A 57,671-nucleotide genomic window follows, 5' to 3' on the forward strand; every position below is an offset into this window, starting at 1 on the left:
GGCAGTTTTAATTCGACATAGGCCGAGCCCAAAATATGCCCGGCCGGTTGCAAGCGCAAGTAGGTCGCTGGCTGCCCTTGTTGCTTGGGCTTTAGCCGATGCCAGCGGTTGTAAGGCAGTGTCACCATCAACTGGCGGATGCGCTCAAGTACCCGCTGACGATCACCGTAATTCATATTAAGTTGCAGTTTTAAGGTGTCATCAATTAATAGCGGAACCAAAGCAGCGGTGGCTTCGGTGCAATAAATGGGGCCGTTAAAGCCCGACGCCAGTAGCCAAGGCAGTAAACCGCAGTGGTCAATATGGGCATGGGTAAGGATCAACGCATCAATGCGTTTGCCATTAAGATTTACCCTCGCCTCTCGCATTTCATCTCCTTGGTATTGCCCGCAATCAATCAGCAAGCGTAAACCGCTTGGTTTTATATCCACTTGGTGACACGAGCCAGTCACGGTTTGATAGCCACCATGGTGAGTGACATTGAGGGTGTCGGTGTTTAGTGAGGTGTTGGGCATGGTTACGTCCTTGTTGAGGGAAGAGGCTAAAGATTGAAAATAGGGAAGAGACGCTTCGCTTCTAGAAACTAGAAACTAGAAACGAGGGAGAGACTAGACGGTTCGCTTCTAGAAACTAGGAAAAGATCAAAGCGGGCCCTAGGATGTTTTCTAGCCTCTAGTCTCTAGTCTCTAGTCTCTAGCCTCTTATCATCTTATCCATCATCTGTTCTATCAACGGGCTTGGGTGGCCGTTATCGTCGGTGAGAAAATAGGTATGACCCCAGTGGGGATCGAACTGGTCATTAAAGGCGTCGCAGTCGGTTACCGTCACTTTGTTGTCGGGAAGCGCGTCAAGGTTTTCAGGGCCTGTCATGCCGAGGCGGCGAGTGACGGTGCGGTGGCGTACGTTCACCACCTTTGAGGCAGCCATGGCTAAATCATCGGCGGCATAGTAAATATGCACTTGTTTGGCGGCATCGAGGACGGCTCTCCCTGGCTGGTGCGGCTCTAGCGCTTGGTTATCAACATCGGCGGCCATCATAAAGATATGCCGAAACCATTGTGGCATGGTGTCGAGTCCAGCATGTTGGTGCCAATGGTGAAAGGTGCTGATGAGCGTGCGATTCCCCATGGAGTGCGCGAGTAGGTTCATGCGCCGTTTGCACGGATCAGTTTGTTGCTCGGGGGCGCGACGCCAGTCATCAAACATCGCCAGTAAACGACTAAACGCCAAGCCTGACGCGGTGGCAGCAAGTTGATCATCCCAGTAATCATCAATAACACCGAGCTGGCCATCTTCATCACAAGGCCAGATAATCGGTACCACCAGTATGGCGTTGGGTGACAGGCGATCACATTGATGTTGTAAGGTCTGTGCCATCGGGAAAATATGGCTTTCCATTTGGTTGTTATAACCATGAAGCAAAAAGAGTATCTGGGTATGTACGGGCAAGGCTTTCAGTTTGGCCATAAACGACGCAGCGGTGATCTCTTGGTATTCACCCTGCCCGGCGCGTTGGCAAAAATACACCCACTTTGAGATATCGGTGTTTTGGTTATCAAAACTGAGCCAACGGCCGGCCTCACTGTGCGAGCCTTGTTCGGGAATACGGCTGGTAATAAATAACATGGCATCATCCATCGGTTATGAATGTGCGGATGAGGATAAGCGAGGTAGATAGTTGCGTTGTATGGTTTTTAGAGGATTTTGCGAGGGAGGGAGCGGAAAGAGAGTAAGATCCTAGGGTCCTAGGTCCTAGGTCCTAGGGAAAGATTATGGAATACGGAATACGGAAAGAGACTAGACGCTTCGCTTCTAGAGACTAGAAAAAGCAGCCTCGTGCTCGCATCGGGGCCTTTGCTCTTTCCGTACTCTGTATTCCGTCATCGGTATTCGGGAATTGGAATACAGAGCGCTTCGCTTACGGAGTACCGAAAAGAGCAGACCGAGCCCGTATTGTGGTTTTCCCTCAATCCGCTCCGAACAAATCGCGGGTGTAGACTTTGCTTTCTACATCACGGATCTCGTCGACCATACGGTTGGCAACGATCACGTCGGCGCGTTGTTTGAAGGTATCCAAGTCTTTGATCACGTCTGAGTTAAAGAAGGTATTTTCTTCAAGCACTGGCTCATATACCACCACGTCAATGCCTTTGGCTTTAATGCGTTTCATGATCCCTTGAATGGCTGAGGCACGGAAGTTATCTGAGCCGGATTTCATCACCAAGCGATAGACGCCGACGACTTTAGGTTCACGCTTTATGATCGCATTAGCAATAAAGTCTTTGCGGGTAGTGTTGGCGTCAACGATGGCTTGAATGATGTTATTGGGCACGTCTTGGTAATTGGCCAATAGTTGACGGGTGTCTTTTGGCAGGCAGTAACCACCGTAGCCAAACGAGGGGTTGTTGTAGTGATCGCCAATCCGTGGATCCAGCCCTACCCCTTCGATGATCTGGCGCGCGTCTAAACCGTGGGATTCGGCGTAGCTGTCCAGCTCGTTAAAATACGCCACGCGCATCGCCAAGTAGGTGTTAGAGAACAGCTTGACCGCTTCGGCTTCGGTGGAGTGGGTAAACAAGACCGAGATACCCGATTTGACTGCGCCTTGTTGCAACAGCGTGGCGAACTGGCGCGCGCGCTCGGATTGCTCACCGACAATTATTCGTGATGGATATAAATTATCGTAAAGTGCTTTGCCTTCACGTAAGAACTCAGGGGAGAAGAGGATATTTTCGCAACCCATCTTGCGTTTAATCTCAGCGGTATAACCGACCGGCACAGTCGATTTGATCACCATCACCGCCTCTGGGTTAATCTCCATCACATCTTTAATCACCGCCTCGACTGAACTGGTATTAAAGTAGTTAGTTTCGGGATCGTAGTCTGTGGGAGTAGCAATCACCACAAAGTCCGCGCCTTGGTAGGCCTGCTCTTTGTCTAAAGTGGCAGTGAAGTGAAGTGGTTTTTCGGCAAGAAATTGCTCTATTTCAGCATCGACAATCGGGGATTGTTGATTGTTAAGAAGATTGACCTTTTCTTCCACAATGTCGAGTGCGACCACTTCGTTGTGTTGCGCCAGTAGCATAGCGTTTGACAGGCCCACATAACCTGTTCCAGCAACTGCAATTTTCATCGGATTTCCCTTAAGTTATGTCTAGAAAAAGGGTATCACGTGGGGGCTCTAGGGGAAAGATCCTAGGGCCTTTAGGGGAAAGGTCCTAGATCCTAGATCCTAGGTCCTAGGTCCTAGGGAATAGATTATGGATGACGGGAAAGGGACGAGACGCTTCGCTTCTAGAAACTAAAGGCTAGAGACTAGATAAAGCAGACCGTGCTCGCATTGGAGTTCTTGCTCTTTCTGTATTCCGTATTCAGTACTCCGCATTCGGGAAATTGAATACGGAGCGCTTCGCTTACAGATAACGGAAAAGAGCAAGAAAAGCTCTAGATCCTAAGGATTACTCGTCGATATTTGATAATGATCGATGATTTTCTTTTGTCGAGCCAGTTGCTCTCTCTCGTAGGTGGTCAAGAGCACGGGCAATGGATCCACACTTAGGTCACTATTATCAGTAATACTTGGATTGGTGTGTTCTGCCAGTAGCGCTGCCAAAGCTTGATCGTTTTCTGTGTACATCACGCTGATATCATAATTAGATAATGTACCTGCACCATTTACTAGTGAATCAATAGTATTGTTGTCGAACAATGGGACGGTTTGCTGAGCATTTGCTTCAGCATAGATAACGTGTGTGACTGTTGTCGAACCGTCTGCAACTTGATAAGCAATACGTTGAATCCCCGCTTGGCCGCCAGCACCGTTGCCATAGGCTGTTAACGTTCCACTTCCATCGATATTCGCGTTTGTCTGTTGTGGAGCTGTGATGCTATCTGCCAGATCCGTACGACCTAATCCCGCGCTTAGTTGTGTATCAGACAATTGTTGCGCGGTCGATAGTTGCCATTGATCACCTGAAGCGTCCACGCTTCCTTCTGCGGTTAAAAAGTAATCCAGATTGTTACTGTCTGGATCATAGCGGTAGGTGATGGTATCGCTCGCGCTGTGAGGCAAGTTTTGCCAAATATAGGGAGTTTGCTGGTAGTCAGCATAGAGGGCGGCGGAGGTTAGGTTGTAGGTGTTTGCGGGAGCTGTCCAGCTGTTGCTTTCGATTAACTTGTCAAGTTCCTCTGTGGCATTATCGGACAGATTAAAGAATTTGTAATCTGTGATTTCTCGCGGCGTCTCTACATCTGAAATATCAGTGTTATTGGGGTCGCCTGCAGCTTTTTGAGCATATCCTACCCCTAATGCACTCCTGAATGCTCTGCTGACCGTTTTAGCGCCAAAGTTTGATGAAAGCGCTCGCTTATCTGGCGTTGTGATACCAACGCTATGCGCATCAGAGCCATTCGAAACATCAACCCTGACATTTGAATACTCTCGTTCATCCGGCTTGGTTGCGCCTGAGGTTACGCATCTATCATCATTACTGACGCTGTCGACAGGGTAACCAAACAGTACAGACTGACTTAGTGCATTTTTCTGATAGGATATCGCACTGATATCACCTTTCTCTGCCAGAACAAACGTAACATAGCCCTCTTCTGGGACAATTGACTGATTAATCCTTAATTTATTCGAGCCGATATCATAAGTATCAGTCACGCCACCTTGTTCATCTTGTATGAGAATCGTTCCGGTTGTATCGATACCACTTATAATCCGATCTTTAGTCGCCAGTATCTGTTTTCCATCTTGCTTTTCACCATAAACTGCACACCTGCTGTTAGCGTCTGATTTCGCATAAAGAGCAGCAAACTCAAAGGTATACTTAGGGGTTGGCTTGGGTTGGCTGCCGCCGCTGTCGTCACTGCCGCCGCCGCAACCGGATAAGGTTAGAGGGATAAGGATCGCTAAAAGTTGCTTGTTAAACATAGTTGATACTCTTTGGGTCTTGGTGCCAATCTAACGGCAAGTGTTTGCCTTTGAATGCATGATGGCGTGGGTGATGCAAAAAGTGAGCCGAAGCTACTTTACTATCCACTGCGACTAGGTTAGCGTTTTTAGATAAGGGATAAAAGCAACTTGGGCAATTGCTGTGAGGGTAAAATCGCTTGAGATCATTGTTCGGTGAGCGATACATAGCAAAAAACCGCCACGAGGGCGGTTTTTTTAATGATGGCGGTGAGAGAGGGATTCGAACCCTCGATACGTTGCCGTATACACGCTTTCCAGGCGTGCTCCTTCAGCCACTCGGACACCTCACCATACTGTGTGCTACGCGAGCTATTTACTGAGTGGGCTTGACCTACCCGCTGTCGCGTTAACGGGGCGTACTATAGAGAGTTGCCGCTTTGCGGTCAAGTTGTTGGTGATAGGTTTAGGTTTAAATGGCTATTCCATCACCAAAAGCATCACTATGTCTGGAAAAGCTGAGTTAATCTCCCGATTCAGTCCCAACGTGTTGAGCAACAGTGTACGAGCGATGGAAGCACGCGAGTGCGAAAGCTGTTAGACTCATGGCATTGATCAAAATACAAATAAGAGTGTTATGACGTTATCAGACTTTCTCACCCAGCATGCCGATAGCGAGCAGCTACTTAACGAAATGCAAACTCGTGGTGTAGTCACCGCGATGGCGGCCGCGCCTCATGTTATTAGTCCTAGCGAGTGGCTTCCTGTGATGTGGGGTGGCGAGGAACAAGCGCCGTTTGAGAATCATGAGCAGTTTGAGCAGTACGCCAATTTGATTGTGGATATTTGGAATGAACAGCGTCAGCAGTTGTTGGAGAAAACCTGGCAATGGCCGGAAGGCTGTTTGCTGGATGACGCTGAGATTGTCAATCAAGCGACGCGCGATTTCGCCGAAGGGTTACTACAAGGCTGGAGCCTGACTCGTGATGATTGGGAAACGCTGATGCCAGAAAACACCGATGGTAATGCCCTACTTGGTGGCGTGGTGCTGTCTATTAGCTTGCTTTACGACCCAGAAACCGCACTTTCTACCATGGAAGCACAAGGCGCGGAAGAGCTAGCGCAGTTTGAGGAAATCTTTAACGCCATGCCTACCATGTTGTGTGGTTTAACCCTCCACGGCGCGGGGTTGGCGGAAGATCAGGAAGGGGCATAAAAGTAGGGTCCCAGGTCCTAGACGATAGTATACAGGGCCTTGAATACAGAGCGCTTCGCTTACGGAGTACGGAAAAAGCAGAAATCAGTGCCTAGGACCTAGGCACTTAGTTCTCCGTATTCCGTCAAATGATTCGATTGGCGACGATGGCGCAAGCCCTTACCCTGCAAGGAGGTGAAAATGACGGATACACACCTGGAGCGCTGGCAACTTCGACTTCAAAACCTGATTAAAGCACAACGTCGGCTTGAAAACGCTTGCGGGCAAGAAAGCTATAACGAACTTGAGCTGGCAGGCCTCGTGCAAACCTTTGAGTTTACTTTTGAGCTCACGTGGAAAACCTTAAAAGACTTATTAAGCTACGAAGGGTTTGATGTTGCATCGCCGCGCAGTGTCATTCGCACAGCGTTAGAAGCCAACCATCTGTCGTCGGATCAGTGTGAAACCTTGCTTGACGCGCTAGTAAAACGAAACTTGCTTTCGCACACCTACGACGAGCAAAATGCCCTCGAAGCGCAAAGACTGATCGTTAAACATTATGCCCCTGTTATTGCCGAGATCATGCGGTATTTGGAGAATAAAAGTGGACAATAATGCCACGTTCTTGATGGAGATAGGGTTAAAACCCCATCAATTTCAACTGCTCCAAGATATGGTATTCAGCCACCCTGGCGTCCAACACGCCTGGATCTTTGGCTCTCGCGCAACCGGCACATTTAGGGATAATTCTGATATCGACATCATGCTTGAGGGCAACACATTAACATTCAATGATGTAGCAATAATACAAGATAAACTCGAGCAATCGACGCTTCCCTACACCGTTGATATCGTACTCAAACATCAAACTCAATCGTCTGAGCTCATCACACGTATTCGCGAAGAAGCCAAGCAAGTAAAGTAATCCAAAGGAACTCCTAGCGACGATGACACGGGCCTCTACACGATGTTGGAAAGGTGTAGAGTGCCAGCGGGCGCCTATCAGGGTCAGTGTTAATTTTAACCTCCCATGTCGGAGGCGACGTGCAACGGGCGCGCTTTGGCTTGGGTATTCATGATTAACACCGCACCGGCGCTTGTCCGACCTACGCGATGTTCAGGATTTTTGAATACAGAGCGCTTCGCTTACGGAGTACGGGAGACGAGACGCTTCGCTTCTAGAGGCTAGATAAAGCAGATCATGCTCGCATTGAGGCTATTGCTTTTTCTGTACTCTGTATTCCGTAATCAGTATTCGGGATCTTGAATACAGAGTGCTTCGCTTACGGAGTACGGGAAGAGCAGAAATCAGTGCCTAGGTCCTAGGCTCCTAGGACCTAGACACTTAGGTCTCCGTATTCCGTCATCTTTTCCTAGGATCTAGGAGCCTAGGCCCCAGGAACCACTTTACCCCTTCATTTCAGCGGCAAAGTTGAGCATGCGGTTGAGCGGGATTAACGCTTTTTCGCGCACCGTGTCGTCAACGTGGATCTCATGCTCTTCGCCGCCGTTTTCAAGCGCGTTTTCAATCGCTTTGAGGCCGTTCATCGCCATCCATGGGCAATGGGCGCAGCTTCGACAGGTCGCACCGGCGCCGGCGGTGGGGGCTTCGACAAGCTCTTTTTCCGGCACCATTTGCTGCATCTTATAAAAAATGCCTTTATCGGTGGCCACGATCAGCTTTTCGTTCGGCAGCGTTTGTGCCGCTTTAATCAGCTGGCTGGTTGAGCCGACGGCATCCGCCATTTTGACCACACTGGCAGGCGATTCTGGGTGAACGAGAATCGCGGCATCAGGATAAAGGTGTTTCATTTTTTCCAGCGCTTGGGCAGAGAATTCATCATGCACCACGCATTCGCCTTGCCATAAGACCATGTCAGCGCCAGTTTCTTTTTCGATGTAGGCGCCAAGGTGGCGATCTGGGGCCCAGATAATTGGCTTATCTTGGCTATCAAGGTGTTCAACAATCTCTAACGCAATGCTGGACGTCACCACCCAATCGGCACGCGCTTTAACGGCGGCTGAGGTGTTGGCGTATACCACCACAGTATGATCCGGATGGGCATCACAAAACGCGGTAAATTCGTCCGCTGGGCAGCCTAAATCTAGCGAGCATTCCGCATTAAGTGTCGGCATTAGCACGGTTTTCTCTGGGGTGAGAATTTTGGCGGTTTCCCCCATAAAGCGTACACCGGCGACAATCAAGGTACTTGCTGAGTGTTGGTTACCAAAGCGGGCCATTTCTAACGAGTCTGCGACACATCCGCCGGTTTCTTCCGCGAGGGCTTGGATCTCTGGATCCGTGTAATAGTGAGCAACAAGCACCGCGTCTTTTTCTTCTAACAATTGTTTGATGCGTGCAACGTGTTGTTTTTTCTCTTCGTCACTCAATGCCACAGGTTTCGGCGGAAAGGGGTAGACCCTTTGCGACGTTTCAATCACTTGGCTCATGGGATTACTCATGCTTACTTCCAGTCCGGGGCTTCCAGTCCGGGTAGTATAACGTGAGTGGAGCTAGAGTCCTAGAGCGAGGTCTTAGAGCCTAGTTCCTGGTTCCTAGGTCCTAGGAATAGATTACGGGATACGGAGACCTAAGTGCCTAGGTCCTAGGATCCTAGGACCTTATTGCCTACATCGCGTTTTTGGCTTGTTTGGCGCTGGTTGAGTCTGGGTAGGTATCAATCACTTGCTGGAAGTATTGATTGGCTTGGTCGCCATTACCTTGTTTTTGTGCTATCAAGCCCAGTTTCAGCAAGGCATCCGGGCGTTTGTTGGAGTCTTTAAACTCACTCACTGCCGTGAATTCTTGGCTGGCTTGTTCAAACTTACGTTTGGAGAAATAAAGCTGACCGAGCCAATAGTGGGCATTGGCGGTGTAGACCGACTCTGGGTATTGTGAAAGAAACGCTTTAAATGCTTGGGTAGCCCCTTGGTAATCTTTCTCTTTTAAGATCAGATTAACGGCGGCTTCATAGGCTGCATTTTCGGTTTGATCCGCAGTGTAGTTCGCGGCTGACTTGTCCTCAGCCTTTTTTTCAGGCTCTGCAGGTGCTGATTGCTTCGCCGTTCTTAGGGTATCGATTTCTCGATAGAGGTCGCGCTGACGCTCAACCATTTGTTGAATGTCATAGCTGTTGCGCTCAACGTTGCCGCGTAAATTGCTCAGCTCTTGCGCCATTTGGTCAAGCTGACGCTGCATATCCAGCTGCATTTGGTTACGAGCTTGGAGCATGCGCTCTAAACGATCGACGGCGGTGCCACCCGCCCCTACTTCTGTCACCGGAGCAGGTGTGGCAGCCACGGGGGCTGCCACACTCACCAGTAACGCCAGCGCGAGGGTTCGCACAGAGTTACTGTTCATTGTCATATCCTTTATCCATTACCAAAAGGCTGGATTAGTATACCAATACCGCACGACGGTTTTTGGCGTAAGCTTCTTCGCTTTGGCCAAGTACCAACGGTTTTTCTTCGCCGTAGCTCACGATAGAGATCTGGCTCGCCGGTACGCCCAGCGCTTGTAGGTATTTAGAAACCGCTTCGGCACGACGCTCGCCCAGGGCAATGTTGTACTCAGGCGTACCGCGCTCATCTGCGTGACCTTCTACTACCACTTCCATGGCTGGGTTCGCACGCAGGTAAGTCGCGTGGGCATCCAACATGTCTTCGTATTGTGGCAGTACTGATGAGTCGTCAAAGTTGAAGTAAACGGTTTGCGACTGACGCAGTTCTTGGTTACGGATTTGTTGCTCTGTCATTGAGCCTTGGCCGTCAACAGGAGAAACAACGGTGGTGCCGTTTTGGTTAGTTGATTGGCCAGAACCACTGCCGGTTGAGCTATCGTGTGAGCTACACGCAGCCAGTGTAAACATCGGCAGTGCCACCGCCAGACCTTTCAGTACTTTATTGATTTGCATTCTATTTTCCTTTTCTAGAAAGTTAGCGCACGTTGTTTAAAATTAAAAACTACAGGTAAGGTGACCAGGCTGGTGCACGCACGCGCCCGTTGGTTGCCGGTAACCGCGCTTTAAAGCGGCCGTCTACAGAGACGAGTGACAACACATTCTTACGTCCATATACCGAGCTGTAAATCACCATGCTGCCATTAGGCGCAATGCTTGGCGACTCATCCAACAAGGTTTTGGTTAGGATTTGCACCGCCCCGCTGTTTAAGTCTTGCTTTGCAATGTTATAGCCAGACGATGATTGATTGACCATAATCAAATGACGGCCATCCGGTGTCAGTTGCCCACCCATGTTCTGATTGCCTTGCCACGTGATCCGTCGGCTAGTTCCGTCGTCTAAATTTACGCGATAAATCTGTGGTTTGCCACCCCGGTCAGAGGTATAGATCAGCGAGTTACCATCAGGATCCCAAAATGGCTCGGTGCTGTTGGCACGGCCATGGGTAATTTGCGTCAATTTTTTGCTGTTCAAATCGAAGGTGTATACCTGCAAGCTGCCCGTCTTGGAGAGTACCAAGGCTAACTTACTGCCATCAGGGGAAAACTGTGGCGATCCATTGTGACGAGGGTATGACGCAATTTTCTCACGTTGGCCGGTGTAAATGTTCATGATAAAGATTTCCGCCTGGCCATTTTCAAAACTGACGTAGGCGAGCTTGCGACCATCCGGTGACCAAGACGGTGACATCAATGGCTGTTTGGAACGCAGGATCAAGCGCTCGTTATAACCGTCATAGTCTGACAAACGCAGCTGGTAGGGGTAGTCGTTTTCTTTATCAATCACCACATAAGCGATACGCGTTAAGAACGCGCCTTTCTCGCCGGTGAGCTGCTCATAGACAATATTGGAAATGCGATGCGCATAGCGGCGCAAGTCGCTCTCGTTGACCGTGGCGCGGTTGTTGACCAGCAAGTGATCATCGGTTTGCACTAGCTTGCCATCGGCACCTAAGCCTTTGCTTTCACCGCCGGTGAGTTGCCCTCGAACGATATCAATCAGCTGATAGTCAATCTGATAACGACCGTCAGATGTGGGAGTAATGGTGCCTGTGACCACCGCATCCACCCCCAGCGAGGTCCAAGCGTTGTAATCTACATCCGCATCACTATATGGGGTTTGCGGCATGTCACTGACCGCCAGCGGGTTGAACTTACCGCTGCGGCGTAAGTCAGAACCGACTACCCCGGAAATGTCCTCGGGTAGTTCGCCTTGCCCTTTCCATTGAAATGGGATCACGCCAATCGGGCGTGCGGTATTCACCCCTTCGGTGATCACCAATTTCAGCGCAGCGTGTGCCGGTTGCGTCAGTATCGACAGACAGGCTAAAAGCATCACCACTGCGGTGATACGCCATGTTCGCAAACGATCCTGACTTTTGCTTGTCACACTGCTTGTGCCACCGCAGGGGCTCACTTCCATCATGTTTGGTATCCTGTCGTTTAGTTAGGTCTAACGGTCAACTCGATATCACGTAATTTGGCAATAATATCGCCATCTTCCGGCATCGGAAACTGAGACACAGACGCCACCGCGGTCTTAGTCGCGCGGCATAGTCGCGTATTGCCCGCCTTTTCTTCCACATTAAGCAGAAGGCCGGTCGGTGACAAGCGCATATTCACCACGCACTCTTGGCCACTTAGGCCATCGTCTACGATAAGCCGTTGCTGGATCATCTGTGTAAAAATGGCGCCGTACCGCGCCACTTCGTCTTGAATAAATTGCCCGCGCGCGCTTTGTCGCTGGCTGGCTTCTGACTCAAGGCCTGAGAACAAATCGTTCAGCGCCGCCTCTTGCTCTTGTTGTCGTCGCTTCGCCTCCTGGGCTTTGCGCTCTGCCTCTTGGCGCGCTTGTTCGGCTTTGCGCGCCTCTTCTTCCGCTTTTTTACGTTCAGCAAGCTTGCGCTGTCGCTCAGCTTCGGCTTTTTTCGCTTCTTCCTCAGCTTTACGTTGCGTGGCAAGCTTTTCTTGCCGTGCTTTTTCCGCTTTCTCCGCCGCGAGTTCCGCTTTGCGCTTCTCTTCTAACTTGCGCTGGCGTTCGCGTTCGGCCCGCTCGGCTTTTTGTTTGGCAATACGCGCTTGCTCTTCCGCTTTGGCCTGTTGCTCGGCAATCCGCTTTTGCTCTTCCCGAGCCTGGCGCTCAGCTTCTAGCTTTTGTCGCTTCACTTCGCGAAGGCGCTGCTCTTCTTGCTCACGCTGCTGCTCAAGGCGTTTCGCTTGCTGCTCTAACCGTTTGAGTCGCTCTGCTTCTTCACGCTTTGCCTGGTTACGTTGCTCACGAATTTTCTTCGCCTGTGCATTGACCACGGCCGGATCAATCACTGTGGCATCAATCGCACGCCCTGCTTTAGGGGTTGGCGTTGAGTCAGAACTAAAGTCTGCGCCCCACAACAGCACAATCACTAACACCACATGCAACAAGGCTGATATCGCCAGCGCGGGTATCAGCGAGTCTTTGCCTGACTTTTGGTGGGTTGGTTTATCGTTTGGCTCGTTCATCACCCTCACCTACGACTCGTACGGCTCGGTCATTAAGCCCACTGACGACACGCCAGCTTGGTTTAATGCATCAAGCGTCAGGATGATTTCTGAATAAGGCACCCGGCCATCACCGCCCACTAACACGGGCGATTTGGGGTTGAGCTGCAGCTCAGCTTTAACGCGCACCAGAATTTCTTCCAAGCTCAAACCGCGCGTCATATCGCCATTATTGACACTGAGTCCGAGTTGGCCGTCTTTATCCACTTCCACAATGATAAAGGCGCCGCTGTCTTCCTCTTCTGCTAGCTCTGCCGCGGTTTTCGCTTGTGCCGTTTGTGGCAGATCCACATCCACGCCCTGCGTCACGAAGGGGGCGGTCACCATAAAAATAATCAGCAGTACCAGCATCACATCAATGTAGGGGACGACATTGATTTCCGCCGTCATCTTGCGCCGCTTAGGTTGATACGCCATGGATCACTCCTGGGTTGCCGCAAACGCTTGACGATGAAGAATGCTAGAGAACTCTTCCATAAAGTTCATGTAGTTGTGCTCAAGTTTGCCCACTTTAGCCGTCAGACGGTTGTACGCCATCACCGCTGGGATCGCGGCGAACAGGCCCATTGCGGTTGCCACCAAGGCTTCAGCAATCCCGGGCGCTACCATCGCCAGCGTGGCCTGCTTTACCGCGCCCAAAGCGATAAAGGCGTGCATAATGCCCCACACGGTGCCAAATAGGCCGATGTAGGGGCTGATTGAGCCCACGGTGGCCAAAAATGGCAGATGGGTTTCCAGCTCTTCCACCTGTTTTGATAGCGACACACGCATCGCCCGCGAGGTGCCTTCCATCACCGCTTCAGGCACTTTGTCATTGCTGCGATGCAAACGCGCGAATTCTTTAAAGCCGGCGTAAAAAATCTTCTCGCTGCCGGTCAAATTGTCTTTGCGCGCTTGCACTTCTTGGAACAGTTGAGAAAGATCGATCCCAGACCAAAATCTGTCTTCAAAGCGTTCCGCTTTGCTAAACGCTTGCTGCATGACCTTGGAGCGTTTGATGATCATCGCCCAAGACACCACTGACATACCCAGTAATATCAGCATCACTCCCTTGACAAGCAAACTTGCTTGCAAAAACAGGTCGAGAATGGAAAGTTCAGCGGTCACGTCATCATCTCCGATTTAATCTGTGTTGGAATCGATTTGGGTTTCATGTTTTTTGGGTCGACACAGGCTATCTTAACCGTCGCCGCACACAATGCTTTTTGATCAGAATTCACCAAGCTTTGACAAAACGTCATGCTGGCGCGCCCCATGGCTGACACTGTAGTGACAACCTCCAGCGCGTCATCAAGCCGAGCGCCACGGTGAAAATCAATGTCCATGTGGCGTACCACAAAGGCCGTATGCTCGGCAAAGAGCGCTTGTTGATTGACACCGATCTCACGCAACAGTTCAGTGCGTGCCCGCTCAAAGTAATTGAGGTAATTGGCGTGGTAAACCACTCCCCCGGCGTCCGTGTCTTCATAATACACACGGATGGGCCAGCGAAACGGCGTTGATTCTGTCATGTCTTTACCCATGATCGGTTTTCGATAGGCAATTACTATACCTAAGTTGTGGATGTATAGAAATGCCGAGACCGCGCGGCTGGCGCATTGGTCGCCCATCAAGCAGTCGAGAAGTGATGTGCTGCAAAAAACGCGCAATTACTCACGCTAGAGTGATGAAAAAAGCACCGCTTGGGTGCTTTTGTCATTCATTTGTCATTTTGCACTTGCTCACCGAGCGGTTGACTCAACTAGCGTAGCCACATCAAGGCGAGCAAAAGAAGGGAGACGCCCCACCCCAATGGCGGCCAGGTGAGCCATCGGCTCCACTTGCCTTGCGCGGTGAAACCGACGGCATGGATCACCCCGACACAGGTCGCGTAGAGCAGCCCCACGCCCATCGGAAACGTCACCCCACCCATGCGCTGAGCAAAGGCTTCTGGCGCCCACATCACTTGGCCGCCCCAGCACAGCGCGCTGGCCAATGAGAGCAGCCGCCAAAGGCCAGTAAAGTGCTGGCCTAAAGGCGCAGGTTGGCGCTCACTCATTGTCGTGATCCATCGCTTCGGTGTGCTCCAACCATAAGGCATTGATAATGCCAAAGGCGCATGCCAGCAGCACACCAAGAATCCACGTGAAATACCACATATGCAAGCTCCTTAATCAGTACAGTGAATGGGTGTTGTCTTCAATATATTGCGCGTCTAAGCGGCCAAACATCTTAATGTAGCACCACAGGGTGTAAGCCAAGATAATCGGCACAAACACTGCGGCGACGATGGTCATGATCGACAAGGTCAGCTCGCTAGAGGTGGCATCCCACATGGTCAAGCTGTGGCCGGGGAAAGTGCTCGATGGCATCACAAAGGGGAACATCGCGATCCCCGCGGTCAAAATCACGCCCGCCACGGCTAAACTCGAGAACAAGAAAGCCCAACCTCCGCGCTCAAGACGTGACGCCAGCATTGCCAACAATGGCATGACAGCGCCGACCAGTGGTGCTAACCAGAGGATTGGCATCGCTTGATAGTTACGCATCCAAGCGCCGCTTTGTACCGCGACCTCTTTCGCCAGTGGGTTAGAGGCTGCTTGATTCGCCGCCTCACTGACCACCACAAAGCCATCTATATTTTGTACCCAGAAGCCTGCTGCCACAAAGAGTACGGTGGTCAATAATGCACACAGTTGCGCGACATTACGTGCGCGTACATGCAGCGCATCGGTGGTTTTTAGTTGCAACCAGGTTGCGCCTTGCAACACCACCATAAACAGGCTCACCAGCCCACACACCAAGGCGAAGGGATTAAGCAGCGCAAAAAAGCCGCCTGTGTAGGTTGGGATCAAGAGATCGCTAAGCTGGAACGGCACCCCTTGTAAGAGGTTACCAAAGGCGACCCCGAAAATGACCGGTGGCACAAAGCCCCCCAGCACCAAGCCCCAATCCCATGCGGTGCGCCAGCGTGGGTCATCGATTTTTGAGCGATAGTCAAAGCCCATGGGACGGAAGAAAAGCGCCGCCAGTGTGACCACCATCGCGATATAAAAACCAGAAAAGGAAACCGCATACACCAACGGCCAAGCGGCGAATAATGCCCCGCCTGCGGTCACTAACCAGACTTGGTTGCCTTCCCAATGGGGCGCGACAGCGTTAATCATTACCCGACGTTCACTGTCGGTTTTGCCGATCAGGGTGAGCAAGGCGCCCACCCCCATGTCAAAGCCATCAGTGACGGTAAAGCCGATCAGTAACACACCGATCAGCACCCACCAGATCAGGCGTAACGTTTCATAATCAAACATGCTCTCTCTCCTTATGCTTCAATCTGGCGGCTGAAATCCGCTTCTGGATTGCCTTTTTGTTCAAAATGGTAGCGGCCGGTTTTGAGGCTGCTGGGCCCAAGGCGGGCAAACTTGAACATCAGATAAAGCTCAGCGACGAGGAAAACGGTGTAGAGCGAGCAAATCGCCACCATCGAGAAAATAATATCGCCAGCGGCCAGATTCGATGCGGCCACGTGCACGGGGAGGATTTCCCCCACCGCCCAAGGCTGGCGACCGTATTCGGCAACAAACCAACCCGCTTCGCAGGCGATCCATGGCAGAGGAATACCAATCAGCGCAAGCTTCAGTAGCCATGGTTTTTCATCGATACGCTGGCGACAGGTTTGCCAGAACGCCATGCCAAAAATAAACAGCATCGCAAAGCCGCACGCTACCATGATCCTAAAGCTCCAGAACAAAGGCGCCACTTGCGGAATAGAGTCTTGCGCGGCTTGCTGAATTTGCCCTTCAGTCGCATCCACCACCTTGTCGGTGTACGGCTTAAGGAGCAGGCCATAACCGAGGTCGTTTTTCACTTCATTGAACGCGGCTTTGGTTTCCGGTGATTTCTCGCCGGCACGCAGTTTTTCCAGCAATGCGTACGCCTGCATACCATTGCGGATGCGGGTTTCATGCTCAGCAATCAAATCGGTTAAGCCTGTCACTTCTTTATCCAGTGAGCGCGTGGCAATGATCCCCATCGCATAAGGGATTTTGATCGCATAATCGGTCTGCATGGTCTCTTGATTCGGCAAGCCCACCACGGTAAACGCCGCTGGCGCTTCTTCGGTGTGCCACTCGGCCTCAATCGCTGCCAGTTTGACCTTTTGTACATCACCCAGCTCGTAACCGGACTCATCACCCAGCACAATCACGGATAAAATGGCCGCCATACCAAACGAGGCCGCGATCGCAAACGAACGGCGGGCAAAGGCTATATCACGGCCTTTGAGCAGGTAGTAAGCACTGATACCAAGGATGAACATCGCCCCTGTGGTATAGCCAGCGGCAACGGTGTGAACAAACTTCACCTGCGCCACGGGGTTGAAGACCACATCGGCAAAGCTCACCATCTCCATGCGCATGGTTTCAAAGTTAAACTCTGAACCCACGGGGTTTTGCATCCAGCCGTTGGCGACCAAAATCCATAGCGCGGAAAAGTTAGAGCCTAACGCCACCAGCCAGGTAGTGACCAAGTGTTGACGCTTACTGAGACGATCCCAACCAAAGAAGAACAGGCCCACAAAAGTGGATTCAAGGAAGAAGGCCATCAGCCCTTCAATGGCAAGCGGGGCCCCAAAAATATCCCCGACATAGTGGGAATAGTAGGCCCAGTTGGTTCCGAATTGAAACTCCATGGTGAGGCCAGTGGCCACCCCAAGCGCAAAGTTAATTCCAAACAGCTTGCCCCAAAACTTGGTCATGTCTTTGTAGATTTGCTTGTCGGTCATCACGTATAACGATTCCATGATGGCCAGCAAAAATGCCATGCCCAGAGTTAAAGGAACAAACAGGAAGTGATACATCGCGGTCAGCGCAAACTGCAGCCGCGATAAATCGACGATATCGGTAATCATGGTCACTCCTTTACACCGTTTTCGGTGCCGATACTGGCGTATCGCTCGTTTTACTCTCTCACCCAACACGGCAGTCAAAACAACTGGCTGGCGCGGGGAAAGCTACACACTTCTTAATTGACTGCTTGCATGTTACACAGTTGAAACACCAAGGTTATTCTATAGTTAAATTTTATCTAATTAAGGTATAACTAATATTATAGGTACAACAATGGGGTGTTAATCGCGTTTTGCTCGGTTTGTCGACTCGGCTGCAAAAACAATAAGGCGAACCAACCAAGATACAAAACTGTGATTAACCGCGAAGAAACTGGGTGAGACGGCGGCATTAACGGAAGCCACTTCTCATTGTCTCGTCACCAGCAACCGCTAGCAGATGGGGTTACGATAAGGGTTCACGTGCTACATAACCTTAATCTAGATCAAAAAAACCCATTGGTTGTCGGCCAATGGGGCTGTTTTAGAAAAAAACGTCTTGATCTTGATTAAGGTTTGCGAGGATTTTTCGCTCAGTCTTAGCCGACTAAGTTTTCGGCAAATCAAAGCCAAAGTGCAAATAGGCACGCTGGCTGGCAATTCGGCCACGTGGTGTGCGTTGCAGGTAGCCTTGTTGAATCAAATAAGGCTCAATCACATCTTCGATGGTGTCTTTCTCTTCGCCAATCGCCGCCGCTAAGTTATCAAGCCCCACCGGCCCGCCATCGAACTTCTCAATAATAGCATTGAGTAGCTTGCGATCCATGTAGTCAAACCCTTGGCTGTCGACATCGAGCATATCGAGCGCGCGTTTGGCTATGTCAGCACTGATATCTCCCGTGCCTTTTACTTCGGCATAATCACGCACACGGCGGAGCAAGCGGTTGGCAATGCGTGGCGTACCACGAGAACGACGAGCCACTTCCATCGCCCCTTCCTCGTCGGTTGATAATGCCAAGCAATGGGCGCTGCGTTTCACGATACCGGTTAGATCCCCCACGCTGTAATACTCTAAACGCTGAGTAATACCAAACCGGTCACGCAAGGGCGATGTCAACGAGCCGGCGCGGGTGGTGGCACCAATCAGGGTAAACGGCGGTAAATCGATTTTGATTGAGCGCGCGGCAGGCCCTTCACCAATCATAATATCTAGCTGATAGTCTTCCATCGCCGGGTACAAGACTTCTTCTACCACTGGGCTTAAGCGATGGATTTCATCAATAAATAATACATCGTGAGGCTCAAGGTTGGTGAGCAAGGCGGCCAGATCGCCGGCTTTTTCTAACACGGGGCCTGACGTGGTGCGAATATTGACGTCCATTTCATTGGCAACAATATTGGCCAAGGTGGTTTTACCCAGACCTGGCGGGCCAAAAATCAACAGATGATCGAGCGCCTCTTGGCGTTTACGCGCAGCATGGATAAAGATTTCCATTTGATCACGGACGTGATTTTGCCCCTGGTAGTCTTCCAATAACTTAGGACGAATCGCGCGGTCGATCACCTCTTCTTCCCGATCAGGGGTGGTTTGCGCCGAGATTAAACGATCAGCTTCTATCATGGGTTACACCATTGAACGCAGCGCGTGACGGATCACGTCTTCGCTGCTCATATCATCAGTTGCAATTTGTTTAACCACTTTCTCCGCCTGCGCCGCTTTATAACCCAGTGCGACCAAGGCGCTTACCGCCTCATCCGCGGCAGACGATATGGTGGTTGGCGCTGCGCGTAGGGCTGCGCCCTCAGCCGTCGCAGCATCCGTGTGCGGGGTAAAGAGATCGAACGCTTCCCAATTTTTAAGCCGGTCACGCATTTCAACCACCAAACGTTCCGCGGTTTTCTTGCCCACGCCGGGGATTTTCACCAGGGTCGAGACATCATTGTGCTCGACACTGTCGACAAAGTGGTTAGCCGTCATCCCCGATAAAATCGCTAACCCCAGTTTAGGTCCCACGCCATTGGCCTTGATCACTTCCCGAAACAGCGCTCGCTCACGTTTACCGCTAAAACCATAGAGAAGTTGCGCATCTTCACGCACCACAAAATGCGTGTACACGGTGGCAGTTTCGCCCACCTCCGGCAATTGATACAAGCAGTTCATCGGCATGCTCACTTCATAGCCGACGCCGTTCACATCGATCAAAATCTCAGGAGGTTGCTTTTCTATCAGGGTTCCCTGTAATCGGCCTATCACAATCGCATCTCTGTTTGTTACTTTGCCCCAAGGATAAAGAATAACTGGATCTATATCCAGTCGGATTGAGGGGGATACGGAATACGGAATACGGAATACGAAATACGGAATACGGAATACGGAATACGGATTACGGATTACGGATTACGGAAAAGCGTAACGTGCCTGTCCCTGTAGAAACAGTTCCTAGGGCCTAGGATCCTAGGACCTAGGCGCTACTTTCTGCTCTTCCCGTATTCTGTAAGCGAAGCGCTCTGTATTCGAAATCCCTAGGCGCTTTTACCGATACCGGCCGCGGCGGGCGGCGTTGGCTTTGCCGGCCATGGCGATGAGGGTGTGGTTGGTGTGAGCATGACAAATGGCAACCGCGAGAGCATCGGCGGCATCGGCTTGCGGGGTGGCACTAAGTTTCAACATATGGGTGACCATATGCTGGACTTGCTTTTTATCCGCACTGCCTTTTCCCACTACGGCTTGCTTGATAAGCCTGGCGGCATATTCAGACACCGGTAAATCGGCGTTTACCGCCGCGACAATGGCACTGCCGCGTGCTTGACCCAGTTTCAGTGCTGAATCCGCGTTACGGGCCATAAACACTTGCTCGATAGCAAAGTTATCTGGCTGAAATTGCGTGATGACTTCGCTCACGCCTGCGTAGATATGCTTCAGTCGACCGGGTAAGTCGTCTGTCTCGGTACGAATACAGCCACTACCGAGATATTCAAGATGCCGACCATGTTGGCGGATCACCCCATAACCGGTGATCCGCGAACCTGGGTCAATTCCCAGTATCACTGCCATTTAGCTTAAACTCGCTGCCACTTCATCCGAGATATCACCGTTATGGTAGACTTCTTGCACATCGTCAAGGTCTTCTAGCATATCAATCAAACGCAACAGCTTGGGTGCAGTGTCTGCATCTAACTCCGCTTTGGTGGATGGTACCTGCGTCACTTCGGCACGTTCAGCCTCAAACCCGGCTTTATCCAGTGCATCTTTCACATAGCCAAAGTCATTAGGCGTGGTGTACACATCCATTGAACCGTCGTCATAGGTGACCACATCGTCCGCGCCGCCTTCGAGTGCCGCTTCCATCACCGCATCTTCTTCAAGGCCGGAGGCGTAGGTAATCACCCCTTTTTTATCGAATAAGAAGCTGACTGAACCATCGGTACCCAGGTTACCGCCAGACTTGGAAAACGCATGGCGCACGCCTGATACCGTGCGGTTGCGGTTATCGGTCATACACTCCACCATCACCGCCGTGCCCGCAGGGCCATAACCTTCATAGATGACGGTTTCCATGTTTTCGTCACCTTCGCCGCCCGCACCACGTGAAATCGCACGGTTGATGGTGTCGCGTGTCATGTTATTTGATAGCGCTTTATCCACCGCGGCACGCAAACGTGGGTTGGTTTCCGCTTCGGGGCCACCTTCTTTGGTTGCCACCACAATTTCTCGGATAAGCTTGGTGAAAATCTTACCGCGCTTCGCGTCTTGAGCGGCTTTACGGTGTTTAATGTTCGACCACTTACTGTGACCTGCCATATCGACTCTCCGTTTTTTGCGCTCCCCTCACGTGAAAGGAGTAATAAGAAAAACGCGCCTTGGCTTTTCAGTCTGAGGCGCGTTGAGACATTGACCTTGCGCCTTGATACGACTGCCTGGTGACGGCAGCTATCGGTCGCAAGGATAAGACGGGCAAGACTACTTGTCCGTCATCAGGCGAATTTATTCGCTGTGTTCGTTTTGCTCTGCCGCCGCGGTAATGCTGAGAGCCAGCTCTTCAAGCGCCGCGTCATTGGCCAGGCTTGGCGCATCAGTCATCAAGCAGGCCGCTGCAGTGGTTTTCGGGAAGGCAATCACGTCGCGAATGTTTTCGGTGCCGGATAGCAACATCACCAGGCGATCCATACCAAACGCCAGACCCGCGTGTGGTGGGGTGCCGTATTGCAACGCATCCAACAAGAAGCCAAATTTCTTGCGCTGCTCTTGCTCATCAATGCCCAGCGTCTCAAACACCGCGGCTTGCATTTCTGGGTTATGGATACGGACCGAGCCACCGCCCACTTCGTAGCCATTAATCACCATGTCGTAGGCGTTAGAGTTCGCCGCCGCCGGGTTTACCACCAGCTCTTCAGGTGTCACGTCTGTCGGCGCAGTGAACGGGTGGTGCATCGCATGCAAGTTACCTTCGTCGTCTTCCTCAAACATTGGGAAGTCAATCACCCACAATGGTGCCCACGCTTGGGTGTCGGTCAGCTCAAGATCCAGGCCTAACTTCACACGCAGTGCGCCAAGCGCTTCGGTAACGACAGACTTTTTGTCTGCGCCGAATAGGATAATGTCACCGGTTTGCGCCTCGGTGCGTGACAGAATGCTTTCCACCACTTCGGCATTGAGGAACTTGGCCACCGGCGATTGAATGCCATCAAAACCGGCGTCGCGGTCGTTGACTTTCATCCACGCCAAGCCTTTGGCGCCGTAAATGCCAACAAAGTGGGTGTATTCATCAATCTGCTTGCGCGACAAGCTGGCACCGCCTGGCACACGAATCACGGCCACGCGGCCTTTTTCATCGTTTGCCGGGCCAGAGAACACTTTGAATTCAACATCTTTGACGATATCAGCGACATCGACGATTTCGAGCGGGTTACGCAAATCTGGCTTGTCGGAGCCAAAACGGCGCATCGCTTCTTCATACTTCATGGTGGGGAACGCGCCCAAGTCCACATTAAGCAGTGATTGCCACATGTCACGGATCAGTTGCTCGGTTACCTCGCGCACTTGGTCGGCGCTCATAAACGAGGTTTCGATATCAATCTGGGTAAATTCTGGCTGGCGATCGGCACGCAAATCTTCATCACGGAAGCACTTCACGATCTGGTAGTAACGATCGAACCCGGACATCATCAGCAACTGTTTGAACAGCTGTGGTGATTGCGGCAACGCATAAAAATTACCTTTGTGGACACGGCTTGGCACCAAGTAGTCACGCGCGCCTTCTGGGGTCGCTTTGGTGAGTACCGGGGTTTCGATGTCTAAAAAGTCATTGTCATCAAGAAAACGACGGACAAAGCTGGTGGCTTTAGCACGCAGTTTAATCCGATCGCTCATTTCAGGGCGGCGCAAGTCAAGGTAGCGATACTTCAGGCGCTGCTCTTCGGAAATAAACTGGTTAAAATCAATCGGCATCGGCGCACTGCGGTTGATGATCTCCAACCCTTTCGCCACCACTTCGACTTCGCCTGTGGCCATATCACTGTTGATCTGGCTCTCTGGACGCGCACGCACTTCACCACGGATGGTCAGGCAAAATTCGTTACGCAATTTGTTTGCTTGCTCGTAAACGTCACCCATATCAGGGTCAATCACAACTTGCACCAGACCCTCACGGTCGCGCATGTCGATAAAAATCAAGCCGCCCAAATCACGGCGGCGGTTAACCCAACCACAAAGACTTACTTCTTGCCCGACGTGGGCTTTATTCAGGTGACCACAATATTGGGTGCGCATAGATTATTCCTGATCTGTTCTGATGATTCCGCTTGCCCCCTGGGGCACAAGCCTGCCAAATACTGAGGGGAATTCGGGTAACAGCGTCTGTCGTACCTGACGGTACGCCCCCATGAGTGCCGTTACTGTCAAAGCCTGCCATTATAAAGGAAAAGCCCCGCTCTTGGTAAAGCGATCGCACTTAAAACCGATAGTTTTTTTATCCAAATCCTTTTAGGCTATTACTTTATTGGTTCGCAACGCATCAGCACGGGCATGACCTCCTTATTACACCAACTCCCCTCTCCACCCCTGCGGTTGGGGCTGACGCAATGGTCTCATCCGAGTTGGCAGCATCACTTTTATCCGCCAGGCACCAAGTCGGGCGATCGCTTAGCCCGTTATGCCGAGGTGTTTAATACCGTCGAGGGCAACACGACTTTTTACGCCTCCCCCTCGCCGCAAACGGTGAATAATTGGGCGGCCGCCATTCCAGACAGTTTTCAATTTACCTTTAAGCTGCCTAAAACCATTACCCATCAATGCCAGCTGCGTCATGCGCAAGGCTTAACCGCCGACTTTATCAAGCTGATGGCCCCGCTCCATGACCATATTGGTCAGTGGACCATTCAGCTGCCAGCGCGTTTTGGCCCGGAGGGGTTAGCAAGCTTAGCGACATTTCTTGAGTCGCTACCCCGCGAGTTTTCCCTTGGGGTAGAGGTGCGTCATCCCGCCTTTTTTGCCAAAGGCGAAGCAGAGAAAGCGCTCAACCGGCTGTTGATCGATCATCATGCCAACCGTGTGATCATGGACAGCCGCCCGGTGTTTGCGGCTAAACCCGACACTCCGGCGATTATTGATGCGCAAAAGAAAAAGCCCCGAGTGCCCGTGCATGCCATCGCCACCAGCGCAGCACCCATGGTGCGTTTTATCGGCCATCCGGACTTGCCCGAAAACAGCGCGTTTTTTGACCCTTGGATCTCACGCTTATCCCAATGGATCGCCGCGGGCAAAACGCCCTATTTAATGATTCATACCTCAGATAACGATCAGGCCCCTGCACTGGCTGCACACTTGTATCAACGTCTTGATTTATCAACGCCACTGGCTTCCGTCACGCGCGCCGCGCAAAGCCAGCAAGGAGCATTGTTTTAATGTCCGCCCCACGCGGCGCGCTCACCGTGCAGACAGGGGCAGAAAAATTCACTACAATACGCCGCTTTTGTGGCAGTGTTTACGCGCGTCATGCGCGAGAACCTGCCTGCTAGGCTGATGTGTAGGGGCTTACATGGCTAATCAGGATAAAATTTTCGCTGCGCCTATCGAGAAAATGGGCGACTTCACCTTCGATGAAAATGTCGCCGAAGTGTTCCCGGATATGATCCAGCGCTCGGTGCCGGGATACAGCAATATCATTTCGGCCATTGGCATGCTGGCCAAGCGTTTTGCTGCGCCTGATAGTCATATTTACGATCTGGGCTGTTCGCTAGGTGCTGCCACTTTATCGATGCGCCGCCATATCCCTCATGACAGCTGCAAAATCATCGCGGTGGATAACTCTCAAGCCATGGTTGAGCGTTGTCGCTTGCATGTTAACGCGTATCGCGGAGCCGCCGATGTTGAGGTTCGCGAAGCCGATATTCGCGACGTCGAGATAACCAATGCCTCGATGGTGGTGCTTAATTTTACCCTACAGTTTTTAAGCCCTGACGATCGCCAAGCCCTACTCACTCGCATTTATCAAGGCTTGAAGCCAGGTGGGATCCTGATTTTATCCGAGAAGTACCGCTTTGAAGATGACACCGCCAATGAGTTGCTGATCGATTTACACCACGACTTTAAGCGCGCCAATGGCTATAGCGAGCTTGAGATCAGCCAAAAGCGCAGTGCACTTGAGAATGTGATGCGTCCAGACAGTATTACCACCCACCAAGCGCGACTTAATGCCATTGGCTTTAGCAGCGTCGCCATGTGGTTCCAGTGTTTTAACTTTGGTTCAATGTTCGCCATTAAGTAAGACCAACCTGATAGTACGAGTAATCTGATGTTTGATTTTTCCGATTTTTATCAGCTGATTGCTAAAAACCGCTTGAGCCATTGGCTCGAGGTATTGCCAGCGCAGTTAGCCGAGTGGCAACACCAGCCGCATGGCGATATGCCTAAGTGGATAAAAGTCCTGCACAAGATCCCAACCACTGCGCCCGAGACGGTTGAACTGAAAGACGCGGTGCGTATAGGTGATGACAGTAGCTTACCTAATGGCGAGCGCAAAAAATTAGAAAACTTATTACGCATCTTGCACCCTTGGCGTAAAGGCCCGTACCAGGTACACGGCATTGATATTGATACCGAATGGCGCTCCGATTGGAAGTGGGATCGGGTGCTGCCGCATATTTCGCCGCTAAAAGGGCGTTATGTGCTTGATGTCGGTTGCGGCAATGGTTATCACATGTGGCGAATGTTGGGCGAAGGGGCCGAACTGACAGTAGGCATCGATCCATCAGAGCTATTTTTGATGCAATTCGATGCCATTCGGCGCTTGATGGGTAACGATCAGCGTGCGCACCTGTTACCTTTAGGGATTGAAAAACTGCCAGCGCTGCGCGCATTCGACACCGTGTTCAGCATGGGTGTGTTGTATCACCGCCGCTCTCCTCTCGATCATCTGATGCAACTTAAAGATCAGTTGCGTAAAGATGGCGAGCTGGTGCTGGAAACCTTGGTAATCGATGGTGATGAAAACGCGGTGTTGGTGCCGACCAGCCGCTATGCACAAATGCGCAACGTCTACTTTTTCCCGTCCGCGCGTGCGTTAAAAGTCTGGCTGGAAAAAGTTGGATTTGTCGATGTGCGTATTGTCGACGAGTGCGTCACCACCACGGATGAACAGCGCAGTACCGAGTGGATGACCCATAACTCGCTGCCAGATTACCTAAACCCAGATAACCCCGCGCAAACCATCGAAGGGTATCCGGCCCCTAAACGCGCGATCTTAGTGGCTCGTAACCCAGACTAACTTGCTGGGTCTGAAAAACAACACCACCGCCAGTCATCCTCCGATTGGCGGCGGGGTTGAAGTATCTTTACCTGGCACCCACCCCGCCCTGACGCCCCGCTCGCAATCGCGCCGCTTGTATTGAGCGCTGCGTTTTATTTCACCGCTTGAGTGCTTGTTTGCTAACGGCTTTGCTTTATGACCGTTGATTAAATCAGCATTTAGTCAATTCTGACTAACATTTGACAGAATCCCCCTACCCATCTTTATCGCATCCTTTAGAATTTGCTCTCGCCGTCGCCATCAGGGCGCTAATGCCTGTGACATGGCTAGCCGCAATCCTTCTTATGCTGTGGAGATTTAGATGCTATTTCGTTGCTCACTGATCAGTGCGCTTTTACTTACGGTGTCCGGCTGCACATTAACCTCGCAGCACCAACATCAAGAAACGCTCAATAAATTTGATAACCTGGCAGCCCAAAGCCAGCAACAACAGCAAGCGCTCACCGAGACCTTCACGCAACAGGGCGCAACACTCAACCAGTTGGCAAATAAAGTGACCGCACTTGAGAGCCAACTGTCGGTCATGCAACGCACGCAGGCCAAAGTTTACGCCAATATGGCGACCAATCCCCCTGACGTAAAAGTGAAAGAAAAAGTGGTGAGAGTCCCGGTTAACGACGGCAAGGTTATTCTCGGTGGACGCGAATTTGTCTGGTTTGATGCGGTCGAAAACACCTTCCAATCCCGTGTGGATACCGGTGCTGAAACCTCCTCACTCAACGCGGTAGATATCCAAGAGTTTGAGCGTGACGGCGATACCTGGGTCAAGTTCAACGTCAATCACAGTGAAAACAATGACCAGCCGGTATTTATGGAAATGCCAGTGAAACGTTGGGTGCGTATCCGTCAGTCGTCGAGCGATAGCACCGAGCGCCGCCCGGTGGTCGAAGCCTGGATCCGCGTGGGCAAGATCCATGAAAAAACCGAATTCACCCTCGCCGATCGCACCAACATGGAATACCCAGTGCTGCTTGGCCGCGAATTTTTTAAAGACTTGGCGGTGGTTGATGTCAGCCAAGTTCACATTCATCCGCAATATCAGCCGGACACGCCAACGGAGCCAGGCGATGACGACACCCCCAACAAGTAGGTAATCGATATGGTTTCACGGGTTCCTTTTTATTTTTTGATTGGCTTTTTGGTCGTCGCTGGCATCGCACTCAGTGCCTACCGCCATCTTGTTTATGGCGTGCCATGGCTGGCGGATGAAACGCGCCAAGTGTGGCAAATCGAGGCCAGAATCAATTTTGATGCCACCAACGGGCCGGTCAAAGTCAGTTTGGCCGCACCAGATAGCCAACCCGGTCTGACCCTGATTGATGAAAGTACTTCATCGGCCGGGTACGGGTTTTCCTTGCTCGATACAGAGCATGGCCGCCAAGCACAGTGGTCGGCACGTCACGCCAGTGGTGAGCAAACCCTTTATTTTAAAAATCAGATGCTGGTCGATGACAGTGCGCGCTATACCATGACCCCACCAGAGGATGACGCGGTGGCGGCGCCTGTCATGGATAATGCGGCTAAAAACGCCGCACTCGCTTTGCTTGACCGTGCTCGTGCTCGCTCTGCCGATAACATCACTTTGACCCGCGAGCTGATCAAGCAGCTTAATAGTCCTGATAGTCAAAACGCGGCGCTGCTGCTCAACACACTGGATAAACCCGACGCCCTGCGCAAAACCTTGGCCCTTGAAGGCATTCATGCGCGCGTAGTGGGCGGTTTAGAGCTTGAGGATGGCCGGCGTCGACAAAGCATTTCTCCCATGTTGCAAGTGTGGCAAGACAGCCGCTGGCATTTGTTTGACTTGGTGAGCGGCCAAAATGGCCATCACGATAACACGCTGTTATGGAACCAACATGGCGGGCCGCTGCTAGAAGTGATGGGCGGTGAGCACAGCCAGGTGCATTTCTCCATCATTTCGCAAGATATCAGTCCGCAACAGGCCACCTCGGCCAAGGTGTCGGCCGACGATTTGCTTAACTTCTCGATTCATAGCTTGCCGATTGAAGAGCAGGCGATGTTCAAAACCATCATGCTGATCCCAATCGGTGCGCTCATTGTGGTGTTCTTGCGGGTGATTGTGGGGCTCAAAACCTCTGGCACCTTTATGCCAGTGCTCATTGCCGTCGCCTTTGTCCAGACCCAGCTCATTACCGGTATTGTTGGTTTTGTACTCATTGTCGGTACGGGGCTGGTGATCAGAAGCTACTTGTCCCGGCTCAATTTACTCTTGGTAGCACGTATATCGGCCGTGATTATTACCGTGATCCTGATTATTTCCGTCTTTAGCGTGATTGCTTTCCACATTGGCTTAATGGAGGGACTCACCATTACCTTCTTCCCGATGATCATTTTGTCGTGGACCATCGAGCGAATGTCGATTTTGTGGGAAGAAGAAGGAGCGAAGGAAGTGGTGATTCAAGGTGGCGGCTCACTGCTCACTGCCGTACTGGTGTATTTAGCGATGACCAATGATTTGGTTCGCCATCTCACCTTTAACTTTATTGGCCTGCAGTTGGTTATTCTCGCCCTTATCTTGCTACTGGGTAATTACACGGGCTATCGCTTGTCGGAACTCAAGCGCTTCCGCCCCCTAGCGGAGCCGAGTAATAAGCCACTTGGACTGGCAGCCACTTCAGGAGACGATGATGCGCAAACTCCTCGATAAGTTAGCCTCGCCATTTCGGCTTAACCAAGCGGGGATCATGGGCATGAACCAACGCAACATTCGCTATATTGGACGTTACAATGATCGGCGTTTGTATCCGTTGGTTGATGACAAGCTAAAAACTAAACTCATCGCCCAACAAGCGGGGGCCACGGTGCCTGAACTGATTGGGGTGATTGACAGCCAAGCGGATGTCAAACGCATCCACGCCATGGTCGCCAATTGGCCCGGCTTTGTGATTAAGCCTGCACAGGGCTCTGGCGGGAAAGGTATCTTAGTGGTGACCAAAAACCACCAAGGTGTCTATACCAAAGCCTCAGGGAAAGCGGTCAGCCACAATGATGTGGAGCGCCATATCACCAATACCTTGGCGGGCCTGTTCTCGCTGGGTGGCAAAGCCGATGTGGCGGTGGTCGAAAACTTAATTGCGTTTGATGATAGCTTTCAAGGATTTAGCTATGAGGGTGTGCCTGATATCCGGGTGATCGTTTTTCAAGGCTACCCAGTGATGGCAATGATGCGTCTATCGACATCGGCGTCTGATGGCAAAGCTAACTTACACCAAGGGGCCGTCGGCGTCGGGTTAGATATTGCGACAGGTAAAGCACTAAAAGCGGTCCAGTTTAATCGCCCTATTACTCACCACCCCGATACGCACCAAGATCTCTATACCCTTAGAGTGCCTCACTGGCAGCAGCTGCTTACCCTCGCCGCCAGCGCATGGGAAATGACAGACTTGGGCTATATGGGCACCGATATGGTGCTGGATAAAGATAAAGGTCCAATGGTACTGGAGCTCAATGCTCGCCCAGGCCTCGCCATTCAAATTGCCAATGGATGTGGCCTGCTTCCGCGTCTTGCCCTGATCGAATCGCTACCACCTTGTCGCTACCCGCCTTTACCGGAAGACCGGGTGGCGTTTTCGATGCAGCATTTTGCAGGTCAAAGTACGCAGCCCTTGCAACCGCGGCTTGCCCAAGCAGGCTAATTTCCCGTGTACATCCATAGAGAATACAAGGCCGTACAAACAGGCGTAGGATAAAATAAAAGTGTTAAAGTTTTATTCTCGCGGCCGATACCCTAGTTATCATCATTATCGACCAGGTCATAAATAGGGTAACCACAGTGACTATCCATACCATCGACAAAGCGCAGCTGATTAGCGACGTTCAGTTTGGGGACAACCTAAACCATGCGGTGGTACAAGGTCGTCGTTCCGACTTTGCCCTGATGATGGCCTTATTGTCAGGAGATGCCAACGAGTCAACCCCGCTGACGCCCGTCGATAAGCCCGTCAGCAATGATCAGGTACTCCGTCAGCAGTTCCAGCTGGCTGAGCCGCAACCTCTTGCCGCGAGCAATGAACAAGACTATTTGCGTGCAGGGGCACAAGCCGATGCCTTTCACCGCGGCGGCATTGCCAGCGCGAATCTACGCTTTCAGCTTGCCCCAGCGGCAATGCATTATCCCCCTCAAGGCACACACGGTTTTGATGAGGCGGTCTATCATAATTTGTCTGGCCACGAGCGCCGTCATTTAGCCGATACCGAGCCCAAGCGCCCCGCCTATAACCCTGCCACCTTGTATGAAAAACTCACCACTTCGCATTGCTTTGATAAAATGCGTGTGAGCGCATAATGCGTCAGATCGCAAGTCGATCTTGATGACATTTGTTGATCCTTTATCAAACTGTGATCCTCTATAGATTCCCGATATTCTTTTTGCCATTCCTCCTGACGTTTTGCGTCTTTTTTTCGCAGTCCTCGTATTTATGGTCCAGTATTACACTCCCACGCTTGAATAAGGTGTGAGTAAGCTGTCACTTTCTCGTGATTTGCTTGGGTAAAAAATGCATCAGTCTGTTTTAACAGCCTGATAATTATGAGGAAATTCTCATGAAGATCGATAGCGCAGTGGTCGTCATTACCGCAGGTGGCTCACCGTCCGGACGCGCCATGGCTGAGCACTTTTGCTCGCTTGGCGCAAACGTGGTTTTGCTCGATACCGAGTGGCCAGCACTACGCCTAAGTGCCGATCAATGTCGCGACTACTTGGGGCGTGTTCAGCCTATTTGTCTCGCCGATCATGAGCCTGATTCGATTCACGATGCGTTCACCCAGGTCACTCAGCTTTTTGGTGGGATTGATGTACTGATCAATCATTGGCAAGGGGATGTTTTGCCTAGTCTGTTTGACAGACAAAAACACTACGATGGCCCCAAAACCCTCAGTGATACCACGTCACAATATTTTCTGGTGGTCCAACGCGCAGCAGAATGCATGCAACAACGCGGCACACCTGGTGTGATCATTAATGTCGCGGGCACTCACCTCACGCCGGATACGGTTGCCAACGCCATGATTGGCGGCTTGACCCAACGGTGGGCGAAGGAGCTATCAGCACTGAAAATTCGTGTCGGCGGTATTGTTCCGCGCCATCGTCACCAGGCGAACAGCGGCATTGATGATGAATTTATTCGCAATGCCGAATACATCGTCTCCAACGATTCTTTTAACGGCCGGTTGTTAGAGGCAAGTGGGTAGAAGATCGCTCTCTCAAATACAAAAAGACCCGCCGGAGCGGGTCTTTGTCGTTAAGCGGTTGCCTAGGCTATATTAGGCGTCTGCTTTTTCATCTTTTTTCACAGCTTTCGCGGCTTTAGTCGGCGCGGCGGCTGGTCGGTCATCTTTCTTCTTGATCACCGTGGTGCCTTCAAAGGTTTCACATTCTACGTATGGTTTACCGTAGTAAGACGCAACCAACACATCTTTCAACTCTTTGATCAGTGGATAGCGTGGGTTAGCGCCTGTACATTGGTCATCGAACGCTTCTTCCGCCAGCTCATCCAGTTTGGCCATGAAGTCTGCTTCTGGTACACCCGCCGCTTGGATAGAGGTTGGGATGTCTAGTTTCAACTTCATGTCTTCCAACCAGGTTAGCAAACGCTCAATCTTCTGTGCGGTACGGTCACCGGCTTGAGCTAGGCCAAGATGGTCAGCGATTTCTGCATAGCGACGACGTGCTTGTGGGCGGTCGTACTGTGAGAAAGCTGTTTGCTTGGTTGGGTTGTCATTGGCGTTGAAACGCACCACGTTGGAAATCAGCAATGCGTTCGCCAAACCGTGTGGAAGGTGGAACTCAGCACCGATTTTGTGCGCCATTGAGTGACACACACCCAAGAAGGCGTTAGCAAACGCGACACCAGCAATGGTGGCACCATTGTGCACTTTCTCACGTGCGATTGGGTCGTTTGCACCGTGCGTATAGCTCGCTGGCAGATAGTCTTTCAGCAGTTTCAACGCTTGCAGAGCTTGCCCTTCTGAATACTCGTTAGACAGGATAGACACGTAGGCTTCCATCGCGTGAGTAATCGCATCGTAACCACCAAAGGCAGTCAGTGACTTCGGCATGTTCATCACTAGGTTGGCATCCACAATTGCCATTTGTGGTGTCAGCTCGTAGTCGGCCAGTGGGTACTTCGCGCCCGTTTTATCGTCTGTCACTACCGCAAATGGCGTCACTTCTGAACCGGTACCTGATGTGGTTGTCACACAAACCAGCTCGGCTTTTTTACCCATTTTCGGGAACTTGTAGATACGTTTACGGATGTCCATAAAGCGCATCGCTAGCTCTTCGAACGCCGTTTCAGGGTGCTCGTACATGACCCACATGATTTTCGCAGCATCCATCGGTGAACCACCACCTAGGGCAATAATCACGTCTGGCTGGAAGCTCTTCATCGCTTCCGCACCTTTGCGCACCACGGTCAATGTTGGATCCGCTTCTACTTCAAAGAAGGTATTTACGTCCATGCCTTGCGCTTTAAGCATTGACTCGATTTGCTCAGAATAACCGTTGTTAAACAGGAAACGGTCCGTCACGATCATCGCGCGTTTCTTGTCTTCTAAGTCACCCAATGCGATTGGCAAGCTGCCGCGACGGAAGTAGATCGATTTTGGTAGTTTGTGCCACAGCATATTCTCAGCTCGCTTCGCTACGGTTTTCTTGTTCATCAGGTGTTTAGGCCCAACGTTCTCAGAAATTGAGTTACCACCCCATGAGCCACAGCCCAATGTCAGTGAAGGTGCAACGTTAAAGTTGTACAAGTCACCGATACCACCGTGCGTGGTTGGAATATTTACTAGAATACGTGCTGTTTTCAGGCGATCACCGAAATACTTGATACGGTCTTGGTTAACGTCTTGGTTGGTATACAGGCCTGAGGTGTGGCCGATACCGCCCATTTCCACCATTTTGCAAGCCATGTCGACAGCGTGCTCAAAGCTTTTAGCGCGGAACATACCTAGGGTTGGAGAGAGTTTCTCGTGCGCAAACTCTTCTTCAATGCTGATTTCCAGCCCTTCACCAATCAGGATTTTAGTGTCTGATGGCACGCTTACGCCGGCCATCTCCGCAATCTTAGTGGCAGGTTGGCCCACGATATCCGCGTTAAGGTTACCGTTGATAAGTAGTACCTTACGCACTTTATCGGCGTCTGCTTTGCTCAATACATGGCCTTTGTGCGACGCAAAGCGTTCTTTCACTTCGTCGTAGACTTCGTCCATCACGATAACTGCTTGCTCGGACGCACACACCACGCCGTTATCGAAGGTTTTTGACATCAGCACAGACGCGACAGCACGTTTAATGTCAGCGGTTTCGTCGATAACCACAGGCACGTTACCCGCACCTACGCCAATCGCCGGTTTACCTGATGAGTATGCCGCTTTCACCATGCCTGGGCCACCGGTCGCCAGAATCAGGTTAATGTCGTCGTGCTTCATCAGTGCGTTAGAAAGCTCAACTGAAGGTTGGTCAATCCAGCCTATGATGTCTTTGGGTGCGCCCGCAGCCACGGCTGCATCAAGAACCAGCTTCGCCGCATCATTGGTCGAGTTTTTCGCACGTGGGTGTGGCGAGAAGATGATGCCGTTACGCGTTTTCAGTGAGATCAGTGATTTGAAGATCGCAGTCGACGTTGGGTTAGTGGTTGGCACGATACCGCAGATAAGGCCAACGGGCTCGGCGATAGTCATGGTGCCGAATTCGTCATTCTCTTCCAGAATGCCGCAGGTTTTGTCGTCTTTGTATTTGTTGTAGATGAACTCAGAGGCGAAGTGGTTTTTGATAACCTTGTCTTCGAGGATACCCATGCCTGACTCTTCAACCGCTTGTTTCGCCAGTGGGATACGCGCGTTGTTTGCAGCCAGTGATGCGGCACGGAAGATCTTATCTACTTGCTCCTGTGAATAGGTGGCAAATTCTTGTTGTGCCTTTTTGACACGCTCAACCATCGCGTTGAGTTCAGCAATATTAGTGACAGGCATAGTCGTCTCCTGGTTCATATTTGAAAATCATTTAGTAATTGCTTGCCGCAGCGTCTTGGCTTACTAAGCCTTGTTTATCTTTACTTAGTGTCGCCGTTCGGTGCGTGGCATTTAGTAAATAACTTTCAAAACTGAGTATAAGTTTTCACAGCGTGAGTAACTTGATCTCGATCAGTTGTTATCAAATCAACCGCAATAAAATTTACGCTTAACCCCCACAATCACTGGGTTTAATATTTTTGTAGCACAGAACACATGTGTCTAAAATTTTCATCACAGTAACATATAATTTACATGGCAAGGCAAATATAAATGTCGATACTGTATGTAAATTTCAACAAAAAACCCGAAAGACGGTTGTTTCTGTTCACGACATCGACCCTCAGTATAGTTTGCCGAGCGAAAGTTGCATGACGATAAATCGTTTGGGTTATCAGCGAAAGCGGGTTCAAAACGCGCAACTATTGCATTCAGAAAATAATAGCTGAGTGGTTGGTTTTTAGGCTGACATCGCTATACTGGCGCCATTGATTTAACCCGAGAGAAACTGGACTTCCTCACAGCATTACGAGAGTCACCATGGCCGCTTTCGACACCATGATTTTTGTGCAGTTTTTTGTCGGGCTTTTTGCCGCCGTTAACCCTATCGGTATCATGCCCGTTTTTGTCACCCTCACCGTACATCTTGATAAACAAGAACGAAACCGCACGGCATACACCGCCGCCATCGCGGTGGCGATCATCTTGATTGTTTCCTTGCTTGCCGGACAGATGTTGCTGGATTTATTCAGTATCTCACTCGATTCATTCCGGGTAGCCGGTGGCATGCTGCTGCTCAGTATCGCTTTTACCATGATGAACGGTAAGTTGGGGGAAGGTAAGCAAAACAAGCAGGAGCAATCCGAGACCATCAGCCGTGAACAAGTGGGCGTGGTACCGCTAGCGATGCCACTGCTCGCGGGGCCAGGTGCGATCAGCTCAACCATTGTGTATGGCTCTCAGTACCCAGATACGTGGAGTACGATTACACTCATCACCACCCTAGTGCTGTTCTCTGCAGGGATTTGGGGGCTGTTTAAAGTCGGTCCTGCAGTGGTGAAATTTTTAGGCCAAACGGGTATCAACGTTATTACGCGGATAATGGGCCTTATCCTTGGTTCCCTCGGGATTGAGTTTATCGCCTCTGGCATGCGCGCCTTGTTCCCCGGCCTTAGCTAAACGCGCGATAAGCCCCTTCAGCGCGTAGAGATAGAAAATCGGCACGCAGTCAGTTGCCGTGCCGGTTTTTTGCGGCTCAATCATGGAAGATTTTTAGCAAGGTAAGCGAATGAATAAGTCACAAAGCCGTCTTCAACACTACCTATACACCACCATCTTTGGCACCGAGACGAAGCACGGGAAAGCATTTGATTTGGTGCTAATTGTGATGATCTTGGCCTCGATGGTGGTGTTGATGCTGGAATCCATCGCTAGCTTTCACGCTCAATGGTCGCAATGGCTCTATTGGATTGAATGGGGCTTTACCGGCATCTTTACCATCGAGTATTTACTGCGCCTTTATTGCTCTCCGCGCCCGTCTGCTTATGCGCGAAGCTTTTACGGCGTGGTGGATTTACTGGCGATTCTGCCCACCTATATCGCGATTTTTGTCCCAGGCACCACTTACCTGATGGTGGTACGCCTGTTGCGGGTATTGCGCATTTTCCGTGTTTTGAGGCTGATGCGCTTTTTGGAAGACTCCAACATATTGTTACGCTCGATGATGCTGTCATCGCGCAAGGTGATGATTTTCTTCTTCTCCGTGGCGATCCTGGTCACCGTCTTCGGCGCACTCATGTACGTGATTGAAGGGCCAGAGAATGGCTTTACCAGTATTCCCTATGCCATCTATTGGGCGATCGTCACCCTCACCACCGTCGGCTATGGCGATATTGTGCCGCAAACCGATATTGGCAAGGCACTCGCGTCTTTCACCATGTTGATGGGCTATTCGATTATTGCCGTGCCTACAGGGATCATCACCGCCGAAATCGGTCAGCAGATGTCACTGCATCGCAACTTGGTAAAATGCCCTAACTGCTCAAAAAGCGGCCATGAGTCCGACGCCTCATTTTGTAAGCATTGTGGCAGTGAACTGCCGGAAGCCGATAAACGCGTGGTCACACCTGGGCTGTAACACTGGCTTCACGTTGATTGGTACGGCAGTCGCTGCGAGTAAAAGCACGAGATACCGATAATAAAAAACGGAGCAGGTCGGCTCCGTTTTTAGTGGCTCAATGGCAAGTAACAGTCGCTTACTTACGACGCCAAGTGGTGCCTTGTGGGCCGTCTTCCAGCACAATATCCATCGCGGTGAGCGCATCACGCGCGGCATCGGCGCTGGCAAAGTCTTTGGCTTTACGGGCATCGTTCCGTTTTTGAATGAGCGCCTCGATTTCAGCCACTTCATCATCAGCCCCTGCATCGCCTTGCAAGAAGCTATCGGCATCTTGCTCGAGCAAACCAAGAATCGACGCTAACTTGCGCATTTGCGCGCCCAGCGCGGATGCCGCCGCCTGATCATCGCCGCGCAGTCGATTAACCTCTCGAGCCATATCGAATAGCACCGAATAGGCCTCTGGGGTATTGAAGTCATCGTTCATCGCTGCTTCAAAGCGTGCCACGTATTCATCGCCACCGGCAGGTACGGCCTGTGTGTCTAAACCGCGAAGCGAGGTGTACAGACGCTCAAGTGCTGAACGGGCTTGATTGAGGTTTTCATCGCTGTAGTTCAACTGGCTGCGATAGTGACCGGACAGCAAGAAATAACGCACGGTTTCGGCATCATAATGTGCCAATACATCACGGATGGTGAAAAAATTCCCCAAGGATTTAGACATCTTTTCACGATCAACCATCACCATGCCGCTGTGCATCCAGGTATTGACATACGGGGTGTCATGGGCGCAGCAAGATTGGGCAATTTCGTTCTCATGGTGCGGGAACTGCAAATCAGAGCCACCACCATGAATATCAAAATGTTCGCCCAAGATCGCAGAGTTCATTGCCGAGCACTCAATGTGCCAACCTGGACGGCCTGGTCCCCACGGGGATTCCCATGTCGGCTCGCCAGGTTTGGACATTTTCCACACCACAAAATCGAGAGGACTGCGCTTGGCTGTTTCAACATCCACACGGGCGCCCGCTTGCAACTGATCGAGGTCTTGCTTTGACAGCTTGCCGTAAGCATCAAACTTGGCCACTTCAAACATCACGTCGCCATTATCTGCGACATAGGCGAAGCCACGCTCAATCAGCTTTTCTACCAGTGCGATGATTTCATCGATGTAGTCAGTCGCACGTGGCTCGATATCAGGACGCGCCATGTTTAAAGCATCAAAGTCTTGGTACATTTCACCGATCAAGCGCTCGGTCAATGCGTCACAGCTCTCGCCATTTTCCGCCGCACGCTTAATGATTTTGTCATCGATATCCGTGATATTACGGACAAAGGTCAAATCAAAGCCCAAGTAGCGCAAGTAGCGCGCAATCATGTCAAACGAAACAAAAGTACGCCCGTGACCAATATGACAGAGATCGTAAATCGTCACCCCACACACATACATGCCGATTTTTCCCGGCGTGATGGGTTGAAAGACAGCTTTATCTCGCGTCAGTGAGTTGTAGATCTTTAACGGGGGGGTTTGCGTCGACATAATTATTTGATGACTCGTTACAATAGTGACAATGAGTAAGGTGAAGCAGCTATTACACCTTTTCTACTGGCTTGACGCAAGCCTCTCACGCCCGCGACACCCGGTGAAACATTCAGACTAGGCTCACAACTTAGCGTTGAAACTCCCCTTATCGCTTGAGCTAACCGAGACCTTTGAATTATTTTTCAGTGAAGAATCTTTATCGATAAGTATTTATTAGGCAAACTGGCCCTCTGACTGATTGGCACTCACCGATCTTATTGAGACTAACCGAAGTGGCAAAATAATGACTGATAACGCAACCCCTTCCGCTCCCCAAGAGGACAAAGTTGACCTCATTTTACGCCAATGGCACGACGAGCGCCCGGATATCGACCCCAGTCCGATGGCGATCACCGGCCGACTCGCGCGGGTTTTGGGCAATATTAACCCCAAACTACAACAAGTCTTTGGTCAGTATAATCTCAACCCTGGCGAGTTTGATGTGTTGGCCTCCCTACGACGTGCAGGCTCGCCCTATACGTTAACCCCCAACCAGCTGCTCGATGCCCTGATGCTTACCTCGGGCGCGATGACTAACCGTATTGATCGCCTCGAACAAAAAGGTTTGGTATCTCGGAGCCCGGATCCCAACGACCGCCGTGGCGTGTATGTGTCACTGACAGACGCGGGCATGGATTTAATTGATGATGCAGTGACCGATCACACCAACAATTTACACCAGCTCTTGGCGGGCCTCACCGCCGACGAGCAAGCCGAGCTCGCCGTGTTGCTTAAAAAGTTGCTCGCGCATGTTGAGCCTGCATCTTAATCACTGCGATGCCGCTTAGAGGCCAGTGAAGCGTACGGGGATGATGATTAATTCCACATCCAGGGGATCTTTTCTTGATCAGCGAATACTTTCGGCTAAAATCTGTGATCCTTTTTAGCCAAGCCAATGACAGGATTACATCATGGTGACTCTTCATACCACGTTCGGTGACATCAAACTTCGCATGTTTGCAGACGAAGCACCGGCCACGGTCGAGAACTTTTTACAATACTGCCGTGACGGCTTTTATAACGGAACCCTGTTCCATCGCGTGATTGACGGCTTTATGGTCCAAGGCGGTGGCATGGCCTCTGGCATGGAAGAAAAAGCAACGCGTGCGCCGATTAAAAACGAAGCAGATAACGGCCTAAGCAACTTGACCGGTCGCTTGTCGATGGCGCGTACCATGGAGCCGCACTCAGCAAGCTCGCAATTCTTTATCAACGTCAATGACAACCTGTTCTTGGATCACAAAGCCAAGACACCAGATGGCTGGGGCTACTGTGTGTTTGCCGAAGTGGTTGAGGGCATGGACGTGGTCAACAAGATCAAAGGTGTTGCCACCGGTAACTGGGGTTATGTGCACCAGGACGTGCCGGTCGAAGAAGTGTTGATCAATAGCGTGACTATCGAAGACTAAGATGACACTATCGAGCAAGGGTAGCCAAGGCTACCCTTTCTTTTATCACCACCATAAAGCCAACGCATGTCACATACCCTCTTTATTGCCGATCTCCATTTAAGCCCAACGCGGCCAGATATTACCGACTGCTTTGAGCGTTTTATGCACAAAGAGGCGATAAACGCCGACGCACTTTATGTGTTGGGGGATTTATTTGAGGTGTGGATTGGCGATGACGACCACAGCCCGTTCCACCAACAAATCAAAGCCGCCTTTTCTGCAGTGACTGAGCAAGGCGTGCCGGTGTATTTTATTCATGGCAATCGCGACTTTTTGATTGGTCAACGCTTTGCCAAAGAAACCGGCGTGACGCTATTAAACGAGCTTGAGTGCATCGATTTATATGGCACCCCTACCCTTATCTTGCACGGGGATACCTTGTGCCTAGAGGATGTTGATTATCAGGCGTTTCGCCGCAAAGTCCACCAGCCTTGGTTGCAGCGACTCTTTTTGTGCTTGCCGCTAACATGGCGTCGCAAGATTGCGGCCAAAATGCGCGCGGGCAGTGCCAATGCCAACCAGCAAAAGTCGTCAACCATCATGGATGTCACGCCACAAGAAGTGCAGCGCCAGTTAGATAAAGCGGGAGTGGTTAACATGATTCACGGCCATACTCACCGCCCTCATATTCATCAGTGGCACCAACACGGCACCGCGTACCAACGCATTGTGTTAGGCGACTGGTACCAACACGGCTCTGTACTGGTGTGTCGCCAACAAGGCTGCGACTTACAAAGCCGCGACTTCGCCAATTAATAAGCTATTTAGCTCATCGTTAAGAGATAGTTATGCAGACTGATCTATGCCCTTGTTGCAGCAATCAAGCCTATCAAGCCTGCTGCGCGCCCATTCATCAAAACCCCGCCAATGCGTCTCATCCAGAGCAATTAATGCGCGCTCGCTACAGCGCACATCCCAAAGGCTTGGTAGATTTTATCGTTGCGACCTACCACAGTGAATGTGGCGCCGAATCGTTTCGTGTAGACATTGCCACCATGACCCAACATCAGTGGCAGTCACTCGAGGTCTTCGATAGCGAGGTGTTGCAGCAAGGTGAACTTGGCTTTGTGACCTTCAAAGCCCACTTTATTGCCGACGGTGAGCCTCAGTGCCTGTACGAGCGCTCTCGTTTTGTCAAAGAAACGATCGATGGACAGCGTCAGTGGCGATATATCGATGGTGTCTTCCCCGGTCATGTCAAAGCAGGGCGCAATGATCCCTGTCCGTGTGGCAGCGGGCGTAAATTTAAAAAGTGTTGCGGCTAGTTTCTTTCACCCTCTGACCAAAAGCTGGTTAAAAAACAATCAAGAATTCTTTTCCTTAGTCGATAATGTTAGTAAGACCAGAGGAGGATGAATCATGAATTGGCTCGGCAATCTCAGTCCCGTTTATCGCACACCGCATGCGCCGCCCACCAAAGTATGGGCGATTCGAAAACAAGCTCATATTGAGGAGCGCAAGCAGCGCCGCTTAGATGACCCTAATGATCCTCAACATCACGCTCAGAAAGAGCATGAGGAAAACAAAAGAAAAAAAGACGGTGAGCTAGATATTTACGTATAAGTTCATCGCCCAGCCGCTAGGCTATCGCCACCACAGATAAAAACGTGTGGAAAAAAATAGCGGATCATTGGTTGCAATCTAAGCTGATTTTGATAATGTCAAAAGCAGTTAAATAAAGTTCAACGTAACGACGGACGACACAAATGACTTCAGCGCTAATGACAATGCATCACCACCATCATCCTGACTAGTCTTTCGGGAGGAATGGTTTCGACTGGAAGACGAGTAAAAAGCGCTTCCGTCGGTCATTAGCCAGCTAACAGATTCAGACCCTCGGGAGCACCGTCTTCCGAGGGTTTTTTCTTTTTTAGCTTTTCATTTTTAGACAAGGAAGCACACATGCAAACACAACGCTTACGTATCGCCATCCAAAAAAAGGGCCGCCTGGCCAAAGAATGCCAAGAGTTACTCAAACGCTGCGGGGTAAAAATCAATTACACCGGCGAACGTTTAGTGGTTCACGCCGAAAACATGCCCATCGATCTGCTACTGGTCCGTGACGATGATATCCCGGGCCTTATCATGGACGGCGTAGTTGATTTAGGGGTGATTGGCGAAAACGAGTTAGAAGAAGTACGCCTTGAGCGCATCAAGCTGGGCGAGCCCAGCCAGTACCAGCTGCTGCGCCGCCTCGACTTTGGCGGCTGCCGTCTCTCTATCGCCCTCGATAAAGACCAAAGCTATAACGGCCCACAAGATCTGGCCAACCAACGCATTGCCACCACCTACCCCAACATCCTTAAAGCCTATATGGACAAACAAGGTGTGAGCTTTAGCACTTGTATGCTCAATGGCTCAGTCGAAGTCGCGCCGCGTGCAGGGCTCGCCGATGCGATTTGTGATTTGGTCTCAACAGGTGCCACCTTAGAAGCCAACGGCTTGAAAGAGGCCGAGGTGATCTTCCGCTCTAAAGCGGTATTAATTCAGCGTGAAGGCAGCTTCAGTGAAGAGAAAACCGCATTGATTGAACGCTTGCTCACCCGCATGCAAGGGGTCATCCAAGCCAAAGAGTCCAAATACATCATGCTCCACGCACCCAGCGAGACCTTAGAGCAAGTGGTCGAGCTACTCCCCGGCGCGGAAGATCCCACCATCTTGCCCTTGGCACATGAGAAGAGCCGTGTCGCTGTGCACCTGGTGAGTACCGAGAACCTGTTCTGGGAAACCATGGAAAAACTGAAGCAGTTGGGTGCAAGCTCAATTTTGGTCCTGCCGATTGAAAAGATGATGGAGTAAATCACCATGCGTACTGTGGTCTGGAAATCACTCGGAGAGTCACAAAAAGAAGGCTTAATGCGCCGCCCTGCGATCACAACCGGCGCGCAAACCCAAGCGAGCGTCGCGGATATTATCGCCGATGTCCGTGAGCGGGGAGATGAAAGCTTAAAAGCATTGACCCAAAAGTTTGATGGTGTCGAACTTGATAGCATCAAGCTCGACAAAGCGACCTTGGCCGAGGCTGAAGCGCGCTTGGGAGAAGATATCAAACTCGCCTTACGCCAAGCCTACGACAACATCAGCACCTTTCACCGCGCGCAAAAAGCGCAACCGTTGAAAGTCGAAACCATGCCGGGGGTGGTGTGCGAGTCCATCACTCGCCCGATTAACCGCGTGGGGCTGTATATTCCCGGCGGCAGCGCGCCTTTGCCCTCTACCGTATTGATGTTGGGCGTCCCCGCACAAATTGCCGGCTGCCGCAAAGTAGTGCTGTGTACCCCACCACCGGTAGCCGATGAGATTTTATACTGTGCCAAACTGTGCGAGATTGATGAAATTTATACCCTTGGCGGCGCACAGGCGGTAGCGGCGATGGCTTTTGGCACTCAAAGTGTGACCAAGGTGGATAAAATTTTTGGCCCGGGCAATGCCTATGTCACCGAAGCCAAACGTCAGGTAAGTCTCGCCGCCAATGGTGCAGCCATGGATATGCCCGCTGGCCCCTCGGAAGTGTTAGTGATTGCCGATGCCGGCGCGGATCCAGACTTTGTGGCCGCCGATTTACTCAGCCAAGCGGAGCACGGCCCCGATTCGCAAGTGGTGCTGGTGACCCCCGCCCCGGAAATGGCGGAGAAAGTGGCGGATGCGGTGCAGCAGCAATTAACCACGCTAAGCCGCGCGGAGATTGCTAAACAAGCGCTGGGTAGCAGTGTGATTATCATTGCCGACACCCTCACTCAGTGCGTGTCGATTTCTAACCGCTATGGGCCGGAGCACTTGATTGTGCAAACCCAACAACCAAGGGATTTATTGCCACTGTTAGATAACGCCGGCTCGATTTTCTTAGGGGCCTACTCGCCCGAGTCTGTGGGTGATTACGCCTCTGGCACCAATCACGTGCTCCCCACTTATGGCTATACGCGCACCTACAGCAGCCTTGGACTGGCCGACTTTACCAAGCGGATGACGGTGCAAGAGCTTAGCGACACGGGGTTACAAACACTGGGCCCGACAGTGATGCGCATTGCCGAAGCAGAAGGCTTGGATGCACACCGCCAAGCGGTCGATATTCGTCTGACTAAACTACAACAAACTCAAGACTCAGAGGACTCGTTAGCATGAGCATCGAAAAACTCGCCCGTGAGCAAGTACAAGCGCTCACGCCTTATCAGTCAGCCCGCCGCATCGGCGGTAGCGGGGATGTCTGGCTCAATGCCAACGAGTCGCCCTTTGACAATGCTTACACCGTAAGCGGCCAAGGGCTCAATCGCTACTCCAGCTGCCAGCCTGCCTCATTGAGTAATGCCTATGCAGACTATGCCGGCGTAGACACCAACCAAGTCATCACCACCCGCGGCGCCGATGAAGGGATTGATTTGTTGCTGCGTGCCTTTTGCGAGCCAAACCAAGATAGCGTGCTGATCTGTCCACCTACCTATGGCATGTATGCGGTCAGTGCCGAAAACCAAGGGATCGCCACCACCCAAGTCCCTCTCACCGCCGACTGGCAGTTAGACATGGCAGGGATTGATACCGCCTTGGAGGCAGATGCCAGCATCAAGCTTATCTTCGTGTGTAGTCCTAATAATCCGACTGGCAATCTCATTAACCGTGACGACATTGAGGCGCTACTCACCCGTACCCAAGGTCGCGCGATTGTGGTGCTAGATGAGGCCTATATTGAATTTAGTCCAGAAGCGACCTGCACCGACTTGCTCGCACGCTTTGATAATCTGGCCATTTTGCGCACCCTATCAAAAGCGTTCGCTCTGGCGGGACTGCGTTGCGGCTTTACCCTTGCCAGTCCCGCGATTATTAACTTGATGCTCAAGGTGATCCCACCTTATCCCGTACCGGTGCCCGTCGCAGACATTGCCGAGCAAGCGCTCTCCGAAGCGGGCTTGGCGCGAATGAAATATCAGGTTTTGGACTTAACCGCCAACCGTGCCTATTTGCAAGCCGGCCTCAGTATGCTGCCAGGCGTTGAGGTGCATCCAGGTTTTGGCAATTATCTGCTCATCACCCTAGATGACGCTGACGCGGTGTTCGCACGTTTAGGGCGTGCCGGCATGATAGTGCGCCAAACCGCCGTGGCCAACAGCTTGCGCATCAGCATTGGTAACCGTGACGAATGTGAAAAAGTGCTGGCCTTTATCCGCCAGCAACTCAGTGAATAAGGACAACCACTGTGAAAGACAAGATTTTATTTATTGACCGTGATGGCACCTTGATTGTGGAGCCGCCTGAAGACTATCAAGTGGATCGTCTGGATAAATTGGCCTTTGAGCCGGACGTGATCCCCGCGTTGCTGAGCCTGCAAGCGGCAGGTTACACCTTGGTGATGGTGAGCAATCAAGATGGTCTGGGAACCGAGAGCTTCCCGCAAGCGGACTTTGATGCGCCACACAACATGATGATGGCCCTGTTTCGCTCACAAGGGATCCATTTTGAAGACGTACTGATTTGCCCGCACTTTGATAGCGATGACTGTAGCTGTCGCAAACCCAAACTAGGCTTGGTGAAAGACTATCTACAGCAAGGCCGAATTGATTTCGCCCAATCAGCGGTGATTGGCGATCGCGACACCGATATCACTTTAGCGAACAATATGGCGCTACAAGGGATCAAATATCAACGCGACGTGATGGGCTGGCCACAGATTGTCGAGCGCCTCACCCAGCAGCCGCGATTGGCCAGCGTCACCCGCGCCACCAAAGAAACCGACATTCAAGTGGATGTTAACCTGGATAAGAGTGGCGGCAGTCGCATTGAAACCGGATTGGGCTTTTTTGACCACATGTTAGACCAAATCGCCACCCACGGCGGCTTTCAGCTCAACGTTTGCGTCAAAGGCGATTTGCACATCGACGACCACCACACTATTGAAGATACCGCCCTGGCGTTGGGCGACGCACTCAAACGGGCGCTGGGAGATAAACGCGGTATTGGCCGTTTTGGGTTTAGTCTGCCGATGGATGAATGCTTGGCGCAATGTGCGTTGGATTTATCTGGACGCCCCTATTTGAAATTTGAGGCCAGCTTCCCGCAGCCACAAGTGGGCGACATGTCGACCGAAATGGTAGGACACTTCTTCCGCTCATTGACCGACACCTTGGCCTGTACCCTGCACCTAACTGTGTCAGGCGAAAATACCCACCACTTGGTGGAAAGCTTATTTAAAGCCTTTGGCCGCACCTTGCGTCAAGCGATCAAGGTCGAAGGCGACGCCCTGCCAAGCAGTAAAGGAGTGCTGTAATGCGCAAACAGACTGTCATTATCGATACCGGCTGCGCCAATGTGTCCTCGGTGCGCTTTGCTGTCGAGCGTTTGGGGTATCAAGCAACACTAAGCCGCGATCCGGACGTGGTACTCGGGGCGGATAAACTCTTTTTGCCCGGCGTCGGCACCGCCAGTGAAGCGATGAAGAACCTCACCGAACGCGGCTTGGTGGATTTAGTTAAGCAAGTGGAGCAACCGCTGCTGGGAATATGTCTTGGTATGCAAATGCTAGGGACGCACTCCGATGAAGGCGATAGCCCCGTCGATTGCCTCGGTCACATCCCCGCGCCCACCAAACTGATGGATACCGCAGGGCAGCCTCTGCCCCACATGGGGTGGAACCGGGTCGCCACCGTTAATGACCATCCCTTATTCGATGGCATTCCCGCGGGTAGCCACTTTTACTTTGTCCACAGTTACGCGATGCCGGTCGGAGATTACACCTTGGCACAATGTCATTATGGCCATGCGTTCAGTGCGGCCATCAATCAAGGCAACTACTATGGAGTTCAGTTTCACCCTGAGCGCTCGGGCAAAGTGGGCGCGCGTTTGATTCAGAATTTTTTGGAGATGTAAGCAAGGATGATTATACCAGCACTCGATTTGATAGATGGCCAAGTGGTGCGCCTTTATCAAGGGGATTATCAGCAAAAAACCGACTACAGTTTTGACCCGCGTGAGCAGTTTGCGCGTTACCATCAAGCGGGGGCAGATTGGCTGCACCTCGTAGATTTAACCGGTGCCAAAGATCCCACCGCGCGTCAGGTCGATTTAATCACCGAGATTTTGCAATCAACGCCTGCCAATATCCAAATCGGCGGCGGCGTGCGCACCGAAATGGACGTGATTGAGCTGCTAAACACCGGCGCGCAGCGCGTAGTGATCGGCTCCACCGCGGTCAAATCCCCCGATTTGGTCAAAGGCTGGATGCAAACCTACGGCCCTGACCGGATTGTACTGGCACTCGACATTCACATTGACAGCGACGGGACGCGACGCGTGGCGGTGTCCGGTTGGCAACAAGACTCCGGCGTCACCATTGAAGCGCTACTCGACGATTATCTATCCGTCGGGCTCAAGCATGTGCTGTGCACTGATATCTCCCGCGATGGCACCTTGCAAGGCAGTAATGTGGCGCTCTATCGCGACTTGTGTCAGCGCTATCCGAGCATTGCATTTCAATCATCAGGCGGCATTGGCCGTCTAGAAGACATTCGCGCCTTACGCGATACTGGCGTGGCAGGCGTGATCGTCGGCCGCGCCCTACTGGAAGGCAACTTTAGCGCAGAGGAGGCGATCGCATGCTGGCAAAACGGATAATTCCTTGTTTGGACGTCCGCGACGGACAAGTGGTTAAAGGCGTGCAATTTCGCAATCACGAAATCGTCGGCGATATCGTCCCGCTCGCCAAACGCTATGCCGAAGAAGGCGCTGACGAACTGGTGTTTTATGACATCACCGCCTCCAGTGACAGCCGGGTGGTCGATAAAAGCTGGGTCAGTCGCGTCGCGGAAGTAATTGATATCCCCTTTTGCGTTGCCGGTGGGATTAAATCCGAAGCCGATGCCCAGCAAATCTTGGAATTCGGTGCGGATAAAATATCGATTAATTCACCCGCCTTGGCCGATCCGAGTCTGATCACGCGGCTGGCCAATAAGTTTGGCGTGCAGTGCGTGGTGGTCGGGATTGATTCCTTCTTCGATGAAGCGACCGGATACTATCAGGTCTATCAATTTACCGGTGATGAAAGCCGCACTCAGGCCACGCCTTGGCAAACCGCCGCGTGGGTTGAGGAAGTTCAACAGCGGGGCGCAGGCGAAATCGTACTCAATATGATGAACCGCGATGGCGTGCGCCAAGGCTATGACTTAACCCAACTCAAAATGGTAAGAGAGCGCTGTCAGGTGCCCCTGATTGCCTCCGGCGGTGCCGGTGAAATGTCGCATTTCGCCGACGCCTTTTTACAAGCGAATGTCGATGGCGCGCTGGCCGCCTCGGTGTTTCATAAGCAAATCATCGCGATAAGCGAATTAAAACAAACATTAAAACAACAAGGGATCGAGGTAAGAGTATGACGGCAGCGTGGGTAGAACGTATCGATTGGGAGAAAAACGCCGGCTTGGTGCCTGCGATTATCCAACACAGCGATAGCGGCCAAGTGTTAATGCTGGGCTACATGAATGCCGATGCACTGAACGCGACGCTCGAAACCGGTCACGTCACCTTTTGGTCACGCAGTAAATCACGCCTTTGGGTAAAAGGCGAAAGCTCCGGCCATGTGTTAAGTCTGGAGCACATTGCACTCGATTGCGATCAAGACACCTTGTTGGTCACGGCGACGCCACACGGGCCCACCTGTCACCTCGGCACGACCACCTGCTTTGACAGCGATAACAAACCACCACACACGGGGCCCGGCTTTTTGTCGAGCCTAGAGCAAGTGCTTGCCAGCCGTAAAGACGCCGCGCCTGATGACTCTTACACCGCAAGCTTATTTGCCAAAGGCACCAAGCGTATCGCGCAAAAAGTGGGGGAAGAAGGCGTCGAAGTCGCCCTAGCTGCCACGGCAGGCGATAAAGCCGAGCTATTAAACGAAAGCGCCGACTTGCTTTATCACCTGTTGGTATTGCTGCAAGACCAAGAGCTTAGCCTCCACCAAGTGATCGAAGTCCTCGCCTCTCGCCATCAAGGCTAACAGCCACGCGCGTTAACCTAAACATAACCCCTCCAAAGCGCCGCCCACATGCGGCGCTTTGTGTAACGCAAGTTATCTCACTCGCAATTTAAGAGATAATACACGCCTTTGATTGACGCTCATCCCATGCCAAAATACGTTTGATGCATGATCAAATCATTCGCAGATAAACGAACGCAGGCACTATACTCAAAGGGAACGTCAAAGAGGTTCCCTACCGAGCTGACGGTACGTGCGGCAAGAAAGTTGGAGTATATCGATCTCGCCACACAGCTCGATGATCTCAAGGTACCGCCCGGTAATCGCCTTCACGCTTTGTCAGGAAACAGACAAGGGCAATATGCAATAGCGATAAACAAACAGTGGCGCATTTGCTTTCGCTTTGAAGACGGTGACGCGTATGACGTCGAGGTTTGCGACTACCACTAATGAGGTAACAGTGATGACGATTTTCAATACAACTGGCATGCAACGCCAACCGACGCATCCTGGAGCCATGTTGCGCGAAGACTTTCTGCCCGATTACGGCTTGAGTGTAGAACAATTGGCTGATGCTTTGGGCGTCTCTCGTCAATCGATGATTGCCGTATTGGATGAGCGTAAAGCCGTGAGCCCGGAGCTGGCGCTTCGTCTCGCTCGTCTGTTTGGTAACTCGCCTGAGTTTTGGCTCAATGCGCAAAGGGCCGTTGATCTTTGGGAGGCGTCGCAATCAATTAAACACGAGGTAGCAAAAATAAAACCGCTTGATGTCGCTTAATCGCGCGTCATGGCCGTAGCAGATCGCCAAATCCTGCTCAGATCAGTTAAACTGCCTGTATTCCCGACAGTTAGTGACAAGGCGTCCTATGTTTAACGGCAAATCCATTCTGATCACCGGCGGTACTGGCTCTTTTGGTAAAAAGTACGTCCGCACCCTGCTTGAACGCTATCAACCACGCCGTCTCGTGGTGCTCTCTCGCGATGAGCTCAAGCAATATGAAATGCAGCAAACCTTTAACGCCCCTTGCATGCGCTATTTTATTGGCGATGTGCGTGATGGCGATCGTTTAATGCAAGCGATGCAAGGCATTGACTATGTGATTCATGCTGCTGCACTCAAGCAGGTACCTGCCGCCGAATACAACCCGATGGAGTGTATCAAGACCAACATTCACGGTGCAGAGAATGTGATTCGTGCCGCGATTGCCAACGGAGTGGAAAAGGTGATTGCGCTCTCGACCGATAAAGCCGCCAGCCCCAATAATCTCTATGGCGCCACCAAACTGTGTTCAGATAAATTGTTTGTCGCCGCTAACAATATGACCGGGGGCCAAAAGACACGCTTTTCGGTGGTGCGCTATGGCAATGTGGTCGGCTCGCGCGGCTCTGTGGTGCCTTTGTTTAAGAAAAAGGCAGCGGAAGGCGCGGATCATTTGCCCATTACCCATCCTGAAATGACCCGTTTTTGGATTACCTTGCAGCAAGGGGTGGATTTTGTGCTGAAAAACTTTTCACGCATGTATGGCGGGGAAATATTTGTTCCTAAGATCCCATCGGTTCGCCTGACGGATCTCGCCAGCGCCTATGCCCCGAACACGCCCGTCAAAGTGATAGGCATTCGTCCCGGCGAGAAAATGCATGAAGTGATGTGTCCGGCTGACGATGCGCATCTGACGCTCGAATTTGCCGATCATTACGTGATTTGCCCCACCATTAAGTTCTACGACGCCGATTATGACTATCGAGAAAATGCGTTGGGCGAAAAAGGACAGCCCGTGCCAGAGGGCTTTGAGTATCAATCAGGCACTAACCCAGATGTGTTAACCGTCGAGGCCATTTTGCAACTCGACACCGAGCAGTAAAGGAGTATGGCGTTGATCCCATACGGAAAGCAGCATCTTAGTGAGCAAGACTATGCCGCTGTGCTTGAGGTGCTAAAAAGTGATTATCTGACGCAAGGCCCGCAAGTTCCGGCTTTTGAAGCCGCCGTCGCCGAACTCACCGGGGCGGCGCATGCGGTCGCCGTCAATAGCGCGACATCTGCCCTGCATCTCGCTTGTCTGGCGTTAGGACTGGGCCCTGGCGATCGTTTATGGACCTCGCCCATCACCTTTGTCGCGTCAGCCAATTGTGGCCGATACTGTGGTGCCGAGGTAGATTTTGTCGATATCGACCCAGACACACGTAACCTATGCCCCCAGCAGCTCGCGAAAAAACTGGCGCAAGCGGCCGCGACTCGCACCTTACCCAAAGTACTGGTGGTGGTGCATATGGCCGGCGCCAGTGCACCAATGGCCGAGATTGCCGCGCTTGCCAAGCGTTATCAGATAGCCATTATTGAGGATGCGTCACATGCGATGGGCGCACACTATCAAGGCGCGGCAGTGGGTGGATGCCAGTACAGCGATATTAGCGTATTTAGTTTTCATCCGGTCAAAGTGGTTACCGCGGGAGAAGCCGGGGTTGCAACCACCCAACATGCCACATTGGCGAAAGCGCTGCGTCAGTTACGTAGCCACGGCATCACCCGTGATGCAGAAGACAGCCACGCTGCCCTGCCACCTTGGGGTTATGAGCAGCATGCATTGGGGATGAACTATCGCCTCTCGGATATTCATGCCGCGCTTGGCCGTTCACAATTAACCCAACTTAGTTCCTTTATCGCCAAACGGTTTGCACTCGCTGAACGCTACCACCAAGCGCTGGCGGATTTGCCCGTCAAGCGGCCCGTTTTAGACCCTGAGTCGGCATGGCATTTGTATTTGATTGAGCTTGAGCACGCCGATACACGCCGCGCGGTTTTTGAAGCAATGCGTGCGCAAGGCATTGGCGTGAACGTGCACTATATTCCTGTGCATACGCAACCTTACTATCAGGCACTGGGCTTCCAGCCCGGAGACTTTCCGCTTGCCGAACAGTATTACGCGGGCGCACTCACTTTGCCGCTTTACCCCGATTTAACCGAGCAACAGCAAGATACAGTGATTGCTGCGCTACAAAAAGCCATTGAGGATGCGTGACCGATGAATGTATGTATTATTCCCGCCCGAGGTGGCAGCAAACGCATTCCGGGCAAGAACCTCAAACTGTTTAACGGTGCGCCCATTATCACTTATGCCATTGCGACAGCACGTCAAAGTGGGCTATTCGATCGCGTCTTGGTTTCCACCGATTGCGACGACATTGCCAGTGTGGCGCGCGATGCCGGGGCTGAAGTGCCTTTTGTACGTCCCGCCGAGATTGCCGGTGATCACGCTACGACCTTGGATGTGCTTGAGCATGCGATCCAGTGGCTTAATCAGTCGCCACAGCAAACGCCTTTGCAAGCGATATGCTGCCTGTATGCGACCACTCCCTTTGTCACCACGGATGACTTGCGCCAAGGCTTAGCGTTACTGAACGGCGACACCGTCAAATACAGTTTTGCCGCCACCCGCTACGCCTTTCCAATTCAGCGCAGTATTCATGTCGATGCCGATGGCAGTGTCAGCATGTTGTGGCCCGAGCACTTCACCACGCGCTCCCAAGACTTACAACCGGCGTACCACGATGCGGGAATGTTTTACTGGGGCACGCCAAGTGCGTTTTTAGCGCGCGAGCCGGTTTTTGCTCCCCACTCGAAAGCCGTGTTGATCCCTCATTACCGCGTGCAAGACATTGATGAACCTGACGACTGGCTACGCGCTGAGCTAATGTATCAACTGTTGGAGCAACAGGCCTTGCTATGAGCCATATTGCCATTCGAGTCGATGCCTCCCAAGCGATAGGCACCGGGCACGTCAGCCGCATGCACGTGTTGGCTAGCATGCTACAAGCATCTGGCCATCAGATAACCTTGGTATGTCGCGATTTACCCGGAAATTTAATAGCGGTCAGCCATGAACAAGGCTTAACGGTGGTGGTGTTGCCTGCTCCCAAAAACTCGCTTAGCAACACCGACTGGCTGGGTGTGAGCCAGTGGCAAGATGCCGACGAGACAACCGCATGCGTGGCTAACCAGCCGGTGGATTTAATGGTGGTGGATCATTATGCCTTAGATGCCCGCTGGGAACAATCGATTCATATCCAATTGGGCTGTCCGGTGATGGTGGTCGATGATCTCGCCAATCGGCCCCACGATTGCGCGTTTTTGCTCGATCAAAACCCTTGGCCTGAGCTTACCACGCGCTATGCGTCACAGCTTTTAAATTCACAAACCCGATGCTTATTGGGGCCAGACTATGCACTATTGCGTCCAGCATTTGCCGCCTTACATCAGTCTCCGCCGCCGCGGGAAGATAAGGTGATCGCCTTTTTCTCCGGCACGGATCCGACCGGTGAAAGCCGCAAGCTCGTGGACGCGGTGAAACACCTAGCAAAAGAGCAGAAGCGCGAGAGACTACCTTTCTCGCTATTAATTGTCACCGGACGACGTAACCCAGACCGCGACGCATTGTGTAAAGCGTCTGTCCCCGATGGGGTTAGCGTGGTGGAAGCACTGTCGGACTTTGATGCCCAGATGGCACGGGCACGCTACGCGTTTGGGGCGGCAGGTGTGACCGCCATTGAGCGCAGCTGCTTGGGGATCCCGAGCACCTTGGTGTGTGTGGCGGAAAACCAACACGCCATGGCCGAGTATCTCGCCGGACAGCCGGGCTATCAATACTTAGGACGCGGTGAGCACACCCGCTGGCAAGATTACGCGTCTGCACTGCAGCACCTTGCGGCAAACTGGCATCAGCTTCCTACCCTGCCAGCGATCACTGATGGAAAAGGCGCAGAGCGCGTGGTCGCGGCCTTGGAGCATGACTTATGCAACTGATTTTTAAAGCGGTGAGTCACGCGGACAGTGACACTTTATGGCATTGGCGCAATCGTCCCAATGTCCGCCAGTTTATGTACACCCAGCATGAAATTAGCCATGATGAGCACAAGGCATGGTTCAGCCATATGCTCGCCAGCACGCACCGTTATTTTTATATCGTTTACAAGCGCGTAGACGGCCAACCGGACAAGCCACTTGGCGTGGTCAATCTTGACCTCGATAGCGAGAATAGTACTAGTGCGACCTGGGCTTTTTATGCTGCTCCGGATGCACCGCGTGGCAGCGGCGCGCTTATGGAGTTTGGCGCATTAAGCTTAGCGTTTGAGACCTTGGGCGTGACCCAGTTGAACTGTGAAGTGCTCAGTCATAATCAGGGAGTGGTTCGGCTACATCAACGCTTTGGCTTTCGTGAAACGCCGCAAAGTCGGCAACGCACCTTTTCCCTGCCTGAGGGAGCAACAGTCGAGATTGTGTGCCTGTCTTTGTCCACTGATGAGTGGCAGCAAGGCGCCAGCGCCCTTCAAACCAAACTGAATATCGATGCGGTTTATGAACAACGACATTAAGATTGCAGGCCGTTTGATCGGTCCCCAACATCCTCCCTATATCATTGCCGAAATGTCGGCCAACCATAATGGTAGCCTTGAGCTTGCCAAACAAACCCTTTCCATGGCCAAAGCCTGCGGTGCCGATGCCGTCAAAATGCAAAGCTATACCGCCGATACCATTACCCTTGATTGCGACCACGATGAGTTTCAAATCAAAGGCGGACTCTGGGATGGTTATAGTCTCCACCAGCTATATCGCTGGGCACAAACCCCGTTTGAGTGGCACAAGCCGTTATTTGATCACGCGAGAAAAGAAGGCATCACCTTATTCTCTTCTCCTTTTGATTGCTCCGCGATTGACTTGCTCGAAGATCTTAACGCCCCCGCCTATAAAATTGCTTCGTTCGAGGCGATTGACTTGCCCTTGATTCGCTATGCCGCCCAAACCGGCAAACCAATGATCATCTCAACCGGCATGGCTGACGAGACAGAGATTGCCGAGGCGGTGGCGACCGCCCGAGATAACGGCTGTCGTGAGCTAGTGTTGCTCCATTGTATCAGCGCCTACCCTGCGCCGATTGAACAAAGCCATCTGCGAACCATTCCAACCTTAGCCAGCCGCTATCAAGCATTGGCGGGTTTATCCGATCATTCGCTGACCAATACCGCCGCGATCACTGCCGTGGCACTAGGCGCGTGCGTGATTGAAAAACATGTGATGCTCTCTGAAGACTCGGGAGGCCCGGATGCTGCTTTCTCGCTCACACCACCTGCACTCAGTGCGCTTTGTGAGCAAACCCACGCGGCGTGGCAAGCGTTAGGAGAAAGCGCCCTCACCACCCGAAAGGCCGAAGCAAGCAACCGTCAATTTAGGCGCTCTTTGTATGTCTGTGAGGATATCGCGTCCGGTGAACCACTAACGGCGGATAATGTGCGCAGTATTCGACCTGGCTTTGGGTTGGCACCGAAACACTATGATGCGGTGATCGGAAAGCGCGCAACACGCGCGTTAATCAAAGGCACCGCGTTGTCGTGGGAAGATATCGAAGACTAGCTGGAGCATATCCATAAAAAAACCCGGCGACTGAGCCGGGTTTGGTCTTCACTGATAGGCAGTGATTACATTTGCTTGACCATCTCGTCAGCAAACTCAGAGCACTTACGGAGGCTTGCCCCTTCCATTTGACGCTCGAAGTCATACGTCACTGTTTTGTTGGCGATGGTGTTCTCCATTGACTTGATCACCAAGTCAGCCGCTTCAAACCAGCCCATATGACGCAGCATCATTTCAGCTGAAAGAATGAGTGAGCCTGGGTTCACCTTGTCTTGACCGGCGTATTTTGGTGCCGTGCCATGGGTCGCTTCAAACAGCGCCACGCCGTCACCAATGTTGGCACCTGGGGCGATACCAATACCACCAACCTGTGCGGCCAAGGCATCAGATACGTAATCACCATTCAAGTTCATGGTGGCAATCACATCATATTCCGCAGGACGCAGCAGAATTTGCTGCAAGAAGGCATCCGCGATGGAATCTTTGATGATGATCTCTTTACCGGTTTTTGGATTTTTCATCGTCATCCACGGACCGCCATCAAGCAACTCGGCACCAAACTCTTCATTGGCTACTTCGTATGCCCAATCTTTAAACGCCCCTTCGGTAAACTTCATGATGTTACCTTTGTGGACGATAGTCAGTGAGTCACGGTCGTTATCAATGGTGTACTCGATAGCGGCGCGAACCAAACGCTTGGTGCCTTCTTCTGAGATTGGCTTAATGCCTACACCACACTGCTCAGGGAAACGGATTTTGTTGGCACCCATTTCTTCACGCAGGAACTTAATCACTTTATCCGCTTCGGCGGTGCCTGCTTTAAACTCAACACCCGCGTAGATGTCTTCTGAGTTTTCGCGGAAGATCACCATGTCCGTGTCTTCTGGCTTTTTCAGTGGGCTAGGAACCCCAGTGAAGTAACGTACCGGACGCGCACAGATATAAAGGTCGAGCTCTTGACGAAGCGCCACGTTCAATGAGCGAATACCACCGCCCACTGGGGTCGTCAGTGGCCCTTTGATGGCCACTTTGTATTCGCGAATAAAGTCGAGAGTTTCAGCTGGCAGCCACTGATCGTCACCATATACCTTGGTAGACTTCTCACCAGTATAGATTTCCATCCATGAAATCTTACGCTCACCGTTATAGGCTTTAGCAACAGCTGCATCAACAACTTTGATCATTGCAGGGCTAACATCCATCCCGATGCCATCCCCTTCAATGTAAGGGATCACAGGGTGGTTAGGGACTACCAGTTTTGTGCCGTCGAGTGTGATCTTCTGACCTTCCGCCGGTACAACTACTTTACTTTCCATTTTAATCTCCTAGCGTCCATTTGTTATCTTTGTGTAAGATGCGAGTTGAGGATACTCGAATTCATACAACACGCCAAACAGATTATTACGTGTATAATACGGAAGTCTCATTTGCCGTTTAATCTATTTGACAGCCCTCATGCCATATAAAGCCCGCCCCCAGCCAGCGTCAAAGGCTGTTTCAAACACCCAAGCTCCATCGGCCAAAGGTGGAAAGCCCCCCAGAGCGGCCACCGTCGCCACCAAAGTGATACTTGTTAACAAACCTTATAACATGTTGACCCAGTTTAGTGGCGAGCCCGGTGACAGTACATTGGCCGACATTGTCTCGGTGAAAGACGTGTACCCGGCCGGTCGGCTCGACAAAGACAGCGAGGGCTTACTGGTGCTCACCAATAATGGTGCCTTGCAAGCGAGACTCACCCAGCCTTCATCCAAGTCTCCCAAAACCTATTGGGTACAAGTCGAAGGCGAGCCCAGCGATGAGGCGATTCAGGCGCTCTGTGACGGTGTCGAACTGAAAGATGGTCTGACGCTGCCCGCCGATGTCGCCAAGATCGCCCCGCCCACCGTATGGGAACGCCACCCTCCGGTGCGCTATCGCGCTAACATTCCCACGACCTGGCTAAAGGTGGTGCTACAAGAGGGGCGAAATCGGCAAGTACGCCGGATGACCGCGCACATCGGCCACCCGACATTGCGCTTGATTCGCGCCCAACTCGGCCCATGGCAGCTGGATGATTTGCAACCGGGCCAGTGGCGTGAGGTTGCGCCCCCGAAAGGCTTCGAGCAGTTCACCCCTAAACCCAAAGGACCAAAAGGGAAAGCACCACGCCGACGCACTCGCTCGTCCAAGCGCGCACCGTCGAAGAAACGCAATGAGTACTAGGAGTACCTGAACACACCATCGATCGATTTGCGCACACAGACCCTCCGCGCCAAGGATGGCGCGGCAGAGCCCCCAGGGATGGGTATACGGCGTGTCTGCGTGCGGGAATCGGTCGATAAACCTAATGTGTTCACAAGTCTTTGCGCGGCACCCAATCCCAAGTATTAATAGTATTAACATATGCCGCCTCGGTCACAGGCCACGCGACCACCTCCCCACCCATCTACTCACTTTGGATAACGGTTAACGTGTGAGCCCTATCACATCTGTATCCGGCGATTTGATTCTGTTAAACTCAGCGTCCGTTTATTGATAGCAGCATTTGTGATCACCATGTCAGATAACAGCAGCAAAAAAGTGATTGTCGGAATGTCCGGCGGTGTTGATTCCTCCGTTTCTGCCTACTTGTTGAAACAACAGGGTTATCAGGTAGAAGGCCTGTTTATGAAAAACTGGGAAGAGGATGACAACGAGGAGTATTGCTCTGCTGCAGAAGACTTGGCCGATGCGCAAGATGTGTGTGACAAGCTTGGCATCGAGCTGCACACCATTAACTTTGCCGCTGAGTACTGGGACAACGTCTTCGAGCACTTTTTGACCGAATACAAAGCGGGTCGCACGCCCAACCCTGATATTCTCTGCAATAAAGAAATCAAATTTAAGGCGTTTCTCGAGTTTGCCGACGAAGTGCTGGATGCCGATTATA

The 57,671-nt window shown here is 51.7% G+C and carries 58 protein-coding genes, 1 tRNA gene, 2 pseudogenes and 1 other annotated feature (2 of these 62 running past the window's edge); of the genes and pseudogenes, 36 read left to right on the forward strand and 25 right to left on the reverse strand.

All coding sequences use genetic code 11. The features are described 5' to 3' along the window. From FCN78_RS08725 to FCN78_RS08745, 5 genes are all read right to left on the reverse strand, one after another. A protein-coding gene (locus FCN78_RS08725) for an MBL fold metallo-hydrolase RNA specificity domain-containing protein (RefSeq protein WP_077659417.1) crosses the window boundary here: on the reverse strand, positions 1–515 show its start. 823 nt of this gene lie to the left of the window's left edge; the window shows 515 of its 1,338 coding nt (coding positions 1–515); the start codon lies at positions 513–515; its stop codon lies off the left edge, out of view. Between the two features lie 178 nt (positions 516–693). Beyond that, positions 694–1,626: an alpha/beta hydrolase gene (locus FCN78_RS08730; protein ID WP_077659416.1), complete on the reverse strand. Its 933-nt coding sequence runs from the start codon at positions 1,624–1,626 to the stop codon at positions 694–696. Between the two features lie 340 nt (positions 1,627–1,966). Beyond that, positions 1,967–3,133 carry a nucleotide sugar dehydrogenase gene (locus FCN78_RS08735; protein ID WP_069361246.1) on the reverse strand — a complete coding sequence of 389 codons (1,167 nt, stop codon included), beginning with the start codon at positions 3,131–3,133 and terminating at the stop codon, positions 1,967–1,969. Positions 3,134–3,451: 318 nt separating this feature from the next. Then, the gene (locus FCN78_RS08740) at positions 3,452–4,936 is read right to left on the reverse strand and encodes a hypothetical protein (protein WP_077659415.1); all 1,485 of its coding nucleotides are present in this window, start codon (positions 4,934–4,936) and stop codon (positions 3,452–3,454) included. Between the two features lie 244 nt (positions 4,937–5,180). After that, positions 5,181–5,268: transfer RNA gene (locus FCN78_RS08745), tRNA-Ser, on the reverse strand. 284 nt (positions 5,269–5,552) lie between these two features. Here FCN78_RS08745 and FCN78_RS08750 point away from each other — a divergent pair. From FCN78_RS08750 to FCN78_RS08760, 3 genes are all read left to right on the forward strand, one after another. Next, positions 5,553–6,131, forward strand: a complete 579-nt coding sequence (locus FCN78_RS08750) for a UPF0149 family protein (RefSeq protein WP_077659414.1) — start codon at positions 5,553–5,555, stop codon at positions 6,129–6,131. Positions 6,132–6,311: 180 nt separating this feature from the next. Next, positions 6,312–6,725 carry an HI0074 family nucleotidyltransferase substrate-binding subunit gene (locus FCN78_RS08755; RefSeq protein WP_077659413.1) on the forward strand — a complete coding sequence of 138 codons (414 nt, stop codon included), beginning with the start codon at positions 6,312–6,314 and terminating at the stop codon, positions 6,723–6,725. Next, positions 6,715–7,035, forward strand: a complete 321-nt coding sequence (locus tag FCN78_RS08760; protein ID WP_327293172.1) for a nucleotidyltransferase family protein — start codon at positions 6,715–6,717, stop codon at positions 7,033–7,035. The genes FCN78_RS08755 and FCN78_RS08760 overlap by 11 nt, the downstream gene beginning before the upstream one ends. Before the next feature lie 482 nt (positions 7,036–7,517). Here FCN78_RS08760 and nadA read toward each other — a convergent pair whose 3' ends face one another. From nadA to aspS, 17 genes are all read right to left on the reverse strand, one after another. Next, positions 7,518–8,561 (reverse strand): quinolinate synthase NadA, encoded by a 1,044-nt coding sequence (gene nadA, locus FCN78_RS08765; protein WP_077659412.1) that lies wholly within the window; start codon positions 8,559–8,561, stop codon positions 7,518–7,520. Positions 8,562–8,739: 178 nt separating this feature from the next. Next, a complete protein-coding gene (gene ybgF, locus FCN78_RS08770; protein WP_077605444.1) occupies positions 8,740–9,471 on the reverse strand; it encodes a tol-pal system protein YbgF in 732 nt (243 codons plus the stop codon). Between the two features lie 34 nt (positions 9,472–9,505). Beyond that, positions 9,506–10,024: a peptidoglycan-associated lipoprotein Pal gene (gene pal, locus FCN78_RS08775; protein WP_069361240.1), complete on the reverse strand. Its 519-nt coding sequence runs from the start codon at positions 10,022–10,024 to the stop codon at positions 9,506–9,508. Between the two features lie 49 nt (positions 10,025–10,073). Next, positions 10,074–11,405, reverse strand: a complete 1,332-nt coding sequence (gene tolB, locus FCN78_RS08780) for a Tol-Pal system beta propeller repeat protein TolB (RefSeq protein ID WP_077605454.1) — start codon at positions 11,403–11,405, stop codon at positions 10,074–10,076. A 107-nt stretch (positions 11,406–11,512) separates the two neighbouring features. Next, positions 11,513–12,568 carry a cell envelope integrity protein TolA gene (gene tolA / locus FCN78_RS08785; RefSeq protein ID WP_077659411.1) on the reverse strand — a complete coding sequence of 352 codons (1,056 nt, stop codon included), beginning with the start codon at positions 12,566–12,568 and terminating at the stop codon, positions 11,513–11,515. A 9-nt stretch (positions 12,569–12,577) separates the two neighbouring features. After that, positions 12,578–13,024 carry a protein TolR gene (tolR, locus tag FCN78_RS08790; RefSeq protein ID WP_046075367.1) on the reverse strand — a complete coding sequence of 149 codons (447 nt, stop codon included), beginning with the start codon at positions 13,022–13,024 and terminating at the stop codon, positions 12,578–12,580. Positions 13,025–13,027: 3 nt separating this feature from the next. Next, entirely contained in the window at positions 13,028–13,714 is a 687-nt protein-coding gene (tolQ, locus tag FCN78_RS08795; RefSeq protein ID WP_069361239.1) for a protein TolQ, read from the reverse strand. Then, complete coding sequence (ybgC, locus tag FCN78_RS08800; protein WP_069361251.1) at positions 13,711–14,118, reverse strand: tol-pal system-associated acyl-CoA thioesterase; 408 nt, start codon at positions 14,116–14,118, stop codon at positions 13,711–13,713. The genes tolQ and ybgC overlap by 4 nt, the downstream gene beginning before the upstream one ends. 230 nt (positions 14,119–14,348) lie before the next feature. Further along, positions 14,349–14,645 carry a cyd operon YbgE family protein gene (locus tag FCN78_RS08805; RefSeq protein ID WP_069361238.1) on the reverse strand — a complete coding sequence of 99 codons (297 nt, stop codon included), beginning with the start codon at positions 14,643–14,645 and terminating at the stop codon, positions 14,349–14,351. Beyond that, positions 14,638–14,745, reverse strand: coding sequence for a cytochrome bd-I oxidase subunit CydX (gene cydX, locus FCN78_RS08810; RefSeq protein WP_021024361.1), 108 nt, complete (start codon positions 14,743–14,745; stop codon positions 14,638–14,640). Before cydX ends, FCN78_RS08805 begins: the two co-directional genes overlap by 8 nt. Positions 14,746–14,760: 15 nt before the next feature. Beyond that, on the reverse strand, positions 14,761–15,897 hold the full coding sequence (gene cydB, locus FCN78_RS08815; protein WP_077659410.1) for a cytochrome d ubiquinol oxidase subunit II: 1,137 nt from the start codon (positions 15,895–15,897) through the stop codon (positions 14,761–14,763). A gap of 11 nt (positions 15,898–15,908) precedes the next feature. Further along, a complete protein-coding gene (cydA, locus tag FCN78_RS08820) occupies positions 15,909–17,492 on the reverse strand; it encodes a cytochrome ubiquinol oxidase subunit I (RefSeq protein ID WP_201258663.1) in 1,584 nt (527 codons plus the stop codon). 526 nt (positions 17,493–18,018) lie between these two features. Continuing rightward, positions 18,019–19,032, reverse strand: a complete 1,014-nt coding sequence (ruvB, locus tag FCN78_RS08825; protein ID WP_077659408.1) for a Holliday junction branch migration DNA helicase RuvB — start codon at positions 19,030–19,032, stop codon at positions 18,019–18,021. A 3-nt stretch (positions 19,033–19,035) separates the two neighbouring features. Further along, on the reverse strand, positions 19,036–19,665 hold the full coding sequence (gene ruvA, locus FCN78_RS08830; protein ID WP_069361235.1) for a Holliday junction branch migration protein RuvA: 630 nt from the start codon (positions 19,663–19,665) through the stop codon (positions 19,036–19,038). A gap of 279 nt (positions 19,666–19,944) precedes the next feature. Then, on the reverse strand, positions 19,945–20,466 hold the full coding sequence (gene ruvC / locus FCN78_RS08835; RefSeq protein ID WP_046075360.1) for a crossover junction endodeoxyribonuclease RuvC: 522 nt from the start codon (positions 20,464–20,466) through the stop codon (positions 19,945–19,947). After that, entirely contained in the window at positions 20,467–21,213 is a 747-nt protein-coding gene (locus FCN78_RS08840; RefSeq protein ID WP_077459205.1) for a YebC/PmpR family DNA-binding transcriptional regulator, read from the reverse strand. A 183-nt stretch (positions 21,214–21,396) separates the two neighbouring features. After that, complete coding sequence (gene aspS, locus FCN78_RS08845) at positions 21,397–23,181, reverse strand: aspartate--tRNA ligase (protein WP_077659407.1); 1,785 nt, start codon at positions 23,179–23,181, stop codon at positions 21,397–21,399. 291 nt (positions 23,182–23,472) lie between these two features. Here aspS and FCN78_RS08850 point away from each other — a divergent pair, with 291 nt between their 5' ends. The 8 genes and pseudogenes from FCN78_RS08850 to FCN78_RS08885 all read left to right on the forward strand — a co-directional run bounded on the left by FCN78_RS08850 (position 23,473) and on the right by FCN78_RS08885 (position 31,429). Beyond that, entirely contained in the window at positions 23,473–24,315 is an 843-nt protein-coding gene (locus tag FCN78_RS08850) for a DUF72 domain-containing protein (RefSeq protein ID WP_201258662.1), read from the forward strand. Between the two features lie 133 nt (positions 24,316–24,448). Further along, entirely contained in the window at positions 24,449–25,177 is a 729-nt protein-coding gene (gene cmoA, locus FCN78_RS08855; protein ID WP_077521232.1) for a carboxy-S-adenosyl-L-methionine synthase CmoA, read from the forward strand. Positions 25,178–25,204: 27 nt separating this feature from the next. Beyond that, positions 25,205–26,176, forward strand: a complete 972-nt coding sequence (gene cmoB, locus FCN78_RS08860; RefSeq protein WP_077659405.1) for a tRNA 5-methoxyuridine(34)/uridine 5-oxyacetic acid(34) synthase CmoB — start codon at positions 25,205–25,207, stop codon at positions 26,174–26,176. 343 nt (positions 26,177–26,519) lie between these two features. Beyond that, positions 26,520–27,308, forward strand: coding sequence for an ATP-dependent zinc protease family protein (locus FCN78_RS08865; protein WP_077659404.1), 789 nt, complete (start codon positions 26,520–26,522; stop codon positions 27,306–27,308). A gap of 9 nt (positions 27,309–27,317) precedes the next feature. Next, a pseudogene (locus tag FCN78_RS08870) lies at positions 27,318–28,820 on the forward strand (inactive transglutaminase family protein); the annotation flags it as partial. Between the two features lie 46 nt (positions 28,821–28,866). Then, complete coding sequence (locus FCN78_RS08875) at positions 28,867–29,874, forward strand: alpha-L-glutamate ligase-like protein (RefSeq protein WP_077486936.1); 1,008 nt, start codon at positions 28,867–28,869, stop codon at positions 29,872–29,874. 137 nt (positions 29,875–30,011) lie between these two features. Further along, positions 30,012–30,524 carry a VC2046/SO_2500 family protein gene (locus FCN78_RS08880; RefSeq protein WP_077659402.1) on the forward strand — a complete coding sequence of 171 codons (513 nt, stop codon included), beginning with the start codon at positions 30,012–30,014 and terminating at the stop codon, positions 30,522–30,524. Positions 30,525–30,781: 257 nt separating this feature from the next. Continuing rightward, positions 30,782–31,429: an SDR family NAD(P)-dependent oxidoreductase gene (locus FCN78_RS08885; protein WP_077521223.1), complete on the forward strand. Its 648-nt coding sequence runs from the start codon at positions 30,782–30,784 to the stop codon at positions 31,427–31,429. Between the two features lie 72 nt (positions 31,430–31,501). Here FCN78_RS08885 and adhE read toward each other — a convergent pair whose 3' ends face one another. Then, on the reverse strand, positions 31,502–34,231 hold the full coding sequence (adhE, locus tag FCN78_RS08890; RefSeq protein ID WP_255377298.1) for a bifunctional acetaldehyde-CoA/alcohol dehydrogenase: 2,730 nt from the start codon (positions 34,229–34,231) through the stop codon (positions 31,502–31,504). Between the two features lie 561 nt (positions 34,232–34,792). On the opposite strand from adhE, the gene FCN78_RS08895 reads away from it, so the two are divergent. Beyond that, positions 34,793–35,431, forward strand: coding sequence for a YchE family NAAT transporter (locus FCN78_RS08895; protein WP_077459195.1), 639 nt, complete (start codon positions 34,793–34,795; stop codon positions 35,429–35,431). A 109-nt stretch (positions 35,432–35,540) separates the two neighbouring features. After that, on the forward strand, positions 35,541–36,389 hold the full coding sequence (locus FCN78_RS08900) for an ion transporter (protein WP_046075348.1): 849 nt from the start codon (positions 35,541–35,543) through the stop codon (positions 36,387–36,389). 118 nt (positions 36,390–36,507) lie between these two features. On the opposite strand, the gene cysS is transcribed toward FCN78_RS08900, so the two are convergent. Then, positions 36,508–37,908, reverse strand: a complete 1,401-nt coding sequence (cysS, locus tag FCN78_RS08905) for a cysteine--tRNA ligase (protein ID WP_077659401.1) — start codon at positions 37,906–37,908, stop codon at positions 36,508–36,510. 286 nt (positions 37,909–38,194) lie between these two features. On the opposite strand from cysS, the gene FCN78_RS08910 reads away from it, so the two are divergent. The 21 genes from FCN78_RS08910 to pseI all read left to right on the forward strand — a co-directional run bounded on the left by FCN78_RS08910 (position 38,195) and on the right by pseI (position 54,760). Then, positions 38,195–38,719: a MarR family winged helix-turn-helix transcriptional regulator gene (locus tag FCN78_RS08910; protein ID WP_077459193.1), complete on the forward strand. Its 525-nt coding sequence runs from the start codon at positions 38,195–38,197 to the stop codon at positions 38,717–38,719. Between the two features lie 142 nt (positions 38,720–38,861). Continuing rightward, positions 38,862–39,359 carry a peptidylprolyl isomerase gene (locus tag FCN78_RS08915; protein WP_069361219.1) on the forward strand — a complete coding sequence of 166 codons (498 nt, stop codon included), beginning with the start codon at positions 38,862–38,864 and terminating at the stop codon, positions 39,357–39,359. Positions 39,360–39,425: 66 nt separating this feature from the next. Further along, complete coding sequence (gene lpxH, locus FCN78_RS08920; RefSeq protein WP_077459192.1) at positions 39,426–40,157, forward strand: UDP-2,3-diacylglucosamine diphosphatase; 732 nt, start codon at positions 39,426–39,428, stop codon at positions 40,155–40,157. A gap of 32 nt (positions 40,158–40,189) precedes the next feature. Beyond that, positions 40,190–40,666, forward strand: coding sequence for a YchJ family metal-binding protein (locus tag FCN78_RS08925; RefSeq protein ID WP_077459191.1), 477 nt, complete (start codon positions 40,190–40,192; stop codon positions 40,664–40,666). Between the two features lie 94 nt (positions 40,667–40,760). After that, positions 40,761–40,964 carry a hypothetical protein gene (locus tag FCN78_RS08930; RefSeq protein ID WP_077459190.1) on the forward strand — a complete coding sequence of 68 codons (204 nt, stop codon included), beginning with the start codon at positions 40,761–40,763 and terminating at the stop codon, positions 40,962–40,964. A gap of 166 nt (positions 40,965–41,130) precedes the next feature. Further along, positions 41,131–41,269, forward strand: a sequence feature (His leader region). Between the two features lie 34 nt (positions 41,270–41,303). Continuing rightward, entirely contained in the window at positions 41,304–42,200 is an 897-nt protein-coding gene (gene hisG, locus FCN78_RS08935) for an ATP phosphoribosyltransferase (protein ID WP_069361215.1), read from the forward strand. 6 nt (positions 42,201–42,206) lie between these two features. Further along, on the forward strand, positions 42,207–43,523 hold the full coding sequence (gene hisD, locus FCN78_RS08940) for a histidinol dehydrogenase (RefSeq protein ID WP_077521209.1): 1,317 nt from the start codon (positions 42,207–42,209) through the stop codon (positions 43,521–43,523). Between the two features lie 2 nt (positions 43,524–43,525). Further along, positions 43,526–44,578, forward strand: coding sequence for a histidinol-phosphate transaminase (hisC, locus tag FCN78_RS08945; RefSeq protein ID WP_106407191.1), 1,053 nt, complete (start codon positions 43,526–43,528; stop codon positions 44,576–44,578). A gap of 11 nt (positions 44,579–44,589) precedes the next feature. Next, entirely contained in the window at positions 44,590–45,657 is a 1,068-nt protein-coding gene (gene hisB, locus FCN78_RS08950) for a bifunctional histidinol-phosphatase/imidazoleglycerol-phosphate dehydratase HisB (protein WP_077659399.1), read from the forward strand. Further along, a complete protein-coding gene (gene hisH, locus FCN78_RS08955; protein ID WP_077659398.1) occupies positions 45,657–46,256 on the forward strand; it encodes an imidazole glycerol phosphate synthase subunit HisH in 600 nt (199 codons plus the stop codon). The genes hisB and hisH overlap by 1 nt, the downstream gene beginning before the upstream one ends. Before the next feature lie 6 nt (positions 46,257–46,262). Then, entirely contained in the window at positions 46,263–47,000 is a 738-nt protein-coding gene (hisA, locus tag FCN78_RS08960) for a 1-(5-phosphoribosyl)-5-[(5-phosphoribosylamino)methylideneamino]imidazole-4-carboxamide isomerase (RefSeq protein ID WP_069361210.1), read from the forward strand. After that, a complete protein-coding gene (hisF, locus tag FCN78_RS08965) occupies positions 46,982–47,755 on the forward strand; it encodes an imidazole glycerol phosphate synthase subunit HisF (protein ID WP_069361209.1) in 774 nt (257 codons plus the stop codon). The genes hisA and hisF overlap by 19 nt, the downstream gene beginning before the upstream one ends. Beyond that, positions 47,752–48,375 (forward strand): bifunctional phosphoribosyl-AMP cyclohydrolase/phosphoribosyl-ATP diphosphatase HisIE, encoded by a 624-nt coding sequence (gene hisIE, locus FCN78_RS08970; protein WP_077659397.1) that lies wholly within the window; start codon positions 47,752–47,754, stop codon positions 48,373–48,375. The genes hisF and hisIE overlap by 4 nt, the downstream gene beginning before the upstream one ends. A gap of 147 nt (positions 48,376–48,522) precedes the next feature. Beyond that, a complete protein-coding gene (locus FCN78_RS08975) occupies positions 48,523–48,804 on the forward strand; it encodes a type II toxin-antitoxin system RelE/ParE family toxin (RefSeq protein ID WP_077521192.1) in 282 nt (93 codons plus the stop codon). Between the two features lie 13 nt (positions 48,805–48,817). Further along, positions 48,818–49,132, forward strand: coding sequence for a HigA family addiction module antitoxin (locus FCN78_RS08980; protein WP_077659396.1), 315 nt, complete (start codon positions 48,818–48,820; stop codon positions 49,130–49,132). 88 nt (positions 49,133–49,220) lie between these two features. After that, positions 49,221–50,216, forward strand: a complete 996-nt coding sequence (pseB, locus tag FCN78_RS08985) for a UDP-N-acetylglucosamine 4,6-dehydratase (inverting) (RefSeq protein WP_077521186.1) — start codon at positions 49,221–49,223, stop codon at positions 50,214–50,216. A gap of 12 nt (positions 50,217–50,228) precedes the next feature. Next, positions 50,229–51,374, forward strand: a complete 1,146-nt coding sequence (gene pseC / locus FCN78_RS08990) for a UDP-4-amino-4,6-dideoxy-N-acetyl-beta-L-altrosamine transaminase (protein WP_077659476.1) — start codon at positions 50,229–50,231, stop codon at positions 51,372–51,374. Between the two features lie 3 nt (positions 51,375–51,377). Next, positions 51,378–52,082 (forward strand): pseudaminic acid cytidylyltransferase, encoded by a 705-nt coding sequence (gene pseF / locus FCN78_RS08995; protein ID WP_077649303.1) that lies wholly within the window; start codon positions 51,378–51,380, stop codon positions 52,080–52,082. Continuing rightward, positions 52,079–53,155, forward strand: a complete 1,077-nt coding sequence (gene pseG / locus FCN78_RS09000) for a UDP-2,4-diacetamido-2,4,6-trideoxy-beta-L-altropyranose hydrolase (RefSeq protein WP_077659395.1) — start codon at positions 52,079–52,081, stop codon at positions 53,153–53,155. The genes pseF and pseG overlap by 4 nt, the downstream gene beginning before the upstream one ends. Beyond that, positions 53,146–53,724 carry a UDP-4-amino-4,6-dideoxy-N-acetyl-beta-L-altrosamine N-acetyltransferase gene (pseH, locus tag FCN78_RS09005; protein WP_077659394.1) on the forward strand — a complete coding sequence of 193 codons (579 nt, stop codon included), beginning with the start codon at positions 53,146–53,148 and terminating at the stop codon, positions 53,722–53,724. The genes pseG and pseH overlap by 10 nt, the downstream gene beginning before the upstream one ends. Next, on the forward strand, positions 53,708–54,760 hold the full coding sequence (gene pseI / locus FCN78_RS09010) for a pseudaminic acid synthase (RefSeq protein WP_077659393.1): 1,053 nt from the start codon (positions 53,708–53,710) through the stop codon (positions 54,758–54,760). The genes pseH and pseI overlap by 17 nt, the downstream gene beginning before the upstream one ends. Positions 54,761–54,825: 65 nt before the next feature. On the opposite strand, the gene icd is transcribed toward pseI, so the two are convergent. Next, a complete protein-coding gene (gene icd, locus FCN78_RS09015; RefSeq protein WP_077659392.1) occupies positions 54,826–56,076 on the reverse strand; it encodes an NADP-dependent isocitrate dehydrogenase in 1,251 nt (416 codons plus the stop codon). A gap of 139 nt (positions 56,077–56,215) precedes the next feature. Between icd and FCN78_RS09020 the strand changes: the two are divergent. Together FCN78_RS09020 and mnmA are read left to right on the forward strand one after the other, a co-directional pair. Then, positions 56,216–56,854, forward strand: a pseudogene (locus tag FCN78_RS09020) (pseudouridine synthase); the annotation flags it as partial. 444 nt (positions 56,855–57,298) lie between these two features. Next, a protein-coding gene (gene mnmA / locus FCN78_RS09025) for a tRNA 2-thiouridine(34) synthase MnmA (RefSeq protein ID WP_077659475.1) crosses the window boundary here: on the forward strand, positions 57,299–57,671 show its 5' portion. Its footprint extends 737 nt past the window's final position; 373 of the gene's 1,110 nt are visible here — the first part of the coding sequence; its start codon is at positions 57,299–57,301; the stop codon falls past the right edge of the window.

Origin of the sequence: Salinivibrio kushneri, from assembly GCF_005280275.1 — a bacterium.
Taxonomy (GTDB): Bacteria; Pseudomonadota; Gammaproteobacteria; order Enterobacterales; family Vibrionaceae; genus Salinivibrio; species Salinivibrio kushneri.

Excerpts from the sequence above, each read along its gene's own strand:
- FCN78_RS08900 (WP_046075348.1), top strand. The coding sequence starts at position 35,541 with ATGAATAAGTCACAAAGCCGTCTTCAACACTACCTATACACCACCATC.
- cmoA (WP_077521232.1), top strand. The coding sequence starts at position 24,449 with ATGGCTAATCAGGATAAAATTTTCGCTGCGCCTATCGAGAAAATGGGC.
- FCN78_RS08915 (WP_069361219.1), top strand. The coding sequence starts at position 38,862 with ATGGTGACTCTTCATACCACGTTCGGTGACATCAAACTTCGCATGTTT.
- cydB (WP_077659410.1), bottom strand. The coding sequence starts at position 15,897 with ATGTTTGATTATGAAACGTTACGCCTGATCTGGTGGGTGCTGATCGGT.
- adhE (WP_255377298.1), bottom strand. The coding sequence starts at position 34,231 with ATGAACCAGGAGACGACTATGCCTGTCACTAATATTGCTGAACTCAAC.
- pseB (WP_077521186.1), top strand. The coding sequence starts at position 49,221 with ATGTTTAACGGCAAATCCATTCTGATCACCGGCGGTACTGGCTCTTTT.
- FCN78_RS08875 (WP_077486936.1), top strand. The coding sequence starts at position 28,867 with ATGCGCAAACTCCTCGATAAGTTAGCCTCGCCATTTCGGCTTAACCAA.
- FCN78_RS08840 (WP_077459205.1), bottom strand. The coding sequence starts at position 21,213 with ATGGCAGGTCACAGTAAGTGGTCGAACATTAAACACCGTAAAGCCGCT.
- cmoB (WP_077659405.1), top strand. The coding sequence starts at position 25,205 with ATGTTTGATTTTTCCGATTTTTATCAGCTGATTGCTAAAAACCGCTTG.
- cysS (WP_077659401.1), bottom strand. The coding sequence starts at position 37,908 with ATGTCGACGCAAACCCCCCCGTTAAAGATCTACAACTCACTGACGCGA.
- hisG (WP_069361215.1), top strand. The coding sequence starts at position 41,304 with ATGCAAACACAACGCTTACGTATCGCCATCCAAAAAAAGGGCCGCCTG.
- pal (WP_069361240.1), bottom strand. The coding sequence starts at position 10,024 with ATGCAAATCAATAAAGTACTGAAAGGTCTGGCGGTGGCACTGCCGATG.
- hisH (WP_077659398.1), top strand. The coding sequence starts at position 45,657 with ATGCGCAAACAGACTGTCATTATCGATACCGGCTGCGCCAATGTGTCC.
- tolB (WP_077605454.1), bottom strand. The coding sequence starts at position 11,405 with ATGCTTTTAGCCTGTCTGTCGATACTGACGCAACCGGCACACGCTGCG.
- FCN78_RS08730 (WP_077659416.1), bottom strand. The coding sequence starts at position 1,626 with ATGTTATTTATTACCAGCCGTATTCCCGAACAAGGCTCGCACAGTGAG.
- hisF (WP_069361209.1), top strand. The coding sequence starts at position 46,982 with ATGCTGGCAAAACGGATAATTCCTTGTTTGGACGTCCGCGACGGACAA.
- FCN78_RS08885 (WP_077521223.1), top strand. The coding sequence starts at position 30,782 with ATGAAGATCGATAGCGCAGTGGTCGTCATTACCGCAGGTGGCTCACCG.
- hisD (WP_077521209.1), top strand. The coding sequence starts at position 42,207 with ATGCGTACTGTGGTCTGGAAATCACTCGGAGAGTCACAAAAAGAAGGC.
- FCN78_RS08865 (WP_077659404.1), top strand. The coding sequence starts at position 26,520 with ATGCTATTTCGTTGCTCACTGATCAGTGCGCTTTTACTTACGGTGTCC.
- pseF (WP_077649303.1), top strand. The coding sequence starts at position 51,378 with ATGAATGTATGTATTATTCCCGCCCGAGGTGGCAGCAAACGCATTCCG.
- ybgF (WP_077605444.1), bottom strand. The coding sequence starts at position 9,471 with ATGAACAGTAACTCTGTGCGAACCCTCGCGCTGGCGTTACTGGTGAGT.
- FCN78_RS08805 (WP_069361238.1), bottom strand. The coding sequence starts at position 14,645 with ATGAGTGAGCGCCAACCTGCGCCTTTAGGCCAGCACTTTACTGGCCTT.
- ybgC (WP_069361251.1), bottom strand. The coding sequence starts at position 14,118 with ATGACAGAATCAACGCCGTTTCGCTGGCCCATCCGTGTGTATTATGAA.
- hisIE (WP_077659397.1), top strand. The coding sequence starts at position 47,752 with ATGACGGCAGCGTGGGTAGAACGTATCGATTGGGAGAAAAACGCCGGC.
- lpxH (WP_077459192.1), top strand. The coding sequence starts at position 39,426 with ATGTCACATACCCTCTTTATTGCCGATCTCCATTTAAGCCCAACGCGG.
- ruvB (WP_077659408.1), bottom strand. The coding sequence starts at position 19,032 with ATGATAGAAGCTGATCGTTTAATCTCGGCGCAAACCACCCCTGATCGG.
- FCN78_RS08975 (WP_077521192.1), top strand. The coding sequence starts at position 48,523 with ATGATCAAATCATTCGCAGATAAACGAACGCAGGCACTATACTCAAAG.
- tolR (WP_046075367.1), bottom strand. The coding sequence starts at position 13,024 with ATGGCGTATCAACCTAAGCGGCGCAAGATGACGGCGGAAATCAATGTC.
- pseH (WP_077659394.1), top strand. The coding sequence starts at position 53,146 with ATGCAACTGATTTTTAAAGCGGTGAGTCACGCGGACAGTGACACTTTA.
- hisA (WP_069361210.1), top strand. The coding sequence starts at position 46,263 with ATGATTATACCAGCACTCGATTTGATAGATGGCCAAGTGGTGCGCCTT.
- FCN78_RS08895 (WP_077459195.1), top strand. The coding sequence starts at position 34,793 with ATGGCCGCTTTCGACACCATGATTTTTGTGCAGTTTTTTGTCGGGCTT.
- FCN78_RS08735 (WP_069361246.1), bottom strand. The coding sequence starts at position 3,133 with ATGAAAATTGCAGTTGCTGGAACAGGTTATGTGGGCCTGTCAAACGCT.
- ruvC (WP_046075360.1), bottom strand. The coding sequence starts at position 20,466 with ATGGCAGTGATACTGGGAATTGACCCAGGTTCGCGGATCACCGGTTAT.
- tolA (WP_077659411.1), bottom strand. The coding sequence starts at position 12,568 with ATGAACGAGCCAAACGATAAACCAACCCACCAAAAGTCAGGCAAAGAC.
- FCN78_RS08930 (WP_077459190.1), top strand. The coding sequence starts at position 40,761 with ATGAATTGGCTCGGCAATCTCAGTCCCGTTTATCGCACACCGCATGCG.
- nadA (WP_077659412.1), bottom strand. The coding sequence starts at position 8,561 with ATGAGCCAAGTGATTGAAACGTCGCAAAGGGTCTACCCCTTTCCGCCG.
- FCN78_RS08755 (WP_077659413.1), top strand. The coding sequence starts at position 6,312 with ATGACGGATACACACCTGGAGCGCTGGCAACTTCGACTTCAAAACCTG.
- FCN78_RS08740 (WP_077659415.1), bottom strand. The coding sequence starts at position 4,936 with ATGTTTAACAAGCAACTTTTAGCGATCCTTATCCCTCTAACCTTATCC.
- icd (WP_077659392.1), bottom strand. The coding sequence starts at position 56,076 with ATGGAAAGTAAAGTAGTTGTACCGGCGGAAGGTCAGAAGATCACACTC.
- FCN78_RS08925 (WP_077459191.1), top strand. The coding sequence starts at position 40,190 with ATGCAGACTGATCTATGCCCTTGTTGCAGCAATCAAGCCTATCAAGCC.
- aspS (WP_077659407.1), bottom strand. The coding sequence starts at position 23,181 with ATGCGCACCCAATATTGTGGTCACCTGAATAAAGCCCACGTCGGGCAA.
- pseI (WP_077659393.1), top strand. The coding sequence starts at position 53,708 with ATGAACAACGACATTAAGATTGCAGGCCGTTTGATCGGTCCCCAACAT.
- FCN78_RS08910 (WP_077459193.1), top strand. The coding sequence starts at position 38,195 with ATGACTGATAACGCAACCCCTTCCGCTCCCCAAGAGGACAAAGTTGAC.
- pseG (WP_077659395.1), top strand. The coding sequence starts at position 52,079 with ATGAGCCATATTGCCATTCGAGTCGATGCCTCCCAAGCGATAGGCACC.
- FCN78_RS08750 (WP_077659414.1), top strand. The coding sequence starts at position 5,553 with ATGACGTTATCAGACTTTCTCACCCAGCATGCCGATAGCGAGCAGCTA.
- FCN78_RS08980 (WP_077659396.1), top strand. The coding sequence starts at position 48,818 with ATGACGATTTTCAATACAACTGGCATGCAACGCCAACCGACGCATCCT.
- cydX (WP_021024361.1), bottom strand. The coding sequence starts at position 14,745 with ATGTGGTATTTCACGTGGATTCTTGGTGTGCTGCTGGCATGCGCCTTT.